52 protein-coding genes and 1 pseudogene (1 of these 53 running past the window's edge) are annotated in these 56,929 nt (G+C 60.8%); 29 read left to right on the top strand and 24 right to left on the bottom strand.

The window, feature by feature from the left end; genetic code table 11:
• The 5 genes from BFP96_RS20055 to BFP96_RS20035 form a co-directional block, all read right to left on the bottom strand.
• Window positions 1-534 carry the 5' portion of a flavin reductase family protein gene (locus tag BFP96_RS20055; protein ID WP_065895101.1) on the bottom strand. It extends 99 nt beyond the left edge of the window, so 534 of the gene's 633 nt are visible here — the first part of the coding sequence; it begins with the start codon at window positions 532-534; its stop codon lies off the left edge, out of view.
• Window positions 535-684: 150 nt separating this feature from the next.
• On the bottom strand, window positions 685-2,004 hold the full coding sequence (locus BFP96_RS20050; RefSeq protein WP_065935142.1) for an MFS transporter: 1,320 nt from the start codon (window positions 2,002-2,004) through the stop codon (window positions 685-687).
• 272 nt (window positions 2,005-2,276) lie between these two features.
• A complete protein-coding gene (locus BFP96_RS20045; protein ID WP_065895099.1) occupies window positions 2,277-3,602 on the bottom strand; it encodes a sigma-54-dependent transcriptional regulator in 1,326 nt (441 codons plus the stop codon).
• Window positions 3,596-5,362: an ATP-binding protein gene (locus BFP96_RS20040; RefSeq protein WP_065936881.1), complete on the bottom strand. Its 1,767-nt coding sequence runs from the start codon at window positions 5,360-5,362 to the stop codon at window positions 3,596-3,598. The genes BFP96_RS20045 and BFP96_RS20040 overlap by 7 nt, the downstream gene beginning before the upstream one ends.
• Before the next feature lie 177 nt (window positions 5,363-5,539).
• Window positions 5,540-7,063, bottom strand: coding sequence for a fumarate hydratase (locus tag BFP96_RS20035; RefSeq protein WP_065887574.1), 1,524 nt, complete (start codon window positions 7,061-7,063; stop codon window positions 5,540-5,542).
• Between the two features lie 214 nt (window positions 7,064-7,277).
• On the opposite strand from BFP96_RS20035, the gene BFP96_RS20030 reads away from it, so the two are divergent.
• A complete protein-coding gene (locus tag BFP96_RS20030) occupies window positions 7,278-8,210 on the top strand; it encodes an iron-sulfur-binding ferredoxin reductase (RefSeq protein WP_065936880.1) in 933 nt (310 codons plus the stop codon).
• Window positions 8,211-8,745: 535 nt separating this feature from the next.
• Here the strand turns inward: BFP96_RS20030 and pyk are convergent.
• Window positions 8,746-10,197, bottom strand: a complete 1,452-nt coding sequence (gene pyk, locus BFP96_RS20025; RefSeq protein ID WP_065887576.1) for a pyruvate kinase — start codon at window positions 10,195-10,197, stop codon at window positions 8,746-8,748.
• Between the two features lie 175 nt (window positions 10,198-10,372).
• Here pyk and BFP96_RS20020 point away from each other — a divergent pair, with 175 nt between their 5' ends.
• Both BFP96_RS20020 and BFP96_RS20015 read left to right on the top strand, forming a co-directional pair.
• A complete protein-coding gene (locus BFP96_RS20020) occupies window positions 10,373-10,747 on the top strand; it encodes a tetratricopeptide repeat protein (protein ID WP_065887577.1) in 375 nt (124 codons plus the stop codon).
• Between the two features lie 216 nt (window positions 10,748-10,963).
• The gene (locus tag BFP96_RS20015; RefSeq protein WP_065895096.1) at window positions 10,964-11,323 is read left to right on the top strand and encodes a PilZ domain-containing protein; all 360 of its coding nucleotides are present in this window, start codon (window positions 10,964-10,966) and stop codon (window positions 11,321-11,323) included.
• A 55-nt stretch (window positions 11,324-11,378) separates the two neighbouring features.
• Here BFP96_RS20015 and BFP96_RS20010 read toward each other — a convergent pair whose 3' ends face one another.
• The 6 genes from BFP96_RS20010 to BFP96_RS19985 are packed head-to-tail and all read right to left on the bottom strand — an operon-like array spanning window position 11,379 to window position 18,046.
• On the bottom strand, window positions 11,379-12,710 hold the full coding sequence (locus tag BFP96_RS20010; RefSeq protein WP_065935147.1) for a DUF58 domain-containing protein: 1,332 nt from the start codon (window positions 12,708-12,710) through the stop codon (window positions 11,379-11,381).
• Between the two features lie 7 nt (window positions 12,711-12,717).
• The gene (locus tag BFP96_RS20005; protein WP_065887580.1) at window positions 12,718-13,716 is read right to left on the bottom strand and encodes an AAA family ATPase; all 999 of its coding nucleotides are present in this window, start codon (window positions 13,714-13,716) and stop codon (window positions 12,718-12,720) included.
• Window positions 13,713-14,870: a DUF4350 domain-containing protein gene (locus BFP96_RS20000; protein WP_065936879.1), complete on the bottom strand. Its 1,158-nt coding sequence runs from the start codon at window positions 14,868-14,870 to the stop codon at window positions 13,713-13,715. The genes BFP96_RS20005 and BFP96_RS20000 overlap by 4 nt, the downstream gene beginning before the upstream one ends.
• Window positions 14,867-16,396, bottom strand: coding sequence for a DUF4129 domain-containing protein (locus tag BFP96_RS19995; RefSeq protein WP_065936878.1), 1,530 nt, complete (start codon window positions 16,394-16,396; stop codon window positions 14,867-14,869). Before BFP96_RS19995 ends, BFP96_RS20000 begins: the two co-directional genes overlap by 4 nt.
• Entirely contained in the window at window positions 16,383-17,357 is a 975-nt protein-coding gene (locus BFP96_RS19990) for a stage II sporulation protein M (protein WP_065936877.1), read from the bottom strand. The genes BFP96_RS19995 and BFP96_RS19990 overlap by 14 nt, the downstream gene beginning before the upstream one ends.
• A complete protein-coding gene (locus BFP96_RS19985) occupies window positions 17,354-18,046 on the bottom strand; it encodes an RDD family protein (protein WP_065896387.1) in 693 nt (230 codons plus the stop codon). The genes BFP96_RS19990 and BFP96_RS19985 overlap by 4 nt, the downstream gene beginning before the upstream one ends.
• 166 nt (window positions 18,047-18,212) lie before the next feature.
• Between BFP96_RS19985 and sbcB the strand changes: the two genes are divergently transcribed.
• Window positions 18,213-19,640 (top strand): exodeoxyribonuclease I, encoded by a 1,428-nt coding sequence (gene sbcB / locus BFP96_RS19980; RefSeq protein ID WP_065936876.1) that lies wholly within the window; start codon window positions 18,213-18,215, stop codon window positions 19,638-19,640.
• A gap of 90 nt (window positions 19,641-19,730) precedes the next feature.
• Here the strand turns inward: sbcB and mvaT are convergent, their stop codons facing one another.
• The gene (gene mvaT / locus BFP96_RS19975) at window positions 19,731-20,105 is read right to left on the bottom strand and encodes a histone-like nucleoid-structuring protein MvaT (protein WP_003175830.1); all 375 of its coding nucleotides are present in this window, start codon (window positions 20,103-20,105) and stop codon (window positions 19,731-19,733) included.
• 345 nt (window positions 20,106-20,450) lie between these two features.
• Here mvaT and purU point away from each other — a divergent pair, with 345 nt between their 5' ends.
• Window positions 20,451-21,299 carry a formyltetrahydrofolate deformylase gene (gene purU / locus BFP96_RS19970; RefSeq protein ID WP_065936875.1) on the top strand — a complete coding sequence of 283 codons (849 nt, stop codon included), beginning with the start codon at window positions 20,451-20,453 and terminating at the stop codon, window positions 21,297-21,299.
• 115 nt (window positions 21,300-21,414) lie between these two features.
• On the opposite strand, the gene BFP96_RS19965 is transcribed toward purU, so the two are convergent.
• From BFP96_RS19965 to BFP96_RS31840, 5 genes and pseudogenes are all read right to left on the bottom strand, one after another.
• Window positions 21,415-22,524, bottom strand: coding sequence for a lysylphosphatidylglycerol synthase transmembrane domain-containing protein (locus tag BFP96_RS19965; RefSeq protein ID WP_065936887.1), 1,110 nt, complete (start codon window positions 22,522-22,524; stop codon window positions 21,415-21,417).
• Complete coding sequence (locus BFP96_RS19960; RefSeq protein ID WP_065896389.1) at window positions 22,512-23,264, bottom strand: DUF2334 domain-containing protein; 753 nt, start codon at window positions 23,262-23,264, stop codon at window positions 22,512-22,514. The genes BFP96_RS19965 and BFP96_RS19960 overlap by 13 nt, the downstream gene beginning before the upstream one ends.
• Window positions 23,257-24,369: a glycosyltransferase family 4 protein gene (locus tag BFP96_RS19955; RefSeq protein ID WP_371914215.1), complete on the bottom strand. Its 1,113-nt coding sequence runs from the start codon at window positions 24,367-24,369 to the stop codon at window positions 23,257-23,259. Before BFP96_RS19955 ends, BFP96_RS19960 begins: the two co-directional genes overlap by 8 nt.
• Before the next feature lie 724 nt (window positions 24,370-25,093).
• A complete protein-coding gene (locus BFP96_RS31845; RefSeq protein ID WP_370671690.1) occupies window positions 25,094-25,858 on the bottom strand; it encodes a methyl-accepting chemotaxis protein in 765 nt (254 codons plus the stop codon).
• A 93-nt stretch (window positions 25,859-25,951) separates the two neighbouring features.
• Window positions 25,952-26,983 (bottom strand): annotated as a pseudogene (locus BFP96_RS31840) (cache domain-containing protein); the annotation flags it as partial.
• 205 nt (window positions 26,984-27,188) lie between these two features.
• Here BFP96_RS31840 and BFP96_RS19945 point away from each other — a divergent pair.
• Window positions 27,189-28,667, top strand: coding sequence for a helicase HerA-like domain-containing protein (locus BFP96_RS19945; RefSeq protein ID WP_065896392.1), 1,479 nt, complete (start codon window positions 27,189-27,191; stop codon window positions 28,665-28,667).
• A 3-nt stretch (window positions 28,668-28,670) separates the two neighbouring features.
• On the opposite strand, the gene BFP96_RS19940 is transcribed toward BFP96_RS19945, so the two are convergent.
• Window positions 28,671-29,126 carry a DUF721 domain-containing protein gene (locus tag BFP96_RS19940; RefSeq protein ID WP_065936873.1) on the bottom strand — a complete coding sequence of 152 codons (456 nt, stop codon included), beginning with the start codon at window positions 29,124-29,126 and terminating at the stop codon, window positions 28,671-28,673.
• Window positions 29,127-29,431: 305 nt separating this feature from the next.
• Between BFP96_RS19940 and secA the strand changes: the two genes are divergently transcribed.
• From secA to BFP96_RS19925, 3 genes are all read left to right on the top strand, one after another.
• A complete protein-coding gene (gene secA / locus BFP96_RS19935; protein ID WP_065887592.1) occupies window positions 29,432-32,167 on the top strand; it encodes a preprotein translocase subunit SecA in 2,736 nt (911 codons plus the stop codon).
• Window positions 32,168-32,287: 120 nt separating this feature from the next.
• Window positions 32,288-33,505, top strand: a complete 1,218-nt coding sequence (gene argJ / locus BFP96_RS19930; RefSeq protein WP_065895085.1) for a bifunctional glutamate N-acetyltransferase/amino-acid acetyltransferase ArgJ — start codon at window positions 32,288-32,290, stop codon at window positions 33,503-33,505.
• Window positions 33,506-33,633: 128 nt separating this feature from the next.
• The gene (locus tag BFP96_RS19925) at window positions 33,634-34,578 is read left to right on the top strand and encodes a Nudix family hydrolase (RefSeq protein WP_065936886.1); all 945 of its coding nucleotides are present in this window, start codon (window positions 33,634-33,636) and stop codon (window positions 34,576-34,578) included.
• Window positions 34,579-34,738: 160 nt separating this feature from the next.
• On the opposite strand, the gene BFP96_RS19920 is transcribed toward BFP96_RS19925, so the two are convergent.
• The 3 genes from BFP96_RS19920 to BFP96_RS19910 are packed head-to-tail and all read right to left on the bottom strand — an operon-like array spanning window position 34,739 to window position 38,319.
• Entirely contained in the window at window positions 34,739-35,317 is a 579-nt protein-coding gene (locus BFP96_RS19920; protein ID WP_065887594.1) for a cob(I)yrinic acid a,c-diamide adenosyltransferase, read from the bottom strand.
• A 2-nt stretch (window positions 35,318-35,319) separates the two neighbouring features.
• Window positions 35,320-37,356, bottom strand: coding sequence for a sensor histidine kinase (locus BFP96_RS19915; RefSeq protein WP_065895143.1), 2,037 nt, complete (start codon window positions 37,354-37,356; stop codon window positions 35,320-35,322).
• A gap of 45 nt (window positions 37,357-37,401) precedes the next feature.
• On the bottom strand, window positions 37,402-38,319 hold the full coding sequence (locus tag BFP96_RS19910; RefSeq protein WP_065936872.1) for a putative 2-dehydropantoate 2-reductase: 918 nt from the start codon (window positions 38,317-38,319) through the stop codon (window positions 37,402-37,404).
• Window positions 38,320-38,442: 123 nt separating this feature from the next.
• Between BFP96_RS19910 and BFP96_RS19905 the strand changes: the two genes are divergently transcribed.
• Together BFP96_RS19905 and BFP96_RS19900 are read left to right on the top strand one after the other, a co-directional pair.
• Window positions 38,443-38,928, top strand: a complete 486-nt coding sequence (locus tag BFP96_RS19905; protein ID WP_003193880.1) for a YajQ family cyclic di-GMP-binding protein — start codon at window positions 38,443-38,445, stop codon at window positions 38,926-38,928.
• Window positions 38,929-39,065: 137 nt separating this feature from the next.
• The gene (locus BFP96_RS19900; protein WP_065895083.1) at window positions 39,066-39,908 is read left to right on the top strand and encodes a mechanosensitive ion channel family protein; all 843 of its coding nucleotides are present in this window, start codon (window positions 39,066-39,068) and stop codon (window positions 39,906-39,908) included.
• A 203-nt stretch (window positions 39,909-40,111) separates the two neighbouring features.
• Here the strand turns inward: BFP96_RS19900 and BFP96_RS19895 are convergent, their stop codons facing one another.
• Window positions 40,112-41,392 carry an OprD family porin gene (locus BFP96_RS19895; protein WP_065887597.1) on the bottom strand — a complete coding sequence of 427 codons (1,281 nt, stop codon included), beginning with the start codon at window positions 41,390-41,392 and terminating at the stop codon, window positions 40,112-40,114.
• A 743-nt stretch (window positions 41,393-42,135) separates the two neighbouring features.
• On the opposite strand from BFP96_RS19895, the gene BFP96_RS19890 reads away from it, so the two are divergent.
• Complete coding sequence (locus tag BFP96_RS19890; protein ID WP_065895082.1) at window positions 42,136-42,561, top strand: HIT domain-containing protein; 426 nt, start codon at window positions 42,136-42,138, stop codon at window positions 42,559-42,561.
• Window positions 42,562-42,564: 3 nt separating this feature from the next.
• Window positions 42,565-42,771: a SlyX family protein gene (locus BFP96_RS19885; protein WP_065895081.1), complete on the top strand. Its 207-nt coding sequence runs from the start codon at window positions 42,565-42,567 to the stop codon at window positions 42,769-42,771.
• Between the two features lie 71 nt (window positions 42,772-42,842).
• On the opposite strand, the gene BFP96_RS31590 is transcribed toward BFP96_RS19885, so the two are convergent.
• Window positions 42,843-43,445, bottom strand: coding sequence for a cold-shock protein (locus BFP96_RS31590; RefSeq protein ID WP_005790922.1), 603 nt, complete (start codon window positions 43,443-43,445; stop codon window positions 42,843-42,845).
• Between the two features lie 427 nt (window positions 43,446-43,872).
• Here BFP96_RS31590 and BFP96_RS19875 point away from each other — a divergent pair, with 427 nt between their 5' ends.
• From BFP96_RS19875 to queE, 16 genes are all read left to right on the top strand, one after another.
• The gene (locus BFP96_RS19875; RefSeq protein ID WP_003193874.1) at window positions 43,873-44,346 is read left to right on the top strand and encodes a Dps family protein; all 474 of its coding nucleotides are present in this window, start codon (window positions 43,873-43,875) and stop codon (window positions 44,344-44,346) included.
• Between the two features lie 182 nt (window positions 44,347-44,528).
• Window positions 44,529-44,867, top strand: coding sequence for a ribbon-helix-helix domain-containing protein (locus BFP96_RS19870; protein ID WP_065887599.1), 339 nt, complete (start codon window positions 44,529-44,531; stop codon window positions 44,865-44,867).
• A gap of 172 nt (window positions 44,868-45,039) precedes the next feature.
• Window positions 45,040-45,261, top strand: a complete 222-nt coding sequence (locus tag BFP96_RS19865) for an FmdB family zinc ribbon protein (protein ID WP_003193872.1) — start codon at window positions 45,040-45,042, stop codon at window positions 45,259-45,261.
• Window positions 45,262-45,369: 108 nt separating this feature from the next.
• Entirely contained in the window at window positions 45,370-47,145 is a 1,776-nt protein-coding gene (aspS, locus tag BFP96_RS19860; RefSeq protein WP_065895080.1) for an aspartate--tRNA ligase, read from the top strand.
• Between the two features lie 135 nt (window positions 47,146-47,280).
• Window positions 47,281-48,027 carry a YebC/PmpR family DNA-binding transcriptional regulator gene (locus BFP96_RS19855; RefSeq protein WP_065887601.1) on the top strand — a complete coding sequence of 249 codons (747 nt, stop codon included), beginning with the start codon at window positions 47,281-47,283 and terminating at the stop codon, window positions 48,025-48,027.
• Window positions 48,028-48,183: 156 nt separating this feature from the next.
• Window positions 48,184-48,708, top strand: coding sequence for a crossover junction endodeoxyribonuclease RuvC (gene ruvC, locus BFP96_RS19850; RefSeq protein ID WP_065936871.1), 525 nt, complete (start codon window positions 48,184-48,186; stop codon window positions 48,706-48,708).
• A 67-nt stretch (window positions 48,709-48,775) separates the two neighbouring features.
• Complete coding sequence (gene ruvA, locus BFP96_RS19845; RefSeq protein ID WP_003175802.1) at window positions 48,776-49,387, top strand: Holliday junction branch migration protein RuvA; 612 nt, start codon at window positions 48,776-48,778, stop codon at window positions 49,385-49,387.
• Window positions 49,388-50,446, top strand: a complete 1,059-nt coding sequence (ruvB, locus tag BFP96_RS19840; protein ID WP_053135842.1) for a Holliday junction branch migration DNA helicase RuvB — start codon at window positions 49,388-49,390, stop codon at window positions 50,444-50,446.
• Window positions 50,447-50,695: 249 nt separating this feature from the next.
• Complete coding sequence (ybgC, locus tag BFP96_RS19830; protein ID WP_003175800.1) at window positions 50,696-51,151, top strand: tol-pal system-associated acyl-CoA thioesterase; 456 nt, start codon at window positions 50,696-50,698, stop codon at window positions 51,149-51,151.
• A 1-nt stretch (window position 51,152) separates the two neighbouring features.
• On the top strand, window positions 51,153-51,848 hold the full coding sequence (gene tolQ, locus BFP96_RS19825) for a protein TolQ (RefSeq protein WP_034115768.1): 696 nt from the start codon (window positions 51,153-51,155) through the stop codon (window positions 51,846-51,848).
• A gap of 23 nt (window positions 51,849-51,871) precedes the next feature.
• On the top strand, window positions 51,872-52,324 hold the full coding sequence (gene tolR / locus BFP96_RS19820; protein ID WP_161793227.1) for a protein TolR: 453 nt from the start codon (window positions 51,872-51,874) through the stop codon (window positions 52,322-52,324).
• On the top strand, window positions 52,324-53,397 hold the full coding sequence (gene tolA / locus BFP96_RS19815) for a cell envelope integrity protein TolA (protein ID WP_065887602.1): 1,074 nt from the start codon (window positions 52,324-52,326) through the stop codon (window positions 53,395-53,397). Before tolR ends, tolA begins: the two co-directional genes overlap by 1 nt.
• 17 nt (window positions 53,398-53,414) lie before the next feature.
• Window positions 53,415-54,695 (top strand): Tol-Pal system beta propeller repeat protein TolB, encoded by a 1,281-nt coding sequence (gene tolB / locus BFP96_RS19810; RefSeq protein ID WP_065887603.1) that lies wholly within the window; start codon window positions 53,415-53,417, stop codon window positions 54,693-54,695.
• Window positions 54,696-54,750: 55 nt separating this feature from the next.
• A complete protein-coding gene (gene pal, locus BFP96_RS19805; RefSeq protein ID WP_003193861.1) occupies window positions 54,751-55,251 on the top strand; it encodes a peptidoglycan-associated lipoprotein Pal in 501 nt (166 codons plus the stop codon).
• Between the two features lie 6 nt (window positions 55,252-55,257).
• Entirely contained in the window at window positions 55,258-56,103 is an 846-nt protein-coding gene (gene ybgF, locus BFP96_RS19800; RefSeq protein WP_065936870.1) for a tol-pal system protein YbgF, read from the top strand.
• 164 nt (window positions 56,104-56,267) lie between these two features.
• Window positions 56,268-56,915: a 7-carboxy-7-deazaguanine synthase QueE gene (queE, locus tag BFP96_RS19795; RefSeq protein ID WP_034128580.1), complete on the top strand. Its 648-nt coding sequence runs from the start codon at window positions 56,268-56,270 to the stop codon at window positions 56,913-56,915.
• Window positions 56,916-56,929: the final 14 nt, after the last annotated feature.

Below are 56,929 nucleotides of genomic sequence, written 5' to 3'. Positions count from 1 at the left end.
GGCCGCCGTGTCGTAGATCCCATCCTTGAGCAGCCATTTGGCGATGTGCACCGCGACCACTTCGCCCAGCACCAGCCAGCTGGGGACCAATTGCTGGTCGGCGCGTTGCAGCTGGATAATCTGCGTCACCTTGCATTCGAACGACACCGGACTTTCGCCCACTCGCGGTACGCCGACGACTTTCGAAGCCACCGGCGTCAGGCCGGCCAGCTCGAATTCATCCACGTCCGACGCAACAGCCGCGCAACTCTGGTTCATCTGCTCGGCCAGCGGGCGGGTCGCCAGGTTCCACACAAACTCGCCGGTCTGCTCGATATTGTTCAGGCTGTCTTTACGCCCGACGCTGGAAAACCCAATGATCGGCGGGATGTAGTTGAACGCGTTGAAGAAACTGTAAGGCGCCAGGTTCAGGCGACCTTCGCGGTCGTGTGACGAGATCCAGCCGATCGGACGTGGGCCGACGATGGCGTTGAACGGATCATGGGGCAGGCCGTGGCCGTTGGCGGGTTCGTAGAAATGGATATCGTCGGACATAACCTGTCTGCTCTCAATTCTGGAGCCCACATCATACCCAATGTGGGAGGGGGCTTGCCCCCGATAGCGGTGGGTCAGTCTATACATTACTGACTGACCCACCGCTATCGGGAGCAAGCCCCCTCCCACAGGTTTTATCTCATCATGCAGTTAGTCGGTGGTGATCCGCGAATGCTTGCGGGTGTCTTTCATGGTCACATAGACCAGCAACGACACCGCGATACACGCGGTCACGTACCAGTAGTAGCCGGTCTCCATGCCGATGCTCTTGAACCACAAGGCGATGTATTCAGCAGTACCGCCGAAGATCGACACGGTCAGGGCATACGGCAGGCCCACGCCGAGGGCGCGGATTTCGGTCGGGAACAGCTCGGCCTTGACCACCGCATTGATCGAGGTATAGCCGCTGACGATGATCAGCGCGGCCATGATCAGGAAGAACGCGCCCCACCAGGTCTGGATGGTGTGCAGGGTGGTGAGGATAGGCACGGTGAACAGGGTGCCGAGGACGCCGAAGGCGATCAGGATCGGGCGCCGGCCAATCTTGTCCGACAGCCCGCCCACCAGGGGTTGCAGGCACATGAACAGGAACAGCGTCGCCGCCGAGATGGTGGTGGAGTCGGAGATGCTCATGCCGACGGTGTTCACCAGGTATTTCTGCATGTAGGTGGTGTAGGTGTAGAACGCCAGGGTGCCGCCCATGGTCAGGCCGACCACGGTGAGCAGTTCCTTGGGGTGGCGCATCAAGGTGCGCATTGCGCTTTCCTTGGCTTTTTCCTTCTTGGTGAACGACTCGGTCTCTTCCATGCCGCGACGCAGGTACAGCGCGACCACTGCGCACAGGGCGCCGATGGCGAACGGAATGCGCCAGCCCCAGGCATACAGCTGTTCGGTGGTCAGGGTTTGCTGCAGCACGATCAGCACACCCAGCGCGATGAGCTGGCCGGAGATCAGGGTGACGTACTGGAAGCTGGAGTAGAAACCGCGGCGTTCCCGGGTCGCCATCTCGCTGAGGTACGTGGCGGAGGTGCCGTACTCGCCACCTACCGACAGCCCCTGCAGCAAGCGGGCGAATACCAGCAGGATGGGTGCGCCGATACCGATGAGTTCATAGCTTGGGCTCAGGGCGATCAACAGTGAGCCGAAGCACATCAGGTAGACCGAGGCCATCAGGGCTTTTTTACGCCCGACTTTGTCGGCGTAAAGGCCCATCAGCCAGCCGCCGATAGGGCGCATCAGAAAGCCCACGGCGAAGATCGCGGCGGTGTTGAGCAATTGGGCGGTGGTGTCGCCTTTGGGGAAGAAGGTCTTGGCGAAGTACAGCGAGAAGGCGGCATAGACGTACCAGTCATACCACTCGACCATGTTGCCGACGGAGCCGCTGAAGATCGATTTGATCCGGCTGGAGGTCGTGCGTTCTTTCGCCGGCGCAGCGGCCGACCCCAGAGGCAAGGTATTGGAGTTATCCATTGAAGGATCCTTCATCTAGTTGTTTTTATGAAGCGTGCCTGAGCACTGCCTGGCTGGGGCTATAGCAGAAGCTGTGCCAGGTGGATGAAGGCCCGGGATAGAAGGGTTGCGAGGTTTTTTTGAGCGGAAAGTCGCTGATGGTTTTGGGGTGATGAGCGGAAATCCGCTTATGGCTGCGGTCGCCATCGGGGGCAAGCCCCCTCCCACATTTTGATTTGTGAACACATCCAAGTGTGGGAGGGGGCTTGCCCCCGATGGCGATCGGAAGGCCGCTAGAGAAACATCTCCCTTACCAACCCATGCCGCTGCATCTTTTCATTGAAGGTGCGGCGCGGCAGTTGCAGCTCAGCCAGCACCGCCTTGATATCGCCTTTATGCCGGGCCAGCGCAGCTTTCAGGCAATGCGCCTCGAAGGCTTCCTGTTGCGCCGCCAACGATTGCCCGGCCTCGACACCTTCAGGTTCCGGCTCTCCAAGCCCCAGCACCTGGCGCTCGGCAACGTTCGCCAGTTCACGTACGTTCCCCGGCCAGTCATGGCTGAGCAGGCGTCCCAACTGCGGCCCGCTCAAGGGCTCGACCTGGCGGCCCAAGCGCTCGGCAGCGCTTTGCGCAAAATGTTCATACAGCAACGGGATGTCTTCGCGCCGCTCGCGCAACGCCGGCAGGCGCAGTTGCGCGACGTTCAGGCGATACGCCAGGTCTTCGCGAAAACGCCCGGCACGGGCCTCTTCCAGCAGGTCCGGCTTGGTGGCGGCAATGATGCGCAAATCCACCTGGATGCTTTGATTGGAACCCAACCGCTCCAGCTTCTGCTCCTGCAGCACCCGCAACAATTTCACCTGTTGGGCCAGAGGCATGCTTTCGATTTCATCGAGGAACAGCGTGCCGCCGTGGGCATATTCCAGCTTGCCGATACGCTTGCCCTGGGCGCCGGTGAACGCGCCGCTTTCATGGCCGAACAACTCGGCCTCGAACAGTTGCTCGGGAATGGCCGCGCAATTGAGCGCGACAAACGGCTTCTTCGCCCGTGGGCCGAAATCATGCAGGCAGCGGGCGACCAATTCCTTGCCGCTGCCGGTCTCGCCACGGATCAACACATTGACCGGCAGCGTGGCCAAGTCCAGCACCTGACGGCGCAGGTTCTGCAGGCTGCGGGACACCCCCAGCAGGCTGGATTCGAGCTGGGCGCGGTGGTCGGCCTGCTGATGCAGGCGGCGGTTTTCCAGGACCAGGCCGCGTTTGTCGAGTGCTCGACGCAGGCTATTGAGCAGGGTATCCGGGCTGAAGGGTTTTTCCAGGAAGTCGTAGGCACCGTCGCGCATGGCGTCGACGGCCATGGGGACATCGCCATGGCCGGTGAGCAGGATGACCGGCAGGTCAGCATCGCGCCGCTGTACTTCAGCCAGCAACTCCAGGCCGCTGAGACCGGGCATGCGCACATCGCTCAGGATCACGCCGGGGAAGTCCCTGGGCAACTGCGCCAGGCATTCTTCGGCACGGCTGAACAACTGCACCTCGAAACCCGACAGGCTCAACCATTGTTCGACGGCCGTACGAATGCTGGCTTCGTCATCAACCACAATCACCGCGTTCAACATAGATCGGGCGTCTCCAGCGCGACAGGCAAGGTCAAGGTAAACACTGCGCCGTCGCCCCGGTTGCCGGCGATCAGGCGTCCGCCCAGTTCGTGCACGATAGCGTAGGACACCGCCAACCCCAAGCCGAGCCCGTCGCCCACTGGTTTGGTGGTGAAGAAGGGGTCGAAGACGTTGTTCAAGTGCTCTTCGGCAATCCCGCCACCGCTGTCGCTGACGCTTAACTGCCAGAGCTGCTGGTCGGCGTGCAAACGAATCTCCAGACGTTTGCGCGGTTTGTCGGCCATGGCATCCAGGGCGTTGCGCAGCAGGTTGATCAACACCTGTTCGAGACGAATCGCGTCGCCGCGCACCCAGGCAGGGCGGGTCAGGTCCAGCGCTACGCCGATATGTTCATCGCGCAGGCGCGCGTCGAGCAGGTGCAGGGACTGGTCGACCACGGTGGCCAGGTCCAGGCGTTCGCGCAGGCCGCTGGGGCTTTTGCGGGCGAAGGTCTTGAGGTGGCCCGTCAGCGCCGCCATGCGCGTGAGCATGTCATCCAGCGGTGTGAGTGCCTTGTAGGCATCGTCCACGCGGCCGTGGTCGAGCAACAGCCGCAGCGTCGCCAATTGCATGCGTTGCGCGGTCAGCGGTTGGTTGATTTCGTGGGCAAGGGCGGCGGACATCTGCCCCAGCGCCGCCAGTTTGGCCGACTGCACCAGGCCATCCTGGGCGGTGCGCAGGGCCTGGGTGCGCTCCTCCACCAATTGCTCAAGCTCTTCGCGGCTGCGTTGACGCAGACGCGCCAGGCGCCAACGCTGGCTCAGGAACAGCACAAGAAACACCAGGGCCAGCCACGAACCGGCGGCGGCAAGGCCGGCGTTGCGCTGGTCTTCCAGCGGGAACTGGGGTTTGCGCAGCAGGTGCAGGGTCCAGCCTTCGGCTTTGAGCGGCAGCGACTCCCAGATGTAGTTGGCACTGCCGTCGGGGCCGTTGACGCGCATCAAGTGGCTGTTGTCGTCGAAGCGTTGCAGGGTGCGGGTCTCCAGCGGCTGCAGTTGCTTCTTGTCGTATTGACGGGTGGCCTTGAGTTCAGCCAGGTCGCTCTCTGACAACGGCCGCAGGTTGCGATAGCGCCAGCCCGGCTGGTTGGCGATAAACACAATGCCGCGTGCATCGCTGACCAGCAGCAAGTCATTGCCCTGGGCCCATTCGCGTTCCAGTTCGGGAAACTCCAGCTTGACCACCATGGCGCCAAGGAACTGCTCGTGCTCATCGACCACCGCGCTGGAAAGGAAGTAGCCCGGGATGCCGGTGGTCACCCCCACGGCATAAAAGCGCCCGGTGCCCTGGCTCAGGGTCTGGCTGAAATAAGGCCGAAATGCATAGTTGTGTCCCACATAACTGCTGGGCAGCTTCCAGTTGCTGGCGGCCACGGCCAGGCCGGTACGGTCCATCAATTCCAGGGTGGACGACTGCGCGGCGCTGTTGATGCGTTCCAGTTTGCGGTTGAGCAGGCCCTGGGTGTCGGCAGTCAGCGGGCCTTTCAAGGCGTTGATCATCTCCGAGTCCAGGGCCAGCACGGCGGGCAGGGCGCGGTAGCGTTCGATCAGGGTGTGCAGCGAGTTGGCATACAGCGCGAGCTGCTGGTTGGCGCGAGCGGCATCGTCCACCAGGGCCTGGCGTTCGGCATGGCGCGTGGCCAGGGCGGCAGCCAGCACGGCACCAGCGATGATCAGCAGGGAGTAGAACGTCAGGCGCAGGGGGCGAGGGATCGCGATCATACGATGATGAACAGGCCGGTAGGGGGCGAGCACCATACCATGAGCCATTGGGTAGTGCAGTGAGGGGGCTTGTGTGGGAGGGAGCAAGCCCCCTCCCACATTTGACTGCACTCATCACAAAAAAAAGGCGACTGGGCCCTTGGGGCCGCAGTCGCCTTTATCCTTGGAGGGAGGTGCTTACTGCACTTCCACCGCCAGGCTCTCACTGATCTTCTTCTGCCAGATGGCAGGACCGGTGATGTGTACCGACTCGCCGTTGCTGTCCACCGCAACGGTAACCGGCATGTCCTTCACGTCGAACTCGTAGATCGCTTCCATGCCCAGTTCGGCGAAAGCGACGACGCGCGATTTTTTGATGGCTTGGGCCACCAGGTAAGCGGCGCCGCCTACGGCCATCAGGTAGACGGCCTTGTGGTCCTTGATCGCTTCGATAGCGGTCGGGCCGCGCTCGGATTTGCCGATCATGCCCAACAGGCCGGTTTGTTCGAGGATCTGACGGGTGAACTTGTCCATCCGCGTCGCGGTGGTCGGGCCTGCCGGGCCAACCACTTCTTCGCGCACCGGATCAACCGGGCCGACGTAGTAGATGAAGCGACCCTTGAGGTCCACCGGCAGGGTCTCGCCCTTGTTCAGCATCTCGACCATGCGCTTGTGCGCGGCGTCGCGGCCGGTGAGCATCTTGCCGTTGAGCAACACGGTTTCGCCCGGCTTCCAGCTCTGCACTTCTTCCGGGGTCAGGGTGTCGAGGTTGACGCGTCGGGCCGATGGACCGGCTTCCCAGACGATTTCCGGGTAGGCGTCCAGCGGTGGCGCTTCCAGCGATGCCGGGCCCGAACCGTCGAGCACGAAATGCGCATGGCGGGTGGCGGCGCAGTTGGGGATCATGCACACCGGCAGGGAAGCGGCGTGAGTCGGGTAGTCCATGATCTTCACGTCGAGCACGGTGGTCAGGCCACCCAGGCCCTGGGCGCCGATGCCCAGTTGGTTGACCTTCTCGAACAGCTCCAGGCGCATCTCTTCGATACGGTTCTGCGGGCCGCGCTTCTTCAGTTCATGGATGTCGATGGATTCCATCAACACTTCCTTGGCCATCACCGCGGCTTTCTCGGCGGTGCCGCCGATGCCGATGCCGAGCATGCCCGGTGGGCACCAGCCGGCGCCCATGGTCGGAACGGTCTTGAGCACCCAGTCGACGATCGAGTCGGACGGGTTGAGCATGGCCATTTTCGACTTGTTTTCGGAACCACCGCCCTTGGCGGCCACGTCCACTTCCACGGTGTTACCCGGGACGATGGAGTAGTGGATCACCGCCGGGGTGTTGTCCTTGGTGTTTTTGCGCGCGCCTGCCGGGTCGGCGAGGATGGATGCGCGCAGGACGTTTTCCGGCAGGTTGTAGGCGCGACGCACGCCTTCGTTGATCATGTCGTCCAGGCCCATGGTGGCGCCATCCCAACGTACGTCCATGCCCACGCGCACGAACACGGTGACGATGCCGGTGTCCTGGCAGATCGGGCGATGGCCGGTGGCGCACATGCGCGAGTTGATCAGGATCTGGGCGATGGAGTCACGGGCCGCCGGCGATTCTTCGCGCAGGTAGGCCTCGTGCATCGCCTGGATGAAATCAACCGGGTGGTAGTAGGAAATGAATTGCAGGGCGTCGGCAACGCTCTGAATCAGGTCGTCTTGCTTGATCACGGTCATGAGTCGCGCTCCTCTATAAGGGAACATTCAATAAAGGTGGCTTCAGTGTTGCATCGGTCGGCTGAAGCCACCTTCCACAGGCACGCCATTGGTGCAGGCGCGACGCTAAAAAGGCGCGGCAGTATAACCCGTGGCGGTGGCCGATACACCCGACTATGGTCAAACTGTCGCAGGCATGATTCCCTGTGCGCGTCCCTTCTGATAGAGCCTTTATATGCCTGAACTGCACGTCGGCGAACGCCACTGGTCGGTCGCCACCGGCAGCAACCTGCTGGATGCCTTGAACCAGGCAGGTGTGGCCGTGCCCTACAGTTGCCGCGCCGGCAGTTGCCATGCCTGCCTGGTACGTTGCCAGGGCGAGGTTCAGGACCGCCAACCTGACGCGTTGAGCCCGCAGCAACGCCAGCACGGTTGGCGCCTGGCGTGCCAGTGCCAGGTGGTTGGCGATCTGCAGGTCGAAGCCTTTGATCCTGTGCGCGATGGTGTGGCGGCGAAGGTGGTGGGTGCCGATTGGCTGACGGCGTCGGTGCTGCGTCTGCGCCTGCAACCGCAGCGCGGCCTGCGTTACAGCGCTGGGCAGCACCTGGTGTTATGGGCGGGGCAGGTGGCGCGGCCGTATTCCCTGGCGAGTTTGCCGCAGGAGGACCCGTACCTGGAGTTTCATCTGGATTGCCGTTTACCCGGCGAATTCAGCGATGCGGCGCGACAGTTGAACCTGGGGGAATGTCTGCGCCTGGGCGAGTTGCGCGGCGGGGCGCTGCATTACGATCCGGACTGGCAGGCGCGACCGCTGTGGCTGCTCGCCTCCGGTACCGGGCTGGGGCCTTTGTGGGGGGTGTTGCGTGAGGCGTTGCGCCAGGATCACCAAGGTGCCATTCGCGTGGTTCATCTGGCGCATGATGCTGATGGGCATTATCTGGCCGGGCCCCTGATGGCGCTGGCCGCGCAGCATCAGAACCTTACAGTGGAGTTGTGGACCGCACATGAGTTGGCCCAGGCATTGGGGCAACTGCGGCTCATATCGCGGCAAGCGCTGGCCTTAGTCTGCGGGCATCCTGACAGCGTCGAAGCCTTTTCCAAACGCTTGTTCCTGGTGGGGCTGCCGCGTAATCAACTGCTGGCCGATGTATTCCTGCCCCGTGGTTGAACGCTGGCTGTCGAGCACAGGCGTTGCGGGTGTACGCGGTTAACTGTGGGAGGGGGCTTGCCCCCGATGGCGGCCTCTGGGCCGACCAGGATGTTGGATTGGACCGAGTACATATCCATTACTTAGGTAACGGCTGCTTAGGGTTCCGCCCTTACGGCGGCTCACTTTTGAAAAGCGCAAAAGTAAGCAAAACGCTCTTGCCCCACCACTCGGCACCTCGCCTGGGCTCGGTGTGCCCGTAATCCGCCATGGATTTGGGGGGCCGCCGCCACGCGCCATCCATGGCGCGGGGCGGCTAAACCGGCATCCCTGCCGGTTTGCCCCCCAAATCCATGGCGAATTCCGGCCAGCGTGGTTTGACGGGGCGCCTAAGATCAAAAGCAGGTCAAGATCAAGATCAAGGGCGGCTCGCTTCGCATCGTGGTTAGCGTGGGGGCTGCGAACTGCGGTTGTGTAGGTAACTGTGCCGCGATGACGCCTTAAATGCAAAAAGCCCCGCCATTCNGGCGGGGCTTTTGTTTTTTTTGCGTGTCACTCAGTACTGCGGGTCGCCCACGTGCAGGATCTTCATGCCATTGGTGCCACCGGTGGTGTGGTAGCTGTCGCCTTTGGTCAGGATGACCCAGTCGCCTTTCTCTACGACGCCGCGTTTGACCAGTTCGTCGATGGCTTTCTGGCTGACTTCGTTGGGTGCCAGCGAGGCCGGATCGAAGGGGATGGTGTACACGCCGCGGAACATCGCCGCGCGGGCCTGGGCTTCGCGGTGAGGGGTGAACGCGTAGATCGGCACCGAGGAGCGGATGCGCGACATGATCAACGGCGTATAGCCACTTTCGGTCAGGGCGATGATTGCCTTGACGCCCGGGAAGTGGTTGGCGGTGTACATGGCCGCCAGGGCGATGCTCTGGTCGCAGCTTTCGAAAACCTTGCCGATGCGGTGGCTGGAGGTCTTGCTGGTGGGGTGCTTTTCAGCGCCGACGCAGATGCGCGCCATGGCCTGGACGGCCTCCAACGGGTACGGGCCAGCGGCGCTTTCAGCCGAGAGCATCACGGCGTCGGTGTAGTCGAGCACGGCGTTGGCCACGTCGGACACTTCGGCGCGGGTCGGCATCGGGTTCTGGATCATCGACTCCATCATCTGGGTCGCAACGATCACCGCTTTGTTGTGGCGGCGCGCGTGCAGGATGATTTTCTTCTGGATGCCGATCAGCTCGGCGTCGCCGATTTCCACGCCCAGGTCGCCACGGGCAACCATCACGGCGTCCGACGCCTTGATCAGGCCATCGAGGGTTTCGTCATCGGCCACGGCTTCGGCGCGTTCGATCTTCGCCACGAGCCAAGCGGTGCCACCGGCTTCGTCGCGCAGTTTACGGGCGTATTCCATGTCGGCGGCGTCGCGCGGGAAGGACACGGCGAGGTAGTCCACTTCCATCTCGGCGGCGAGCTTGATGTCGGCCTTGTCTTTTTCAGTCAGGGCCGGTGCGGTCAGGCCACCGCCGCGACGGTTGATGCCTTTGTGGTCGGACAGCGGGCCGCCGATGATCACGGTGCAATGCAGTTCGGTCGGGGTCGCGGTGTCGACGCGCATGACCACGCGGCCGTCATCGAGCAGCAGTTCGTCGCCGACGCCGCAGTCCTTGACCAGGTCCGGGTAGTCGATGCCGACGATGTCCTGGGTGCCTTCAGTCAGCGGATGGCTGGTAGAGAAGGTGAATTTGTCACCGATCTTCAGCTCGATCCGCTTGTTGGCGAATTTGGCGATACGGATCTTCGGGCCTTGCAGGTCACCCAGCAGCGCCACGAAACGACCGTGTTTGGCGGCCAGGTCACGCACCAGCTTGGCGCGAGCCTTGTGCTCGTCCGGGGTGCCGTGGGAGAAGTTCAGACGGGCAACGTCCAAACCAGCCAGAATCAGCTGTTCGAGGACTTCCGGCGAGTTGCTGGCCGGGCCAAGGGTGGCGACGATTTTGGTACGACGGACGGACATGCACAGACTCCTGAGTTCAAGCGCTGGGGAAGGCTACTATGCTCTTTCGTTGTAGTCATTGTTCGTTTGCACTACTTATTGACGAACGGCTTGTTTTTGCTGAGGTTGAAAAGACGAACAGTCTTGAAGATTTTCGGCGCGGGGTCGATACACTGCACAAGACAGGAGAACCCCCATGCGAATTTTGCTCGTTGCTGCCCTGGCCGTCAGTGTTGTCGGCTGCACCCGCTGGTCAATGGACCACCATTTGAACAACGCTTACCGTGCCTATGGGGTGGGCGATTGCGCGCGGGTCACGCTGGAGTTGTCCCAGGTCGACCGCGAGAGCCGCACCCGTCGTTATGTGCAACCCGAGGTTTCGATGCTGCGCGGGCAGTGCCTGGAGCGGCAGAAGCTGTTCGTCGATGCCGCGCAAACCTATCAATTCATCATCAGCCAATACCCGTCCAGCGAGTACGCTTATCGCGCCCGTGCCCGGCTCGATACCTTGCGCCAGTTGGGGCATGACTCCGGCGCAAGTGTGGCGCAACCACGGCCGACCTCGCTGTAGTGCTATTTGTCGCTTGAGAACTTTGTCGCTTGAGAACTGGCCTGGTGCCAGTCTTGGGCTATTCTTTGAATATCAGTTTGTACAACTTTCTATTCAAAACAGTGCAACGCCCGGATTCGGCAGCGGTCGCGTGACAACGCGCGCTTTTCACACCGATATCAGGGAGAGCGATGGGCTCGTTTCGAATCACTGGCTTTATGGGATGGCAACCTCACCATGTTTATCGAACGACGGATCGAACGGCATCAGCTGCCTTATTTCTTGCAGGTGTTCAATCGGCTTACGGACAAGCCAATCGGTTTTCTGGGCGACGTTTCCGAGGGCGGGCTGATGCTGATCAGCCAGTTACCGATGATGATCGGTGCAGACTTCGAGCTGCGCTTGAAAATTCCCGGGCTGCACGGCGAATTCCAGGCTGTTGATCTTACCGCGACTTGTCTGTGGAGCCGGGAAGACGTCAACCCGCAACATTACGATTCGGGGTTCCGCGTGCTTCAGGCATGCGAAGAATACGCACAGCTGATCAGCGCCTTGTTGCATTACTTCAGTTTCGATCCGCTGCAGGCATCCGCCTGAACGGCGGGTGCAGTCGGCTACGGGGGCCGTGTCCACCGTGGCCGTGCGCGTGCGTTCAGAACACGCCGGCTTTTTTCCAGCGCAGGTAACGCGTCACCAGCGCGGCGCCCAATGTTGACGGCAAGCTATCCAGCACGGTCAGCCCATGGGCACCCAGGCGGTCATGCAACTGGTTACGCATGTTGAGGTAGTCAATTGCGCCGCTGTAGGCCAATGCTTCGGGCAGGGTTTGTACCGGGGCCTGGCGCAGTTGATCGAGCACTTCCTCTCGCAAACTCGCGATCAGCACCCGATGGTGCCGACCAATGCGCTTGATCGCACTCACCAGTGCTTCATCGTCTTCATCACGCAGGTTGGTGACCACGATCACTAATGCGCGCCGTGTTTGCCGAGCCAGCAATTGGCTGGCGGCGGCCTCGTAGTCGGCTGTCTTGCGTGTGCTGTGCAAGTCATAGACGGCATTGAGCAAGACGTTCAACTGACCGCTGCCCTTGACCGGCGCCAGGTAACGCGGCTGGTCGCTGGCAAAAGTACACAGCCCGACTGCATCGCCTTGGCGCAAGGCGACGTAACTCAGTAACAGACAGGCATCCAGAGCGTGGTCGAAGTGGGACAACTCGTCGTCCTGGCTGCGCATGCGCCGGCCGCAATCGAGCATGAACACAATCTGTTGGTCACGTTCATCCTCATATTCCCGGGCAATCGGCGTGCGTTGTCGTGCCGTGGCTTTCCAGTCGATCTGACGCAGGCTGTCACCGTCGCGAAACTCGCGTAATTGATGAAACTCCAGGCCCGGTCCACGCCGCTGATGCTGGCGCACACCCAGTTGGCTCAGCCAGTTATCCACCCCCTGCAACTGCGCACCCGATAAGCGTGCGAAGTCCGGGTACACGCGAGTGGCGTCCGGGACGTCGAGCCAGCGCCGCGCCGACCACAACCCCAGGGGGCTGGGCAGATGGATTTCGCAGCGGCTGAAGCTGAAATGTCCACGTCGCACGGGGCGCACACGATAGCCCAACTCACCACGCTCGCCCGGGCGCAGCAAAATGGATTGCGGCAGGTTATCCACAACCAGGCCGTCGGGCACGTGATCGAATACCTGCACGGTCAGCGGCTGTGGATAGTCGTGTTCCAGTGACAGGCGCACTTCTCCCCAGCGCCCCAATGCCAGGCTGCCGGGCAGTGTCCTGCGCACACGTACCGAAGGGCGGCGGCGTAACCGTATGGCATCGAGCATCGCCAGCACCAACAGGGCCAGTAGCAGGCCCCAGGCGATTGCGTGCAAGGTCTCGGGCACCTTGACCTGCAAGGCCATCGACGCGCCCAGCAGGATACTGAGGGCCAACAGGACACCCAGCCAGGTCAGGAACAGACGGGTCGGTTTCATGCCGGCGTTACTGCCTGGGGGCCGCAATCTGGTCGAGCAACTGCTTGATCACCTGGTCCACCTCCAGGCCATCGATGTCCAGTTCGGGCGCGAGCCGTACGCGGTGACGCAGCACCGCCAGAGCGCATCCCTTGACGTCATCCGGGGTCACGAAGTCGCCGCCGCGCAACAGCGCACGGGCACGGGCGCCGCGAATCAGGGCGATAGAGGCCCGTGGGCCTGCGCCGATGGTCAAGCCCGGCCAACTGCGCGTGGCCCGCGCCAGGCGTACGGCATAGTCGAGCACCTGTTCATCCAGAGGCATGCCGCTGGCGATCTGCTGCATCTGTACCACGTCTTCGGCCTGCAGCACGGTACGCAAAGGTTGCACATCGAGCATGTCGGCCCTGGACGAGCGCGTCACTTCGCGCACCATGTCCACTTCCTGCTGCGCGTCGGGATAGTCCATGCGCACCTTGAGCATGAAGCGGTCCAACTCGGCTTCAGGTAACGGATAGGTGCCTTCCTGCTCGATCGGGTTCTGGGTGGCAAGCACCATGAACGGCGCGCCGATGGGCAATGCCTCGCCCTCCAGGGTGACTTGGCGCTCCTGCATGGCTTCGAGCAGTGCCGCCTGGGTCTTGGCCGGAGCGCGGTTGATTTCGTCGGCCAGTAACAAGTGGGTGAACAACGGCCCCTTGCGCAGCTTGAACTGTTCGGTCTGCAGGTCGTACACCGCGTGGCCGGTGACATCGCTGGGCATCAGGTCCGGCGTGAACTGGATGCGCGCGAAATCGCCGCCGAAACAACGGGCCAGCGCACGCACCAGCAACGTTTTGCCAAGGCCGGGTACACCCTCCAGCAGCACATGGCCACCTGCAATCAACGCGGTAAGCACGTCATCGATCACCGCGTCCTGGCCAATCACTGCCTTGCGTAATTCAATGCGCAGGGCCTGGGCCTGTTGCGTGGCGTTTTGGACAGTCTGTTCTGCGGTCAGGGTTGTAGCCGTTGGAGAGTCGCTCATAGGGCATTCCTGAGGGTTTGCAGGCACGCCACCCGTTGGCTGAAATCGGCGCTGGAGAGCCGTTTCAGCGCAGGTGCGCCGAGTGCCTGGCGGATGATAGGGGAGGGTTGTTGCGTCAGGTGTTCCAGCACCTGACATTGTTCTGCCATGTCGAGGTGTTCAAAGCCGGGGTGACGGCGGCGGGCGGTGCGCAGTAAATCCTGCTGCAAGGCTTGCAGCAAGGCGCCCTGGCCGCTGCGGCGTAGCAGGAAGTCGGCGCTGGCGCGCAAATGCTCCTGTAGCTGTCGACGCGCCTTGGGCGCGGGTGCCTGGATCGGGCCCTGGCGCATGCCGGCGTGCCAGAGTGCCAGGGCAAGCAGTGCGACCAGCGCGACGAGGGCCTGGGGGAAGTAACGAACCAGCAGGGTCAGCAGGTTGTCCGCGCCGCTGTTGAACAGCAGGGTGACGTCGGCGCCCTGGTTCAGGTACCACAGCAGCCAGGCATTGTCGTGCTTGCCGATGCTCGGGGTTTTCCACAGGTCGCTGTCGGTGAGCACCGTGACGCGGCCTGACCCGAGGTCAAGTTGCATCAGATGGCTGGACTTGGCGCTGTTGGCTGAAAACTGCGCCAGGTGCCCGGGGTCGGTAAGGTTGAAGTCGGTGTCAAAACTGAAATACGCCGGTGCGGTTTCATTGTCGACATACAGTTTAGTGAGGTCCGGCGCGATCTTTTTGCGCGGCACCGCCGGCTCGTCGAAGTCATCGCTAAGGGTTTGGTGAAGATTGAGACGATCGAGCAGCAGGTCGCCGCTTTTACCGGTCTCTTCATCCCATAACGCCTCGGCCACCAGTAACAGGTGCCCCCCGGCTTTTGCCCACGCCAGCAGTTGTTCGACCTGGCCTGGGGTCATGTTGCCACGCTCCCCCAGCAACAGCAGGCTATGGCCTGGGGCGGGCAGATCGGCAAGCCGCTCGAGCCCGTTGGCATGTGTTACCGCCAGGCCTTGCTGGCGCAGGAAATCCTCCGCCGCGAGGTAGGGGTTGGCCAGTGCGTCCGGCGATGGGCCACGATCCACAACCTCCTCATAGGGAATTGCCTTGTGCCAGGCATACAGGCCGCCCGCTCCCAACAGGCAGGCCAGCAGCGCGGCAATCCACAGTAATGGCCGTTTCATTGGCTGGCTCCGCTACTGAAGAGTGCGCGCCAATCGCTGCACAGTTTTTGCTGGGCGGTGCCGGGAGGCAGTCGATGGCCATAGGCAAGGTTTTGCCAGTGAGCGGTCAATTCGCGGCTGAATGCCAGCAACTGCGGTTGCTGCAACTGATGAACGCGCTCCAGTACCTGGCCCTCGGTATCGGCACTTTTGAGTGGCAGGTCGAACTCATGCAGCAGCCGGCTGAGCAGGCCGCGATACAGCAGGCCGAGGGCTTCCCGCGGGCGGGTGGGCCATAGCTGTTCGGCGGCGCTGGCGATATCGTCGGGCAATGTCTCGACCCCCAGTTCCAGGCCGAACAATTGGGCGGGCGCAGGTCTTGCGGTGATGGGTTGAGGTCGCCGCCTGCGGCTGACAAATGTGCGCAGCCATTCACGGTAGCGCCACACCACCAGGGCCAGCCCGCCAATCACCACGCTCCATAGCAGTATCTCCAGGCCTTGGGCCACGTGCCTGAAGGTGTTGCTGTTGAGGTTGTCGAGCAATTGCTGGAGCCAGGCAGGTAATTTACCGTCCCCATGGGCTTTGCGGGGCGTGGCGGGTTTTTCCTCGCCAAAACGATAACGGGTGACGGTTTGCGGATTCTTGAACGGCGGTTTTTCCAACAGCGCCTTGATCGATTGGCTGGCCGCCTGGGTGCCGAGGGGCTTGGGCTCAGCTGTCTGATCGGCCAGCGCCGATGGGCTCGGTTGCACCAGCGTGAGCCCGACGACCAGTAGCAACAGCGGCGCGACACCGCTCAGGCGTTGGCGCAACCGGCGAAACACCAGTTCCAGGTCCCAGGCTTCCAGGACGGTGCGACGGTTAAGGTACAGGCTGAAACCGCAGGCGATGTAGATGGGTTCCCAGAACACCAGGACCAGCGCATAGAACGCGTTGCTCAGGTGTTCCAGCCAGAGCCCCTGCGGGCCTGTCGCCAGTACCAGCCGCTGCCAGTCCCACTGCAGTTCAACCTGCTCGGGGATGAATAGATAGAACAGCGCCATGCACCCAAACCATAGGCCGATCTCCAGGTGCACCCCGATGATCGTCAGCCAGCGCGCGGCGCCTGCATTACGCTGTTGCAGTAGGCCCAGGCGCCTTTGACGTACTGGCCCATCCAGGCCTTCAAGCTGGCTCACCGGCAGCATGAAGCTGCGGCTCAGGCTCAGCCGGCGCCAGGTCAGGCTGGCGAACAGTTGCCCCCTGAGCAGGCGTGGCCACTGGCGAGCGGCCTGTTTCAGGCTCAGGGTTTCACCAAACAGGGCCTTGGAAAGAATGTACAACGGCAAGCGTTCGAAGGCGGGCTTGAGCCACCAGAACAGGAATAGGGCGTAAGACGGGTACTGCCACAGCAGCGAGGTGAGCAGCAGGAACACAGGCAGGCTGACCAGGGCCCAGCTGCCCATCAGCACTGCACGATGTTCACGGGCCATCAGTACGCCGAGGTCCATGGCTTCCCAGGAGGTACGCGGGCGGATGACCACGCTGGCGTCAGTCAGGCGCATGGCGAGTCCGGCCGGCGAAGATCAGGTAGGCGGCCACCAGCAGCCATAGTGCGCTGCCCACCAGGTATTTGATCCAGGGCGCAATGCTTGTGGTGGATGACCAGTAGGCTTCGATGAACGCTGCGATCAGCAGGAACACCATGACTGCGCAGAGCATCTGCACGCTTTTGCGGGCCGCCAGGCGCAGGGATTCGCTACGTGCCAACGGCCCTGGCGCGATCAGTGACCAGCCCAGTTGCAGGCCCGCCGCACCGGCCAGTGCGATGGCGCTGAGTTCGAAGGCACCATGGCCGATCACGAATGACCAGAAGGTCTGGCCGTAGCCGATTTCACTCAGGTACCCGGACACCGCCCCGATGGTCAAGCCGTTGAAGACCAGGAAGAACACGCTGCCCAGGCCGAACAGCAAACCGGCGGCAAAGGTCTGGAAGGCGATGCCGATGTTGTGCATCACGTAGTAGCCAAACATCATCCAGTCTTCGCTGGAGGCGCGTTCGGCCGCGCGGCCCAGGCGACTGGCGGCGGGGTCGTACATGCTTTGCATCTCGGCCACCTGTTGCGGGCTGACGATGCTGTAGATCAGGTCGGGAAACAGGTAGACCAACAGGGCTATGCCCAGCAGGCTGCCAAAGAACAGCAGGCTGGCGATCAGCACGAAGCGCCATTGTTCGCGTACCAGGCGCGGGAAGTCGGCGAGGATGAAGGCCACCACGTTCGCCGTCGTTTGGCTGCGATGGCGATACAGTTGCTGGTGGCCGCGCAGCGCCAGTTGTTGCAGACGGTCCACCAGGTAACTGCTGTAGCCGCGCTCCTGGGCCAGGGCCAGGTGTTGGCACAGGCGTCGATAGTGATAAGGAAAGTCGGTCACCTCGCAGGCTTTGCCTCGCTCCAACTGTTTCAGTTGTTCGGCGAAAGTCTGCCATTGCTGCTGGTGCCGGCTTTCAAAAAGGCTCTGCTTCATGTCGGCCCCAACAAACCACGGGCCACACCGTTAAGTTGCTCCACGGCGCGGGCCGGGGACACCTGCAAGGGCGCCGCGAGGATTGCAGCCAGTTCATGCACCCGCTCGGCAGACAGGTCGGCCTGGCGTTCGGCGAAACCGAGGATTGCGCGCTGTTCACTCAGCTCCAGCGCGAAGGGCAGGCGCAGGGCGGCTGCTTGAGGTAGGGGCGGACGGGCCAGCGACTGTTCGCGGTAGACCACCAGCGTGCCCGCCGCCAGGTCGCCGAGCCGCTTGAAGTGCGGATGTTGCAGGCAACTGATGGCGCCGAAGAAGTAGCCGAAGGGCAGCATGTCGACAAACCGCAGCAGGTTGCGGATCAGTGATGCCGACCAACCGATGGCGGTGCCGTCATCCTGTACCACCCGCAGGCCCATGACTTGCTTGCCGGGCGAGCAGCCCTGGTTGAGCACTTCGAACAGCACCATGTACCACCAACTGACCAGGAACAGCAGCAGCGCGCCCAGGCCGAGGCCGAGGTTGCCAAGCAGCGCCAGGGGCACCAGCAGGATGCCCATGATCACGCCACGCGCGAGCAGATCGAAGGCGTAGGCCAATGCCCTTGGCGCAAGGCCGGCAGGGCGCAAGGGCAGGTCGATACCCTCGGGGGTCTCGATCTGGTAGCAGGTATCCAGAGGAGCTGTTGGCATTGCGATCCTTGGCAGTGCGAAGCGACTGAGAGACACGGATGCTAGCAGTGTCGAGGCGGGAAGCAACCCTTCAAGATTTTACTGGATGTTTGTCCAGTAAGGTATCGCTGGCCCCTGGCCCCTTGCAGCGCCTAGACTTTGCCGGTCTTCAGCACAGGAACAGCCCGTGACCTCCATTTTCTGGTACGACTATGAAACCACCGGAATCAACCCGCGCAGCGATCGCCCGCTGCAGGTAGCCGGCATTCGTACCGACCTCGAGCTCAACGAGGTCGGCCCGCCGATCAATCTGTATTGCCGGCCCAGCGACGATATCCTGCCCCATCCGGCAGCGTGTGCGATCACCGGTATCACGCCGCAGGTCCTGGCGCACAAAGGCCTTGCCGAAGCGGACTTCATGACCCGGGTGCACGCCGAACTCGCGGCCCCCGGCACCTGCGGCGCGGGTTATAACACCCTGCGCTTTGACGATGAAATGACGCGCTACAGTCTCTATCGCAACTTTTTCGACCCTTACGCACGCGAGTGGCAGGGCGGTAACAGCCGCTGGGACTTGATCGATGTGATGCGTACCGCCTATGCCCTGCGCCCGGAGGGGATTGTGTGGCCCGAGCAGGACGGGCGCGTGACGCTCAAGCTCGAACGCCTGACGCAAGCCAACGGCATCGACCACGGCCAGGCCCACGATGCGTTGTCTGACGTGCGCGCGACCATCGCCCTGGCGCGATTGGTGCGTGAAAAACAACCCAAGCTGTATGAGTGGCTTTTCCAGTTGCGGAGCAAGCAACGGGTGATGGACCAGGTGCGCCTGTTGCAGCCGCTGGTGCATATTTCCGGACGCTTCAGCGCCGAACGGCATTATCTGGGGGTGGTCTTGCCGTTGGCCTGGCATCCGCGCAATCGCAATGCATTGATTGTGTGTGACTTGGGGCTCGACCCGCAGGCCCTGCTCGAACTGGATGCCCAAACGTTGCGCGAGCGCCTCTATACGCGGCGCGATGAGCTGTCGGCGGGCGATCTGCCGGTGCCGCTCAAGTTGCTGCACATCAACCGCTGTCCGGTCGTCGCGCCCTTGAAAGTGCTGCGCGCGCAAGATCGCGAGCGGCTGCAATTGGATATGGAGGTTTACCAGGCACGGGCGCTGCGACTAACTGACGCACAGGAAGTTTGGCGTGACAAGTTGGCGAGCGTTTACGCCGAGGAGGAATATGCGCCGAATGCCGATCCTGAGCAGCAGCTCTATGAGGGTTTTATCGGCGACCGTGATCGGCGCTTATGTGAACAAGTTCGCATGGCAGAGCCGGTACAACTGGGACGCCAGCAATGGCCGTTCGATGATCATCGATTGCCTGAATTATTATTCCGCTATCGCGCGCGTAACTTTCCTGAAACCTTGAACAATGAGGAGCAAGAGCGCTGGAGACTTTTCTGTCAGCAACGGTTGTCAGACCCGGTATGGGGCGCACCCAATACCCTGGCGGCATTTAAGCTGGCCCATCAGGAATTGAAAAACAGTGCGACAGCGTTTCAGTGCCAGGTACTGGGTGAATGGCAAGACTATGCTGACTCTTTAGCGGCCCGCCTGAATCTGTAGCCGAGCAACTGCAAAACATTCAGACAATAAAAAACGCCAGCGAGCTGGCGTTTTCAATGTGTCGCGTATCGGGTGCAGATCCGACCAGGCTTAGCCCAGCAGGGTAGCCCAACCTTCTACCACGTCACCGCCCCACTTGGCTTTCCACTCTTTCAGTGTCTTGTGATTGCCGCCTTTGGTTTCAATCACTTCACCGTTGTGCGGGTTTTTGTACTGCTTGACTTTGCGAGCACGTTTGGTGCCGGTAGTTTTCACAGCGCCACGCGGTGCTTTAACTTTCGATTCCGGATCCAGCAGCGCGATGATGTCACGCAGGGATTTGGAGTATTCGCCCATCAGGGTGCGCAGTTTGCCTTCGAATTCCAGCTCTGTTTTCAGCTTGTCGTCTTGCGACAGATTCTTCAAACGGGCTTGCAGCTCTTTGATAGCTTCTTCGGTGGCACGGTATTCGTTGATCAGAGACATGTGGACTACCTTATGTAGAACGCTGATTGACAGGGTGAGTGGCCTAATAATAGTCAGGCAATTTCATCAAGTAAACATTTAAGCAGCTATTTACGTGAATTAGATTGAAGTTTTTCGCCGCGGTGTGAAGTCGAGTTAATTATCGGGTACGCGGCTAAAAACAATCAGCTTAATTCTGCTAATTGCCGAGCTTGCCTGTGTAACGCCATATAACGCTGGTAAACCCTTACGCTGTTAAGGGGTGTTGCCAGCGCCAGGGATCAGAATAAGGCACAAGGAGTACTGCAGTTTTTCTGCGCAATCGCTAGAATGGCGGCCTTTGCGAAGTTCTGGAGTTTCCCCCTAATGCGCACTTTTCGGCTGGTGATTGCTTGCCCGGACCGGGTTGGCATCGTTGCCAAGGTCAGTAACTTTCTGGCTTCTCATAACGGTTGGATCACCGAGGCGAGCCATCACTCGGATGATCTCAGCGGTTGGTTTTTCATGCGTCACGAAATCCGTGCCGATACTTTGCCTTTTGGTCTGGAAGCCTTCCGTGAGGCGTTTGCGCCGATCGCCGAAGAGTTTTCGATGACCTGGCACATCACCGACACAGAGCAGAAGAAACGCGTCGTGCTGATGGCCAGCCGTGAATCCCACTGCCTGGCGGACCTGCTGCACCGCTGGCACAGCGATGAGCTCGATTGCGAGATTGCGTGTGTGATCTCCAACCATGACGACCTGCGCAGCATGGTCGAATGGCATGGCATCCCGTATTACCACGTGCCGGTCAACCCGCATGACAAGGAGCCTGCGTTCGCCGAAGTGTCGCGCCTGGTCAAGCAGCACGATGCCGACGTGGTGGTGCTGGCGCGCTACATGCAGATCCTGCCGCCGGAACTGTGCCGCGAATACGCGGGCAAGGTGATCAACATTCACCACAGCTTCCTGCCGTCGTTCGTGGGTGCCAAGCCTTATCACCAGGCGTCCCTGCGCGGCGTGAAGCTGATCGGCGCAACCTGTCACTATGTCACCGAGGAGCTGGACGCCGGTCCGATCATCGAGCAGGACGTGGTGCGCGTCAGCCACAGCGACAGCATCGAAGACATGGTGCGTTTCGGTCGCGACGTCGAAAAGATGGTGCTGGCCCGTGGCTTGCGTTATCACCTGGAAGATCGCGTATTGGTGCACGGCAACAAGACCGTGGTGTTCTGACCGACGCGTCTGGTTGAACAAGCAGGGGTCCGGGAGTAAAACTCTCCGGGCCCTTTTTATTTTCAGGAGGCGACCATGACCGACCCACTCGACAAGGCGACTTCCAGGCCACCCGCTACCCTGGGCGAGGGCTGTCTGAGTCGCTACGACCCGGATGCGCTGGGTGCTGAGGATGGTACTGACTTTCCCGGCGCCGCCCAGTTGTGGGAGCAGTTGCAGGAGGATGAAAAGCCGCCCGCTGCCCCCGGAAAAGACGCTTGAGCAGCGGCTTGCCCACCATCAACAGAAACACAGGCGCACCGGCGAACAGATAGAAGTAGTAGGTGACTGCCCGCCAGATCAGAATGGCCGCCGCCGCCGTTGAGTTGCCCACCATCGGCGCGAGCAATGCCGCCGACGTCAACTCCGCCGCCCCGGCCCCGCCTGGCAGCAGGCTCAATTGCCCTGCGGTCAATGACAGCATCTGGATCAGGAAGCTCCAGGCCCACTGCACCTGCCCACCCAGGCCGCGCAGCGCCAGGTACAACACGCTGTAGCGTAATAACCAATGCAGGCTGGTCAGCGCGAACACCCCGAGCAGGGTGCTCCAGGGCAATTTCAGCGTTTGGGTGAAGGCCGCAAGGAAGCGCAGCAGCCGACGGGCCCACCGCCGGCGGGTGCCGGCGCGCACTTTCATGGCCTTGAGTGCACTTCCGGCCAGGCGAATCAGGCGGCGATGAAAGCGCACCACCAACACGCAGCCGACGACGCCACCGACCATCGACACGGCACTGAGCCCCAACAGCTCTTCCAGGCGTGGGCTGAGGCTATGGAACAGCGCATACAGCACGATGCCCACCAGTGCGCAGAAAAAGAACAGCAAGTCACTCAACTGGTCCATGGCGAACACCGCGCTGCCATGGGCCGGCCGTATGCCGCTGCGTGCCAGCAGGCCCATCAGCGTGAGGGGCCCGCCGCTGCCGCCTGGGGTCGCGCACATGGCGAATTCGGTCGATATCACCACGCCCAGGCTTTTGCGCCATCCCAACCGAGCGCGCTGTGCGCCCAGCAATAAGCGCAGGCGCAGGCTGTTGATCAGCCAGCAGCCGATGATCATGGCAAACATTCCCAGTAATTGGAGCAGGGGAAACTGGCGCAGGCGCGCAACGGTTTCGCCGCCACCCAGCCACACCGGGATCACCAGCGCGACCAGCAGCGCCAGGCCCAGCCAGATCAGCCGGCGCATGGCAGCGTCGACAGCCACGCGGACTTGGTCTGTGGCGTGCGTCCATCCTCAAGCAGGCGCTCCAGGGTGTGCAGCCAATACTGACGGGAAAATTCGTGACGCATATCGACGGGGTGCAACCCTAACCGGATCACCGGTGCGGTCTGCCAGCGCTGCTCGCGTCGATCGCTCAAGACCTTGGACAAGCCTCGGCGCCATGCACTGCGCGCGCTCCACACCAGGCCCGGGGCGTGGATGGGCGTGAAGTCGGGCAGGCGATACAGGTGCTGCGGGTCGCTGGTGTAGCTCAGCGGTAACTGGCGCAACGCCAACCGGGTACCCTGGCTCATCAACCAGGCGGGTGCGACAAACCCTTGCAGGGGCCAGTCATTGCGCTGGAATACCTCAATGCCGTCGGTCAGGCGCTGCAAGGCTTCGGCTTGCGATAACTGGTAGAACTCGCCCTCATGGGTATAGATGCGCCGCATGAACCATTCCCGGGGTGTACGCGGCCGGGGTTGGTCGTCGCAGTGGTAATACCCGTGCAAGGTGAGTTCATCGCCCTTGGCTACCCGGTTGTCGAGCAGGCGCCGGAAGTCTGCATGGGTGGCCAGGGCGTTGTGATGATGAAAGTCCGGGACCACCAGCCAGGTGACAGGGACATTGCCGATGGCGTCGACGGCTTCGACAAAGGGCCGGTAATCGGCCCAGGTGCTCGGCGCCACGTCGTGCAGCACCAGCATGACTGAACGTTCAACCATGGGCGAGCATCGGCTTTTGTGTGCCGAGCACGGCATGGTAATGCCCCAGCAGACTGTCCACCACCGCATCCCATGCGTAATGCTGTTCGACATGGCGCCGCGCCTGTTCCCCCAGACGGCGGCTGTCGGCGCCAAACAGTTCGCGTACCGCATCGGCCATCGCCTTGGGGTTGTTGGGCGCGCAGAGCAGGCCGCAGCGCTCGTCGACAATCTCGGTAAAGGCTCCCGCCGCCACGGCGACCACTGGAATACCGCAGGCCATGGCTTCCAGAATGACCAGGCCGAAGGTTTCCTGGTCACCGCCATGCAGCAACGCATCGGCGCTGGCCATCAATCGCGCAACATGATCCGCCGGGCGGAAGCCATCGACCACGGTGACATTGTCCGGCACATGGGCCGGCATGCCGGAACCCACCAGCAATAGGTGATAACCCTCGCCCAGGCGCTTCATGCAGTTGAGCAGAACCGGCAGGTTTTTTTCCTTGGAGCCACGCCCGGCGAAAATCAGCAGCCGGGTGTCTTCATCGATCCCCAGTTCGGCGCGCAGGCCGGGGTCGCGTACCTGTGGCGTGAAGGTTTGCAGGTCGACGCCCAAAGGTTGCACGAAGACGTTTTTTACCCCAAGCCCAATGAGTTTGTCGGCCATTACCTGGCTGGGCGCCAGTACCCGATCAAAATTCCCATAGAGTTTGCTGACATAAGCTTCGACGTTGGGGGTAAACCAGGCGCCCATGCGGTTACGCACCAGCAGGGGGAGGTCGGAGTGATAAAAGCCGATGACGGGCACATCCAGCTGGCGCCGGGCGTCCAGGGCGGCCCAGGCGGTCAGGTAGGGATCGCCGACTTCGATCAGATCAGGCTGCAAATCGTGCAGAACATTTCGCCATGGGGCCAGGCGCAGGGGGAAGCGGTAGCCTTTGCCGAAGGGCAGCGGCGGCGCCGGCACCTGGAAAATACCATCGCGCTCGCTCAAGTGGGCGCCCGGCACCAACAGGCTGTGGCGAATGCCGGGCTTGAGCGCCAGGCGCCGGTGCTTGGCGTCCAGATAAGTGCGTACGCCACCGCTGGCCGGGGCGTAGAACATGGTTATGTCAGCGATATGCACGATGAACATCCCTCCGATCCATTGCTCTCCTTAACGTGGACCTGAGGTAAGGATAGATGTTCGATCGGGATTGGGGGCGTGCTGCGTGTTCGAGCTTGAAATGATGGGGGAGGGGGCTTGCCCTGATACCAGTCAGTTAAGCGAACACCGCCGTCTGTAGGAGCGAGGGGGGCGCCTAGCTCTTGCTCGCGAAAAACGTCAACGATAACGCGTGCTTCCTGAATGAACGCGGCGCCTGTGAGTTTTTCGCGAGCAAGCTCGCTCCTACATAAAGCAGCCGCACCCACCCGTAACCACGATGCGAAGCGAGTCGCTTTTGATTTTGATGTTGATCTCAGGCGCCCCGTTAAACCACGCTGGCCGAACGCAGGCTTGAATCCGTGGGTAACCCGGCAGGACGCCGGGTTAGCCGCACTGGGCCATGGATGGCCCATTGCGGCGGCCCACGGATTCAAGCCGGAGTGAGGGCACACCGAGCCTAAGCGAGGTGCCGAGTGGTGGGGCAAGAGCGTTTTGCTTACTTTTGCGCTTTTCAAAAGTGAGCCGCTGTAAAAGCGGAACCATTAGCAGCCGTGACCGCAGAAACGGATATGTACTCGGTCCAATCCAACATCCTGGTCGGCCCAGAGGCCGCCATCGGGGGCAAGCCCCCTCCCACATTTGGATTGTGGAGCATCAGTAAGATAGTCACTTTTTACCGAGTACCGCCAAGCTCCTCTGTGTATCAGATGCGGAAGCTGCCCACCAATTGCTTCAGGCGCGACGCCTGTTGCTCCAGGTCCGTGCAGGCGCGCAGCGTCGATTGCAGGTTTTCCACGCCTTCCTGGTTGAGGGTGTTGATTTCAGTAATGTCCATATTGATCGACTCCACGACCGAGGTCTGCTCTTCGGTGGCGGTGGCCACGGACTGGTTCATCCCGTCGATCTCGCCAATGCGCTGGGTCACGCTGTTCAAGCGCTCGCCGGCCAGGTTGGCGATTTCCACGCTGTCCTGGCTGTGGCGCTGACTTTCACTCATGGTGCTCACCGAGTCGCGGGCGCCGACTTGCAGTTCCTCGATCATCTTCTGCACCTGTTGCGCCGATTCCTGGGTGCGGTGCGCCAGGTTGCGCACTTCATCAGCCACCACCGCGAAGCCGCGACCGGCTTCACCGGCACGCGCGGCTTCGATGGCGGCGTTGAGTGCGAGCAAGTTGGTTTGCTGGGAAATACTGGTGATCACTTCAAGGATCTGGCCAATGTTCACCGTCTTGCTGTTCAGCGCCTCGATATTGCTGCTGGAGGCGCTGATCATGCTCGACAGCTGGGTCATGGCCTTGATATTGCGCTCTACCACCTGCTGGCCGTCTTCGGCCAAATGCCGCGCATCACTGGCCTGACTGGAGGCCTGCGCCGCGTTGCGCGCGATTTCCTGGGCGGCAGCTCCCAGTTGATTGATCGCAGCGGCAACACTGTTGGTGCGGTTGGCCTGTTCGTCTGAATTGACCATCGACGAGTTGGACGCGCTGACCACCCGCAGTGCCACTTCATTGACCTGCTCGGTGGCCGATGACACTTCGCGGATCGAGGTGTGGATGCGCTCCACGAAACGGTTGAACGCGGTGCCCAGGGTGCCGAACTCGTCGTTGTTCTGGATGGTCAGGCGCCGGGTCAGGTCGCCTTCGCCGTCGGCAATGTCCTGCATGGCGCGGGTCATCACGTGCAGCGGTTGCAACAACACGCGGATCAGCATGCCCAGCAACGCGATGATGATCACCACGGCGATGAGGGTGGCGATGACTGCCGACGTGCGGAACTGGGTGAGCATGGCGAACGATTTGGCTTTATCCACCGAAATGCCCAGGTACCAGTTTACCGAGGGCAGGCCCTTGATCGGGGTAAACGTAACGATATTGGTCTTGCCATTGGCCTGCACTTCGCTGAAATCAGCGCTGATCTTCGGCGTGTCGTTGGGGTACACGTCAGCCAGGGTCTTCATGACCAGGGCCTTGTCCGGGTGCACCAGCACTTTGCCGTCGGCGCTGACCAGGAACGCGTAACCCATGCCGCCCAAGTCCAGCGCGCCAATGTTGTCCACCAGGGTTTGCAGGCTCAGGTCACCGCCCACCACGCCGATGCTCTGGCCGGCCTTGGCACTCGGGGTGGCGATGGAAATAATCAACTGCCCCGTGGCCGCGTCGATATAGGGCTCGGTCAGGGTCGAGCCGTTGCTGTTCTGGGCGTCCTTGTACCAGGGGCGCACACGCGGGTCGAAACCGTCGGGCATCTTGGTGTCGGGGCGGATCGTGAACTTGCCCTGGCTGTCGCCGACGTAGGTGGCCATGAACGATGAGGTCAGGGCTTTCTGTTCCAGCAGGCTGGCAACCACGGACGGTTCGGGATTGAGGGCGATATTCTGTGCGGCGTTTTCGACCAGCGCGATACGCCCGGTGAGCCAGGTCTGAATACTGCCGGCGGTGACGTCGCCCATTTCATGCAGGTAGCTATTGAGATCGTCACGAATCGCATTACGCTGAAGGTAGTCGTTATAGAGGGTAAACAACGCAAAGGCGGCGATGACGATAAGGGAGGCTGCAAGCAAAATTTTGTGGCTGAAGCGCAGGTTTTTATTCATGGCTTGTAAGGTCCGCTAAGGTCTTGATGTCCGGGGCGCGCCCTCTAGACAAGGCGCAAAATGGCAGCGTAAAAAAAGGTGTGATATTTCTGCTGATAGCTCCGTTGGTCCGTATAGGAATTATCTGACTATTTTTTAGTCTTTGTCGGGCTTACATCCGTCTATATCGACCTCGCGGCACTAAAGATTAACCATAGGTGACGAAATGCCTGACTCCACACAACTGCTTATCGGTGCCGGCCCGGATGGCCAGCCCATCGCCCAGCCCATGCGCCTGGCCAACCGTCACGGGTTGATCGCCGGCGCCACGGGCACCGGCAAGACCGTCACCTTGCAGCGCCTGGCCGAAGCGTTCAGTGACGCGGGGGTGGCGGTATTCGCCGCCGACATCAAGGGCGACCTGTGCGGCCTGGGCGCTGCGGCCAATCCCCAGGGCAAAGTCGCCGAACGCATCGCCGGGATGCCCTTCCTTGATTACGCGCCGAAGGCTTATCCGGTCACGCTGTGGGATATCCACGGTCAGTCCGGTCATCCGTTGCGCACCACCATCAGTGAAATGGGCCCGTTGTTGCTCGGCAGCCTGCTGGAACTCACCGACAGCCAGCAGTCGGCGCTGTACGCGACGTTCAAGGTGGCCGACCGTGAGGGCCTGCTGCTGCTGGACCTTAAAGACCTCAAGGCATTGCTCAACCACCTGCGTTATCACCCTGAACTGTTGGGTGACGATGCGGCGTTGATGACCACCGGTTCCAGCCAGGCGTTGTTGCGGCGTCTCGCGGTGCTGGAGCAGCAGGGCGCCGAGGCGCTGTTCGGCGAGCCGGCCCTGCAGCTCGAGGATATTTTGCAGCCCGCCGGCGACGGGCGCGGCCGTATTCATCTGCTGGACGCCAGCCGCCTGGTGCATGACGCGCCGAAGGTCTACGCGACCTTCCTGTTGTGGCTGCTGGCGGAACTGTTCGAGCAGTTGCCCGAGCGCGGTGATGCGGAAAAACCGCTGTTGGCGCTGTTTTTCGATGAAGCGCACCTATTGTTCGCCGACACACCCAAGGCGTTGCAGGACCGTCTGGAGCAAGTGGTGCGGTTGATTCGCTCCAAAGGGGTGGGCGTGTACTTCGTCACGCAGTCGCCGGGCGACTTGCCTGACACGGTGCTGGCGCAACTGGGCCTGCGTATTCAGCATGGCCTGCGGGCATTCACCACCAAAGAGCAAAAATCCCTGCGGGCGGTGGCGGACGGTTTCCGGCCTAACCCGGCCTTCGATGCCCTGGCGGTGCTGACCGAGTTGGGCACCGGGGAAGCGCTGGTGGGCACCTTGCAGGAAAAGGGCACGCCGGAGGTGGTCCAGCGAGTGCTGGTCGCACCGCCACAGTCGCGGATCGGGCCGCTGACCGAGGCCGAACGGGCGGCATTGATCGCCAGTTCGCCGCTGCAGGGCCGTTACGACAAGCCGATCGACCGCGAATCGGCCTACGAGGTGCTGATGGCGCGCAAGGACTTGGGGCCGACCGATGAGACCAAGCCCGCCACGCAAGAGCCCAGCTTCACCGACAAGGCCGGTGCGTTCCTGGGAACCACGGCAGGCAAGGCGCTGAAATCCGCCATGCAGCAGGCCGCCAATCAGATGGGGCGGCAGTTGGTGCGCGGCTTACTGGGCTCGTTGCTGGGCGGCAGCAAGCGCAAGTGAGGTTCAGGGTTTGGGCCTGGCGTGGGCGGCCAGCCGTTGCAGTGCCGCGCGCAAGCCCGGATCGTTGATCCCTTCGGCCGTGGCCTGGAGGGTTTCGGCGGCATTTTCCGACAGGTCCATCGTATGCCCCGCCGTGCTGCGCAGCACGGTGGGCGGCTGGACCTTGAACTGGATACGCACCAGGCCGGCAAACTCATCGAACACCATCAATTGGCGCTGCAGGCGTTTTTGCTGGTAACGCAAACGGGTCGCCCAATGGCCGTCAGTGACAATTAATAGCAGATTGCCTTCACGCCAGGACGCCACATGACAGTGTTCGCGCGCGGCCGGTTGCAACTGGCTTTCGAGCAGGCGTTGCAAATGCCCCAGCCGTCTCGCGTGGCCAAAGATGGCTTTCAACGGCTTGGCTTCGCGAAGCAACACGCCGGGAGCGCGGGCTGGAAGAGGGCGAAATGCCATGTTTAGACACCTTAGGTAACAGAGCCGCCATCTTAACAGAAAGCGCCTGTGGGCCCCGAAGCCATGCATCGGCAGGGCTTTTCCCGTGAAATCAATAAGTAACTTCTGCGCTTGATGGGTTGAAGTTCCAGCAAAAGCCCTTATTTTAAACAGGCCCTCTCACAGCGCCGTGCCCGCATCCGGGAACAACGCCACTTTCCTCACCCACGATTCCGGGTAGAATGCGCGTTCGCATGCGGCCGTGAGGGCTGCTCGGGCCACTGACGGTGCGCCCTCCATCCCTATGTGTGGAAGAACCTGCCGATATGTTTGCGCCTTTGTTAAAGAAACTTTTTGGAAGCAAGAATGAGCGCGAAGTCAAACGCATGCTCAAGACGGTGCAGCTGGTCAATGCCTTCGAAGAGCAGATGGTTGCCCTGTCGGACGAGCAATTGCGCGCCAAGACCGAAGAGTTCAAGGCCCGCATAGCCAAAGGTGAAACCCTCGACAAGCTGCTTCCCGAAGCCTTTGCGGTCGCCCGTGAAGCCGGTAAGCGCGTCATGGGCATGCGCCACTTCGACGTCCAGTTGATCGGCGGCATGACCTTGCATGAAGGCATGATTGCCGAAATGCGCACCGGTGAAGGCAAGACCCTGGTGGCAACCCTGGGCGTTTACCTCAACGCATTGTCCGGCAAGGGCGTTCACGTTGTGACGGTGAACGACTACCTGGCTCGCCGCGACGCCAACTGGATGCGCCCGCTGTATGAATTCCTCGGCCTGACCGTCGGCGTGGTAACGCCGTTCCAGCCGCCGGAAGAGAAGCGCGCCGCCTACGCCGCCGACATCACCTACGGCACCAACAACGAATTCGGTTTTGACTACCTGCGCGACAACATGGCGTTCAGCATGGAAGAAAAATTCCAGCGCGAACTCAACTTTGCCGTGATCGACGAAGTCGACTCCATCCTCATCGACGAAGCCCGTACCCCGCTGATCATCTCCGGCCAGGCCGAAGACAGCTCGCGCCTGTACACCGAGATCAACAAGTTGATCCCGCGCCTGGAGCAGCACATCGAGGAAGTCGAAGGCGTGGTGACCAAAGAAGGTCACTTCACCATTGACGAGAAGACCCGTCAGGTCGAACTCAACGAAGCCGGTCACCAGTTCGTCGAAGACATGCTGACCCAGATCGGCCTGCTGGCCGAGGGCGAGAGCCTGTACTCGGCGCATAACCTGGGCCTGCTGACCCACGTGTATGCCGGCCTGCGCGCGCACAAGCTGTTCCATCGCAACGTCGAATACATCGTGCAGGAAGGCCAGGTCGTTCTGGTCGACGAACACACCGGCCGTACCATGCCCGGTCGTCGTCTGTCCGAAGGCCTGCATCAGGCCATCGAAGCCAAGGAAATGCTCAACATCCAGGCCGAGAGCCAGACGTTGGCATCCACCACCTTCCAGAACTACTTCCGTCTGTACAACAAGCTGTCCGGCATGACCGGTACGGCCGACACCGAAGCATTCGAATTCCACCAGATCTATGGTCTGTCGGTGGTGGTCATCCCGCCGAACAAGCCACTGGCGCGTAAAGACTATAACGACCTGGTGTTCCTGACCGCCGAAGAGAAATACGCGGCGATCATCAACGACATCAAGGACGGCATGGCCAAGGGCCGCCCGATCCTGGTGGGTACCGCGACCATCGAGACTTCCGAGCATGTGTCCAACCTGCTCAACAAGGAAGGCATCGAGCACAAGGTCCTCAACGCCAAGTTCCACGAGAAGGAAGCCGAGATCATCGCCCAGGCCGGTCGCCCCGGCGCGCTGACCATCGCCACCAACATGGCCGGTCGTGGTACCGACATCCTGTTGGGCGGTAACTGGGAAGTGGAAGTGGCCTCCCTCGACAACCCGACCCCCGAGCAGATTGCCCAGATCAAGGCGGACTGGCAGAAACGCCACCAGGCCGTGCTGGAATCCGGCGGTTTGCAGGTGATTGCGTCCGAGCGTCACGAATCGCGCCGTATCGACAACCAGTTACGTGGTCGTGCCGGTCGCCAGGGTGACGCCGGTTCCAGCCGTTTCTACCTGTCCCTGGAAGACAGCCTGATGCGTATCTTCGCCTCGGACCGGGTGAAGAACTTCATGAAGGCCCTGGGCATGCAGTCCGGGGAAGCGATCGAACACCGCATGGTGACCAACGCCATCGAGAAGGCCCAGCGCAAGGTAGAAGGGCGCAACTTCGACATCCGTAAACAGCTGCTCGAGTTCGATGACGTCAACAACGAACAACGTAAAGTGATCTATCACATGCGTAACACGTTGCTGGCCGCCGACAACATTGGCGAAACCATCGCTGACTTCCGCCAGGACGTGCTCAACGCCACCGTCAGCGCGCACATCCCGCCGCAGTCGCTGCCTGAGCAGTGGGATGTGGCCGGCCTGGAAGCCGCGTTGAAAAGCGACTTCGGCGTCGACCTGCCGGTTCAGCAGTGGCTGGACGAGGACGATCACCTGTACGAAGAGACGCTGCGCGAGAAGCTGATGACCGAGCTGCTGGCCGCGTATAACGAGAAAGAAGAGCAGGCGAGTGCCGAAGCACTGCGCACCTTCGAGAAGCAAATTGTCCTGCGCGTGCTGGACGACCTGTGGAAAGACCACCTGTCGACCATGGACCACTTGCGCCACGGTATCCATTTGCGTGGCTACGCCCAGAAGAACCCGAAGCAGGAGTACAAGCGCGAGTCGTTCACGTTGTTCTCCGAGCTGCTGGATTCGATCAAGCGCGACTCGATTCGCGTGCTGTCCCACGTTCAGGTGCGTCGCGAAGACCCGATCGAGGAAGAAGCACGCCTGCGTCAGGAAGCCGAGGCACTGGCTGCGCGCATGCAGTTCCAGCATGACGAAGCGCCTGGCCTGGACGCGCCTGAGGTGTTGGGCGAAGAGGTCGATGTGGCCCTGGCTCAAACCCCGGTACGCAATGATCAGAAGCTGGGCCGCAATGAGCTGTGCTACTGCGGTTCGGGCAAGAAATTCAAACACTGCCACGGCCAGATCGAATAAGATTTTCGCCTGACGCTGCAACATCCTGCGCCGCGACCGGCATCAGCCGTCGCGGCGTTTTGCCATTAATTCCCGTCGACAGTGACGGCATACACATCCTCTCTCTCAAGGAGCGCATACATGGCTGTTGGTCTTGGTCCTTTGCCCACATTGCACCCGGTCGCCGGTTTTGAACTCGGTATCGCTTCGGCCGGTATCAAGCGTCCGGGGCGCAAGGATGTGGTGGTGATGCGCTGTGCCGAAGGCTCGACCGTCGCCGGTGTGTTCACCCTCAACGCCTTTTGCGCTGCGCCGGTGATCCTGGCCAAGCAACGTGTGGCCGGGTCGATTCGTTACCTGCTGACCAACACCGGTAATGCCAACGCAGGCACCGGCGAGCCTGGCCTGGTCGCCGCCGCGCGCACCTGCGCCAAGCTGGCTCAGTTGACCGGCGTAGACGCCAGCCAGGTGCTGCCCTATTCCACCGGCGTGATCGGTGAGCCACTGCCGGTTGAGAAAATCGAAGGCGCCCTGCAAGCCGCGCTGGATGACCTGTCTGTGGATAACTGGGCGGCTGCGGCCACCGGTATCATGACCACCGACACCTTGCCCAAGGGCGCGAGCCGTCAGTTCGTGCACGATGGCGTCACCGTCACCGTGACCGGTATCAGCAAGGGCGCCGGCATGATCCGCCCGAACATGGCCACCATGCTCGGTTATATCGCCACTGACGCCAAAGTCTCCCGCGATGTGCTGCAGCGCCTGATGCTGGACGGCGCCAACAAATCGTTCAACCGCATTACCATCGACGGTGACACCTCCACCAACGACTGCTGCATGCTGATCGCCACCGGCCAGGCCAACCTGCCGGAAATCACCTCCACCGAAGGCCCGCTGTTTGCAGCGTTGAAGCAGGCGGTATTCGAGGTGTGCATGGACGTGGCCCAGGCCATCGTGCGGGACGGCGAGGGCGCCACCAAGTTCGTCACCGTTGAAGTCAACGGCGGCGGCAACCATCAGGAATGCCTGGACGTGGGTTACACCGTGGCGCACTCGCCGCTGATCAAGACCGCCTTGTTCGCTTCCGACCCGAACTGGGGCCGTATCCTCGCAGCCGTTGGTCGCGCCGGTGTGCCTGACCTGGACGTGAGCAAGATCGACGTGTTCCTCGGCGACGTGTGCATTGCCAGCCGTGGTGCCCGCGCCGAAACCTACACCGAAGCCCAGGGCTCGGCAGTGATGCAGCAGGAAGAAATCACCATCCGCATCGAGCTGGGTCGCGGCGAGTGCAGCGAAACCATCTGGACCACGGACCTGTCCCACGAATACGTGAAGATCAACGCGGAATATCGCACCTGAAAGTAGGAGCGAGCTTGCTCGCGAAAAACTCAACGCCAACGCGTTATCCAGGATGTACGCGTTATCGTTGACGTTCTTCGCGAGCAAGCTCGCTCCTACAAGGGTTATAACGAGAGGAAGCAGTGGCGGTGAAACGAGTGCATGTAGCAGCAGCGGTGATCCGCGGTGTCGATGGCAGGATCCTGCTGGCACGCCGCGCCGATACTCAACATCAAGGCGGCCTCTGGGAATTTCCCGGCGGCAAGGTGGAGGCGGATGAGTCGGTCTCCACGGCCTTGTCCCGCGAATTGCAGGAAGAGCTGGGTATCCAGGTCACCACCGCGCGGCCGTTGATCCAGGTGCAACATGACTACCCGGACAAGCAGGTGCTGCTGGATGTCTGGGAGGTCTCGGCCTTCACCGGCGAACCCCACGGCGCTGAAGGGCAGCCGTTGGAATGGGTGACGCCACGGGACCTGGTCAACTATGCGTTCCCGGCGGCGAATACACCGATTGTCGCTGCTGCGCGCTTGCCCGCCGAGTACCTGATCACCCCTGGCGAGCTGGAAACCCCGACGCTGCTGCGTGGCATCCAGAAGGCTATCGCGGGTGGCATCAAGCTGGTTCAACTGCGCGCACCCAACGGCTACGACCCCAAATACCGTGACCTGGCAGTGGATGCGGTGGGCCTGTGTGCCGGCAAGGCGCAATTGATGATCAAGGGGCCGTTCGAATGGCTGGGGGATTTCCCCGCAGCCGGCTGGCACATGACCTCGGCGCAATTGCGCAAATATGCGAGCAAGGGCCGTCCGCTGCCTAAGGATCGTTGGCTGGCGGCTTCTTGCCACAATGCTGAGGAGCTGGCGCTGGCGGAATTGATGGACGTGGATTTCGTCACGCTGTCACCGGTTCAGCCGACTCAAACCCATCCCGAGGCGCAGCCGTTGGGTTGGGAGCAGGCGGCCGAGCTGATCCGTGGATTCAGCAAGCCGGTGTTTCTACTGGGCGGAGTTGGGCCTGCGCAGCGTGAGCAGGCGTGGGCGGCTGGAGCGCAGGGTGTGGCGGGGATTCGGGCGTTTTGGCCCGAAGACTGATGCTGCTCTGACGGGCGCTATCGGGATGTAGGAGCGAGCTTGCTCGCGAAAAGCGTCAACGATAACGCGAGCTTTCTGAATGGGCGCGGCGCCTGTGAGTTTTTCGCGAGCAAGCTCGCTCCTACACCCCGATGAGGCCCTGTCGGTCGCCCGTGAAACATCAGTGTGGCTTGGCAGCCGCCTGCCACAACACCTCGGCCACCCCCTGGCGCCTGGCAATCACTCTGGCCGCCACGAACAGCAAGTCCGACAACCGATTGATATACGCCAACCCCACTCCCTCCAACGGTTCTACCGCATTCAAGTGCTGACAGCGACGTTCGGCACTGCGCGCCAGGCTGCGGCACACATGGGCCTGGGCGATCAGCGCTGAACCACCGGGCAGGATGAAATTCTCCAACGGCCCTACCTCTTCGTTCCAGCGATCGATTGCCGCTTCCAGCCGATCCACTTCCGCTGCCGTCAACGCTTTGTACACCGGCATCGCCAGCTCGCCGCCGAGGTCGAACAATCGATGCTGACAGGGCGTGAGCACTTCGATGACATCATTCAATTCGGGGTGCTTGCCGCTCTGTTCCTCCAGATTGGCCAACAGCAACCCCAACTGACTGTTCAGTGTATCCACCTCGCCGATGGCCTCGACCCTGGGGTGATCCTTGGGCACGCGGCGGCCGTCGCCGAGGCCGGTTTCGCCCTGGTCGCCGGTGCGGGTGTAGATCTTTGACAGGCGAAAGCCCATGGTCATTGCTCCAGTCGGGTGAGTTCAGCAGGGGATAATTGGCTGCCGGCCAGCGGCAGACGCAAGGTGAAACACGTGCCTTGGCCGAGGGTCGAGTGCACTTCCATCTGGCCCTTGTGGTTATTGGTAATGATGAAATATGACACCGACAACCCAAGCCCGGTGCCCTGGCCTATTTCCTTGGTGGTGAAGAACGGCTCGAAGGTGCGTTTGCGCACGTTTTCGCTCATGCCGATGCCATTGTCTTCCACCTGGATTTCGGCCCAGGGCGGGTTGAGGCGGGTGCGCAGGATGATGCGCCCCGGTTCGCTGTCGTCTTCACGCAGGTGAATCGCCTGGGCGGCATTTTTCAGCAGGTTGAGCAGCACTTGCTCCAGTTCGTTGGCCGTGCCCGGCACCGGGCCCAGTTGCGGATCGAACTGGCGGATGATTGCCTGGCCCTTGAAGTCAAAGCCGATGGCCAGGTCGAAATCGTTACCGGCGATCTCCACGGCCTGGTCGATCAGGGCCGGCAAGTCGCAGGGCGCCATTTGCCGGTTGCTGCGTCGGCTGAAACTGAGCATGTGCGTGACGATTTTCGCTGCACGCGCGCCCGCCTGCTGAATGCCGTCAAGTAATTGCGGGACTTCGCGCGCTTGCAGGTAACGGTTGACGGTTTCCAGTTCGATACCTGCCTGTTCGGCGTGTTCCAGGTTCCTGGGCAGGTCGGGTGACAGGCGCCGCCGGATGTTTTGCACGTTGTGCAGGATCGCGCCCAGCGGGTTGTTGATTTCATGGGCCATGCCGGCCGCCAGGCCGCCGACGGAGAGCATTTTTTCCGATTGCACCATCATTTCTTCCAGGGACAGGCGCTGGGTGATGTCGTCGATGCGGATCACCACGCCACGCCCGGCACCGCCCATCAGCGGGTAGAACGTCAGCGCGTAGTGCTTTGGCTCGTCGTCCTTGACCCAGGTGACCCGCTCGATCCGCTCCACCGTGTGCTGTTCCACCGTAGCCTTGATTTGCGGCAGGTACGGCTTGAGCGGTTGGAACGCGAGGAAAATCGGCTGATTGAGGGCTTCATCCAGGCGCGTGCCGGAAAGCGCAGTGGCTTCCTGATTCCACTGGGTGACGTAGAGCTGTTCGTCCAGGGCAATCAGCGCTGAAGGCATTGAGTCGATAATGCTGTTGAGGTAATTCTGAAAACCGGTGAGTTTTTTCTCGATTTTGCTGCGCACCTGGACTTCCAGTTCCAGCTTGCGGTTGGTATGGCGGGTTTCCTCGGCCAGGCCCTGGGCCTGGTCGTAGGCGGCCTGGGAATCATCCCGCGCACGTTTGAGCTGTTGTTCACGGGCCTCGATGCGCGACAGCATGGTGTTGAACGCTTCCGCCAGGCTGCCGATTTCGTCACGGTTGCCGGGGGCTGCGCGCAGGGCGTAGTTCTCTTCGCGCGTCACCTGGCGCGACAGTTCTTCAAGCTCATGGATGGGGCGGGTGATCAAGCGTTTGATCTGCCGGGCAATCACCAGCCACAGCAAGACGCTGAAAATCAGGATGCCCAGGCTCGCGGTCAGGGTGCCGGTATAGAACGCCACCGGTAGCTCACTGCTGGCCACCAGCAGCAAATGCCCCGAAGGCTGGCCGGGGCGGGGCAGGGTGATGATCTGGTTGCTGCGAAACTCGGTGAGGCGCCAGGCTTCGACATGCCGGTAATTGTCGGGCAGGTGCAGGCGGTCGCCGTGTTGCATCTGCGCCAGGCGATTGCCCTCGCCGTCGTACAGGGCGGCGGCGCGCAACGGTGAATAGCTGGTCAGTTCATTGAGCAGGGCGTCGGCCTTGTCCGGGGACTGAAGGGCCTCGGCGGCGAGTGCCGGGTTGGACACCAGTCGACCGATGGCCTGCAACGCCTGGGGCGCCATGCTTTCCTGGGAGATCCAGTAGGCGGCGCTGATAAAGGTCAGGTTGGCCACCAACAATACGGTGGTCAGCAGCACCAGCAGGGCGGCCAGCAATTTCTGCCCTACCGGTAAGTTTTCAAGACGCTGGCGCAGTGGCATCAGGTTTTTCGCAGGCAATAGATATAAGGCAGGGTAGCGCGTGCCTCAGTCGTGGGGCAATCGGCGTGCAACCAAGTGCTCGATCAAACGCGCCTGCACCTGCTGCAGATGCGGCAGCACTCGTTGATGACGAGCCGCCGCCTGGCAGGCGTAACCCAATAAGTAGCTGATTTCGGTACGCCGCGCGTTGGCCACGTCCTGGTACATGGACGAGTAGTTGGCCGCGGTGGCCTGGATCACCCGTTGCACTTCGCTGAGCAAATCCTGCGCAGCCGCAGGCTGGCCGCAGCACTCCAGCAGTTCGCTCAATTCGGCGCACAAGGTGGCGACTTCGCATTGATGGGCCTGGAGTCCCCCGTTGCGGCACTGGTAAAGCACGGTCAGCGGGTTGATCGCGCAATTGAGCGCCAGCTTGCGCCACAGGCGCGTGAGAATATCGGTGCTCCATTCATGGGCAATGGCGGCGGCCTGCAAGTCCTCCAGCCACAGCGGCGCGGTAGGGCGCGCCGCGTCCCCCAGCCAGGTGTAGCCGTGGCCGGCAAATACCACGCGCCACTCGCCATCGCGAAACGCGCCTTCGGTGCTGGAGGCAAAGATGCAACGCGCCTGCGGCACCTGCGCGGCCACGGCATCCTGGCTGCCGAGGCCGTTTTGCAGCAGGATCAGTTCCGCGTCGGGCGCCAGGCGATGTTGCAACTGTGCGACAGCGCTTTGGGCATCGTAGGCTTTGCACGCCACCAGCAGGCGGTGGATCGGTTCAGGGCTGTCGGGCGTTTCGCCGGTTACGCGGTAGGTGTGCGCAATGCCTTGTTCAACCAGGGTCAGGCCCGCGCCCGACGCATAGCTGGCCAGGCGCGCCTGATCGCGCAGGATCAACCGAACCGGCACGCCCGCCCGCGCCAGACGCGTGGCCCAGAGGGTGCCCAGGCTACCGGCGCCGAGAATATGCCAGGTGGTCGCCATCAGTGTGTGCTCCTTGGGGTCGCCAGCGGTGAACGCGGCGAAAGAACCGCTATAATGCCCCGGCATTTTAGCTCGGGCGCGCTCCATCTCTACTGAGCCCGCCCCTTATATTGGAGAAATGACATGCCTTCGTTCGACGTGGTATCCGAACTGGACAAACACGAAGTCACCAACGCCGTCGAAAACGCCGTCAAGGAACTGGACCGTCGCTATGACTTGAAAGGCAAGGGCAGCTTCGAATTCAAGGAAAAGGAACTGACCGTCAACCTGACCGCTGAAGCCGATTTCCAGCTGGAAGCGATGATCGAAATCCTCAAGCTGGCCCTGGTCAAGCGCAAGATCGATGTGCAGTGCCTTGAAGTCAAGGACGCCTATGCTTCCGGCAAGCTGATGAAGCAGGAAGCCGTGCTCAAGGAAGGCATCGACAAGGAGCTGGCGAAGAAGATCGTCGCGCACATCAAGGATGCCAAGCTCAAAGTCCAGGCGGCCATCCAGGGCGAACAGGTGCGTGTCACCGGCAAGAAGCGCGACGACCTGCAAGAGGCCATCGCGGCCCTGCGCGCCAAGACGTTCGACATGCCGCTGCAATTCAATAACTTCCGCGACTGATGGCCATTTGTGGAACCTGTGGCCGTTTTTGACGTCCCACGGCCCAGAATCGGCGCCTACAATTGAGCCCTACGGGGCTCAATTGCGTTTTCAGGCAGTCAATCAAGCCGCATATCCGCTAAGACAGGAGAAGCTACATGGATTTAAACGCAGAAGTGGATCACTTGATCAAAACCTCGCAGTCCTGGATCCCGATGATCATGGAATACGGCAGCCGGGTGCTGCTGGCCGTTATCACCCTGGCCATCGGTTGGTGGCTGATCAACGTGTTTACCCACCGCGTAGGGCGCCTGCTGGCGCTGCGTAACGCCGACCTGGCGCTGCAGCACTTCATCACCAGCCTTGCGAACATTGCGCTGAAAGTCATGCTGATCGTCAGCGTGGCGTCGATGATCGGCGTGGCAACCACCTCGTTCGTCGCCGCCATCGGTGCGGCTACCCTGGCTATCGGCCTGGCACTGCAAGGCAGCCTGGCCAACTTCGCCGGCGGCGTGCTGATCCTGCTGTTCCGTCCGTTCCGTATCGGTGACTGGATCGAAGCCCAGGGCACCTCGGGCACCGTCGACAGTATCCAGATTTTCCACACGGTGCTGCGTACCGGCGACAACAAGACCGTGATCGTGCCGAACGGCATCCTGTCCAACGGCATCATCACCAACACCAACCGCCAGCCGACCCGCAAGGTCGTGTTCGATGTGGGCGTGGACTACGAGGCTGACCTGCAGAAAGCCCGTGAAGTGTTGCTGGAACTGGCCAAGGACCCGCGCGTGCTGGCCGACCCTGCGCCCGTCGCAGTGGTATCGACCCTGGGCGACAGTTCCATCACCGTTTCCCTGCGCTGCTGGACCAACACTGCGGATTATTGGGATGTTGTATTTATGCTCAATGAACTGGCGCGCGACCGCTTGAAAGCGGCGGACATTGATATTCCGTTCCCGCAGCGCGTTATTCGCGTGATGCAGGAAGCCCCGGTGAAGTGATAAAGCCGTGTTGCGTTTAAGTTGGCCGAAAGGTCAGCTTAAACGCGACGGTTATATGTCATGGGCGAATATAGTTACTTAGCTTGCTAGTTACTTTTCCGTTGACATATAACTGCAATAAAAAAGCCGCTCCCTTGCAAACAGGGGAGCGGCTTTTTATTCAAGGTCGAAACCTTAAGTCATCGTTGTAAGGGCTTTCGCGATTACAGGATGTTCAGCGGGTAGTTCGCGATCAGACGCAGTTCGTCGATCGAAGGCGAACCGTAGTAAACGCCATCACCGGAACGATAGGTCGCTTGACGCAGACGCAGGCTGAGGTTTTTAGCCGGGCCGCTCTGGATCACGTACTTGGCTTCGATGTCACGTTCCCACTCTTTACCGTTGCTGGTGGTGGCCGTGTTGGCGCCGCTACCGGTAACGTAACGGGTCATGAAGCTCAGGCCGGGAATGCCGAAGGTCGCCATGTTGATGTCGTAACGCGCCTGGTAGGACTTCTCGCCTTCGGCGTTGAAGTCGGAACGGGCGATGGAGTTGGCCAGGAACACGGTGCCGCCGCCATCTACGCCATAGCCGTAGTCGCCGTCGCCGGAAACCTTCTGCGCAGCCAGGGTAAAGGTGTGAGCGCCGATGGTGTACGCGCCCTGCAGGCTGAATGCGCGGTTGTCGAGCTTGGTCACGCCATCTTTCGCCGCGCGCTGCAGGCCGGCGCCTTCGCTCTTGGTGTCGTAGATGTTGAAGTCCAGCGCGAACGACTGGTCATCGCTCAGGGCGTGGGTCCAGTTCAGGTTGCTGTAGTACTTGCGGAAGTAATCTTCGGTTTTCGCGTAGTACAGGCTGCCGGTGACTTCAGGCGTGAAGGCATAGACACCGCCGACAAAGTCGGTCTTGGTCAGGCCCAGGCTGTCATGGAAGGTCTGGTTCTGCGCGACGCTGGAAGTGAAGTGACCGCCTTCGAGCTTCAGGCCCTTGATTTCGTTGCTGGTGATCGAAATGCCTTGTGGCAGCTCGGGCAGCAGACGGCTGTCATCGGAAGCGAATACAGGGGCTGTGGTGTACTGGTCACCGATTTTCAGCACGGTATTGGAGATGCGGAACTTAACGGCGGCGCCGCCTTTGGAGTAATCGTCCTGCGAGCGACCGTCGGAACCGGTAGGGAACAGGCCGGTGCCGGCGCGGCCCTTGCCGCTGTCGAGCTTGAGGCCCATCAGGCCGATCACGTCGACACCGACACCAACGGTGCCCTGGGTGAAGCCCGATTCGTACAACGCGTTGAAGCCCAGGCCGGTTTCTTCGGCACGGCTTTTGGAGCCGGGGCCCGACGGGTTGTTACGGAAGTCGCGGCTGAAGTACAGAGCGCGAGTATTGATGCTGAACGTGCTGTCTTCAACAAAGCCCTTGGAATCGTCCTGGGCGGACGCCATTGCGAACTGCGAGGTGCCTGCTGAAACAGCCAGGGCGATCATGCTCCACTTCATCACGCGCATCGTGATTTGCTCCTTTGGTTTTAGGAAGAGTACTGCCGTCCCACCTGTATTTTTATCTGGGCGGCTCTTTCTTTATTGTGTCGGCGCAAAGTTATCTCACGCCGGCGCTATTGACGATACTTACTCAACTATCCTTTCAGCTTCTTTACGAGGCTGTCGTAAATTGCTAGCTCCGTGTCGCAAATCACAGCCCGGTTATCACCCGGCTGACAACTTCAATGTTCTCTTCAAACGGTTTAAAAGTTTGAAACCCGTCCCTGGTACACATTGAAACGCTACTGTTTCCTATCGCGAAACCCCGGCATCCCTCCAGGTGTCGTTGCCGACGATAATGAGGTGAATGCAACAAGCGTGCACAAAGCGCTGATCGAATGTCATTTTTTCGTGAAAAACGTTACGGGAATGTAAAAACCGCATAAACACGGGCTTTTTAAGCCATTTGGTTCTCACTTGGCAGGCAGGGGTTACCCCTTTTCTGTGATCCACCCAACCAGCGCCTGGGCAAAACGTTACCGATTGACCCTCCATGTGGGTAGGCGCCGGACCTCTTTGAGGCACGGCTGGGTCATTTTGGTGCATCCCTTCGAGGCCCGAGGTAGGGTGGTTCAAACCTCCCGTTGCCTCGAAAGGGTGCGTGGATGCGATCCGTCTGCCTCAAGGCTTCCTGCGCATTCACCGTGAAGCCGTGAGCATTCGGCGTTATGCTGGGCACCTGAAATTGACCTGCCGAACGGAGTGCCCACGTGTTCGCTTTAGATCAACGCCTGCAACAAGACACTCTGGCCATTGGGGACTTCCCGCTCTGTCGCCTGCTGCTGTCCAATGACGCGAACTACCCCTGGTTCATCCTGGTGCCGCGTATCAACGGTATCAGCGAAGTGTTTCAGCTGGATGTCGCCGATCAACAGAGGTTGTGGCAGGAAACGACGGCCCTCGCCCAACTGCTGAACGAAGGCCTGTGCGCCGACAAGATGAACATCGGCGCGCTGGGCAATGTCGTCAGCCAATTGCATGTGCATGTCATCGTGCGCAAGCGCGATGACGCAGCCTGGCCGGCGCCGGTGTGGGGCAGGCATCCGGCCGTTCCCTACAACCCGGAGCAGGTGGCGGCGATCCGCAGCCGACTGCGTGAATTGCTGCCTGCCGACTTCATTTTTACCCAGGACTGAACCATGGACCTGCAAAATCGCGTCACCGACCTGGAAAGCCGCCTGGCTTTCCAGGACGACACCATCGAAACCCTCAATGACATTCTGGTCGCCCAGCAGCACGCCGTGGAGCGCCTGCAATTGCAGATGAACGCATTGCTCAAGCGCCAGGAAGAGATGGGCGGCCAGTTCGAAACCTCGGAAGAAGAAGCACCGCCGCCGCACTATTGAATGAGCGCGCAATAAAAAACCGCGATCCGGGCAACGCCGGATCGCGGTTTTTTTTGCAGCGCCGTCTGGAATCAGCGACGCGGCAGGGCAGCGATTACATCTTCAGCTTGCAGGCCTTTGTCGCGGTTCATCACCGAGAACTCCACGCGCTGGCCTTCGACCAGGACGCGGTGGCCTTCACCGCGGATAGCCCGGAAGTGGACGAAGATATCGTCGCCCGAGTCGCGCGAAATGAAGCCGAAGCCTTTGGAGGTGTTGAACCACTTGACGGTCCCGGTATCCCGGTTGGTCATGTCGTAGTTTTGCGACGCGGCCGCTGGGGACGAACGGTAGAAGCTGATGGCCAGGTGAAGAACGATGGCGACCACAGCAATCACCAGGCTGAGCAGGATGGCCGGGTGGCCGCCCACTTCAGGCATGGGTGCCAGCAGGGTGAGGGTTTGAACGACAACGGTCAGTACCAGCAGCGCGCTGACCAGGTTTTGCAGTTGATGACGCGTGCCTTTGTTCCAGTAAGGGATTACCGGTGCCAGTGTCAGGTTGAGAAGGCCGAACAAGGCCAGGTATAGAGCGTCGTGTTGTTGCAGGTAGGGCAGGCTTTCAGGCTGCAGGCTCGGGATAAAGGACAGCAGCAAAGCCGCAACGCCCGTCAGCAGGTGGACGATTTTCAACATTTTGATTAACTCACGTTAAGACGGATCACAAGGAAGAGCTGACTGGCACGGTTCGCTTCTGAACAATGGGAGGCGTTGAGCACGTGCGCGGGTATCAGCCTATGTGACGTGCCGCAGAAATGAACGGCAGCCACACGGCGCCTATTTAACAGCAAAGGCTGTGCCTACTCAAATCAAGCGTTTCGGGGTATTGCAATCGCGGTGGCATTTTTGCGCCGAAGGCTTGTCCTAGACGGGTGCAGGTAATTTGAGCGGCCTCTCGAGCGTTTTTCCTACAGGACACAGGCTCGCCGGCCGCTGCCTCGCAAGCGATGCGGGGCGATTTGCCGCACATCGCCTGGACGTGCCGGGCTGCACGTGAGCGACACTCTTGCTAGAGTGGTCCTGCACCTGATCAATGAATGCTCATCAATTGAAGGGGAAAAACATGGCAATCGATATTGGTATCAGTGAAGAAGACCGTAAATCCATCGTCGACGGACTTTCGCGGCTGCTGTCCGATACCTATGTACTGTATCTGAAGACCCACAACTTCCATTGGAACGTCACGGGCCCCATGTTTCGTACGCTGCACCTGATGTTCGAGGAGCAGTACAACGAACTGGCGCTGGCGGTGGATTCCATCGCCGAGCGTATTCGTGCCCTGGGCTTCCCGGCGCCGGGCGCCTACTCGATCTACGCCCGTCTGTCTTCGATCAAGGAAGAAGAGGGTGTGCCGAGCGCCGAAGAGATGATCAAGCAACTGGTGGCCGGCCAAGAGGCCGTCACTCGCACCGCGCGGGGCATTTTCCCGTTGCTCGACAAGGTCAGCGATGAGCCGACGGCTGACCTGCTGACCCAGCGTATGCAAGTGCACGAAAAAACCGCCTGGATGCTGCGCTCGCTGCTCGAAAACCAGTAACCGTCAAGCTTGGGTGGCGTCTTCATGCCGCCACCCACTTGTTTCCCTGTGTTTCCTGGCGTTGTCCTACGACGCCCAACTCCCGCGTCTTCTGGCTGCCCATCGCTTCCTGCGGTTTTATAGGCCTACCGTCCAATGGGACAAACCCATGGACCGATGTTTGGCAAGGGAGTGTCAGGTGTATGTCGTGTGGATTGGGTAAGGGCGTGGAAACCGCAGGTTTTCACAAGATAAAGGTCGACCCTTTCGCGAAAGGGTTCGACATGGGGCTCGCCAAACCCTTATCGCGGTCGGTGCGCCTCAACGGGTTTTCCACGTGCCTGCGGCTTGAACAGATCTATTGGAACATTCTGACGGAAATAGCCAGGATCAATACCTGCTCGGTCAGTGCGTTGTTGTCCTATGTCGACCGCGAAGTGCATCTGCGTTATGGCGGCGTGAAGAACTTCAGCGGGCTGGTGCGGGTGGTGTGCGTCGTTCACCTGTTGAAAGATCGCGTTGGCACCTGCGGGTCAGTCTGACTGGAGGGCGCCAGGCCCCGGCCCATGCTTGCGGCGGGCCGGGCCTCGGGCAGAAAGCCGGCTGCGCTGCCTCGATTTACCAGATATAATCCCGCGCTTTGCTGCGCATGCCGGGTTATATGCACGACGGCAGGGCGTGGCGCCGTTACGATCTGATCGCCGAGACATCTCCATGCCCATGTACGACTATCAATGTGCTTCCTGTGGTCATCAGTTGGAAGCCATTCAGAAGATCAGCGCCGCGCCGTTGGTCGATTGCCCAGCCTGCCAGGCACCTGAGTTGAAAAAGATGTTGTCCATGCCGGGCTTCCGCCTGAGCGGCAGCGGCTGGTACGAGACCGATTTCAAGACCGGCGCCAAGAAGAACCTGGCGGGCGGCGACAAAGCAGACTGAGTTGAACTCTACGCGCAGGCTCCTGCATTATCCGTCCCCTGCTTTAATGTACGGTGACGCGGCAGGCCTGCCACCGAATTTCGAATTACGAGAAGTGAAACCACTACCATGATGCGCAGCCACTATTGCGGCCAACTGAACGAGACCCTGGAAGGTCAGGAAATCACCCTTTGCGGATGGGTTCACCGTCGCCGCGACCACGGCGGGGTGATCTTCCTCGATATCCGTGATCGTGATGGTCTGGCCCAGGTGGTGTTCGACCCGGATCGCGCCGAGAGCTTCGCTGCCGCCGACCGCGTGCGCAGCGAATACGTCGTGAAAATCACCGGCAAGGTGCGTCTGCGCCCGGCCGGTGCGGTGAACAAGAACATGGCGTCCGGCGGCATTGAAGTGCTGGGCTATGAGCTGCAAGTGCTGAACGAGTCGGAAACCCCGCCGTTCCCGCTCAACGAATATTCCGACGTTGGCGAGGAAACTCGCCTGCGCTATCGCTTCCTGGACCTGCGTCGCCCGGAAATGGCCGAGAAGCTGCGTCTGCGCTCGCGCATGACCACCAGCATCCGCCGCTTCCTCGACGAGAACGGCTTCCTTGATGTTGAGACGCCGATCCTCACCCGCGCCACTCCGGAAGGCGCGCGTGACTACCTGGTGCCTAGCCGTACCCACCCAGGCAGCTTCTTCGCCTTGCCGCAATCGCCGCAACTGTTCAAGCAGCTGCTGATGGTGGCCGGCTTCGACCGTTACTACCAGATCGCCAAGTGCTTCCGCGACGAAGACCTGCGCGCTGACCGCCAGCCGGAATTCACCCAGATCGACATAGAGACCAGCTTCCTCGATGAAAAAGAGATCATGGGCCTCACCGAACAAATGATCCGCAACCTGTTCAAGGAAGTGCTGGACCTGGAGTTCGGCGACTTCCCGCACATGACCTTCGAAGAAGCCATGCGCCGCTACGGTTCCGACAAGCCGGACCTGCGTAACCCGCTGGAACTGGTGGACGTGGCCGACCAGTTGAAAGAAGTCGACTTCAAGGTGTTCAGCGGCCCGGCCAACGACCCGAAATGCCGCATCGCTGCCCTGCGCGTGCCGGGCGGTGCGAGCATGCCGCGCAAGCAGATCGACGACTACACCAAGTTCGTCGGCATCTACGGTGCCAAGGGCCTGGCTTACATCAAGGTCAACGAGCGCGCCAATGGCGTTGATGGTCTGCAATCGCCGATCGTTAAAAACATCCCGCTGGACAACCTGAACGAAATCCTCGATCGCGTTGGTGCAGTCGATGGCGACATCGTGTTCTTCGGTGCCGACAAGGCCAAGATCGTCAGCGAGGCCCTGGGCGCGCTGCGCATCAAGCTCGGCCACGACCTGAACCTGCTGACCTGCGAATGGGCGCCGATGTGGGTTGTCGACTTCCCGATGTTCGAAGAAAACGACGACGGCAGCTTCAGCGCCTTGCACCACCCGTTCACCGCGCCGAAGTGCTCCCCGGCCGAGCTGGAAGCCAACCCGGCCGGCGCGCTGTCCCGTGCCTACGACATGGTGCTCAACGGCACCGAGCTGGGTGGCGGTTCGATCCGTATCCACCGCAAGGAGATGCAACAAGCGGTATTCCGCCTGCTGGGCATCAACGAAGCGGAACAGGAAGAGAAGTTCGGCTTCCTGCTCGACGCGCTGAAATACGGCGCGCCGCCGCACGGTGGTTTGGCGTTCGGCCTGGACCGTCTGGTGATGCTGATGACCGGCGCCCAGTCGATCCGTGAAGTGATTGCGTTCCCGAAAACCCAGAGTGCCGCGGACGTCATGACCCAGGCCCCGGGTGTGGTGGATGCCAAGGCACTGCGCGAACTGCACATCCGTCTGCGCGAGACGCCGAAGGCTGAGTAAGGCTGCTGCGTGAAAGCGCGATAAGGTTGTAAGCAGTCAAAAAGGCGCATCTTCGGATGCGCCTTTGCGTTTAAAAGAGGGAAATCTCGCCGGCGGCGGGATTGATAGGTTTCTAGAGAATTTCGGAGTTGTGTTATGGCTGGCCATTCCAAGTGGGCGAACATCAAGCACCGCAAAGAGCGTCAGGATGCCAAGAAAGGCAAGATTTTCACCAAGTGGATTCGCGAACTGACCGTCGCCGCCCGCCAGGGTGGCGGTGACCCGGGCTCCAACCCGCGCCTGCGCCTGGCGCTGGACAAGGCGCTCGGCGCCAACATGAGCCGCGACATCATCGACCGCGCCGTGGCCCGTGGTGCCGGTGCGGCCGATACCGACGACATGGTCGAGTTGACCTACGAAGGCTACGGCCCGGGCGGCGTGGCGGTGATGGTCGAATGCATGACCGACAACCGCAACCGTACCGCCGCAGCGGTGCGCCACGCGTTCAGCAAGTGCGGCGGCAACCTGGGGACCGACGGTTCGGTGGCCTACCTGTTCGAGCGCAAGGGGCAGATTACTTTTGCACCGGGCACGGATGAGGACGCGCTGATGGAAGCCGCGATGGAGGCGGACGCCGACGACGTGGTCACCAACGAAGATGGCTCCATTGACGTGTTCACCTCATTCGCCAGCTTCTACTCAGTGCGCAATACCCTGGAAGCCGCAGGCTTCAAGGGCACCGACGCGGAAATCGTGATGCTGCCGACCACCAGCGCCGAACTCGACCTGGACGGTGCGCAGAAGGTGTTGAAGCTGCTGGACATGCTCGAAGACCTGGATGATGTGCAGAATGTGTACTCCAACGCCGACATCCCCGAGTCCGTGGCTGAACAGCTAGTCTAAAAAGCGATGAGGTCAAAATGTGGGAGGGGGCTTGCCCCCGATGGCGGTGTGTCAGTTATTTATAAATCGACTGAACCACCGCCATCGGGGGCAAGCCCCCTCCCACATTGAAACTACGGTGTGTCAGAAAATGTACTTATTTAACCCGCAGGCGTTATGACTTTAATCCTAGGTATCGACCCCGGTTCGCGCATCACCGGTTTTGGCGTGGTGCAACAGACCCCGCGCGGCTGCGTGTATGTCGCCTCAGGCTGCATCCGCACGGGCGCAGGCGAACTGGCCGAACGCCTGCAGATCGTCTATCGCGGCGTGCGGGAGGTCATCCAGACTTACGGCCCGGTAACCATGGGCATCGAAAAAGTCTTTATGGCCAAGAATGCCGATTCGGCGCTCAAGCTCGGCCAGGCGCGTGGCGCGGCCATCGTGGCGGGGGCCGAGGAGGGCATGGAGATCGCCGAATACACCGCGACCCAGGTCAAGCAGGCCGTCGTGGGTACGGGTGGGGCCAATAAAGAGCAGGTGCAGATAATGGTCATGCACATGCTCAAACTCACCTCAAAACCCCAGATCGACGCCTCCGACGCCCTGGCCATCGCCATTTGCCACGCCCACACCCGCTCCAGCCTGCTGCCCCATGGCCTGGGTGCGGCACGCAGCCGTGGCGGACGCCTGCGTCTCTGATAGCATCAGCGCAATCGTTATTTCTGGTCAGGCCTGCTCTGACCCCCAAGCTTTAAGGATCTGAACCGTGATTGGACGCTTGCGCGGCACCCTGGCTGAGAAACAGCCGCCGCACCTGATTCTGGATGTGAATGGATTGGGTTATGAGCTTGAAGTGCCCATGACCACCTTGTACCGCTTGCCGTCGGTCGGCGAGCCGATAACCTTGCACACGCATTTAGTGGTGCGCGAAGACGCGCAACTGCTCTATGGTTTCATCGGCAAGCGCGACCGCGATTTCTTCCGCGAGCTGATTCGGCTCAATGGCGTCGGGCCCAAATTGGCTCTGGCATTGATGTCGAGCCTGGAAGTGGATGAACTGGTACGCGCCGTTTCAGCCCAGGACACCTCGGCCTTGACCAAGGTGCCGGGTGTGGGCAAGAAAACCGCCGAGCGTTTGCTGGTGGAACTCAAGGACCGTTTCAAGGCCTGGGAAGTGGTGCCGAGCATGTTCGCCCTGGTCCCGAACCAGCCGGATATGCCGGCAGGCCAGGTCGCCAGTGCCGAAAGCGATGCGGTCAGTGCGTTGATCTCCCTGGGCTACAAGCCGCAGGAGGCCAGCAAGGCCGTATCGGCCATCAAGGACAAGAACCTGAGCAGTGAAGACATGATCCGCCGAGCCCTGAAGGGAATGATTTAAGTGATAGAAGCTGATCGTCTGATCGCGGCTACCGGCCCGCGCGACCGTGAAGAAGTCCAGGACCGCGCCATCCGCCCCCTGAGCCTGGCCGACTATATCGGCCAGCCCACCGTGCGCGAGCAAATGGAGCTGTTCATCCAGGCCGCACGCGGGCGCAGTGAGTCGCTGGACCACACGCTGATCTTCGGCCCGCCGGGCCTGGGCAAGACCACCCTGGCCAACATTATTGCCCAGGAAATGGGCGTGTCGATCAAGTCCACGTCCGGCCCGGTGCTGGAGCGCCCCGGCGACCTGGCCGCGTTGCTGACCAATCTGGAACCCCACGACGTCCTGTTTATCGACGAGATCCACCGGTTGTCGCCGATTGTCGAAGAAGTGCTGTACCCGGCGATGGAGGACTTCCAGCTCGACATCATGATCGGCGAAGGCCCGGCGGCCCGTTCGATCAAGCTTGACCTGCCGCCGTTCACGCTGGTGGGGGCCACGACCCGCGCGGGCATGTTGACCAACCCGCTGCGAGACCGTTTCGGCATTGTTCAACGTCTGGAGTTCTATAGCACGGCAGACCTTGCGACCATCGTCAGCCGTTCGGCGAACATCCTCGGCTTGCCGCTGGACCCGGAAGGCGCGTTCGAAATCGCCCGGCGTGCCCGCGGTACACCTCGGATCGCCAACCGCTTGCTGCGCCGCGTGCGCGATTTTGCCGAGGTACGCGCCAAGGGGCATATCACCAAGGCGGTCGCGGACCTGGCCTTGAACCTGCTGGATGTGGACGAACATGGCTTCGATCACCAGGATCGGCGTCTGCTCCTGACCATGATCGAGAAGTTCGACGGCGGCCCGGTGGGTGTGGACAGCCTTGCGGCTGCAATCAGTGAAGAGCGTCACACCATTGAAGATGTACTGGAGCCCTACCTGATCCAGCAGGGCTATATCATGCGCACGCCGCGGGGCAGGGTGGTGACGCGTCATGCCTATCTGCACTTTGGGCTAAACATTCCGTCACGATTGGGAGAGATGCCTGTGGTAGACGAATTCCTTGATGCGGTAGACGATTAAAAAACTGTAGGAGCGAGCTTGCTCGCGAAAAACGTCAACGATGACGCAGTGTGTCTGGTGATACGCGTCGCGCTCAGGTGCTTCGCGAGCAAGCTCGCTCCTGCAGGGTATTTGCCATGTGGGGTGATTTATCTGAAGTTTGTGCTGTCCCAGTGTCTGGCGTCGTCATTCAGGCGTTGGAAATATGTTCAGGTATTGAAAAAACAGTTGTCCAGCCGGATTGGCAACCTGAGGAGTAAGCACTAGAGTATGCGCGCGCAAAACGGGGATCAGTCGTTCGCACATCGCTGTCGCGTTTATTACGAGGACACTGATGCCGGCGGCATCGTTTATTACGTCAATTACCTGAAATTCATGGAACGGGCTCGAACCGAGCGGCTAAGGGAGCTGGGCTTTGCCCAATCCACGCTGGCCGGGGAGGACCTGTTATTCGTCGTGCATTCCAGCGAGGCGCGTTACCACGCACCGGCGCGACTGGACGATGAGTTGCTGGTCAGCGCTGAAGTCATCGAATTGAACCGTGCCAGCCTGCGATTCAAGCAGCAGGTCAGGCGGGCTACGGATGCAACGCTGCTCTGTGAGGGGCAGTTCCTGGTGGCATGTGTACGCACCAACAGTTTGAAACCTCGGGCCATTCCCGAAACTCTACGTGCGGCCTTTGCTGCCGTGAGCGGCGCGGGTAAACAATCAAAGCAGGAGATTTAGCGTGGAACCTACCGTCGTCGACCATTCCTCGATGTGGAGCCTGGTCAGTAATGCCAGTATCGTGGTGCAACTGGTCATGCTGACCCTGGTAGCCGCATCGGTTACCTCTTGGGTCATGATTTTTCAGCGCAGCAACCTGCTGCGTGCTGGTCGACGCGCCCTGGAGAGCTTCGAGGAGCGCTTCTGGTCGGGTATCGACCTGTCCAAGCTGTATCGCCAGGCCGGCAGCAATCCGGACCCGGATTCGGGCGTCGAGCAAATCTTCCGCGCCGGCTTCAAGGAATTCTCGCGCCTGCGCCAGCAGCCGGGCGTTGACCCGGAAGCCGTGATGGAAGGCGTGGCCCGAGCCATGCGCGTGGCCATCTCCCGCGAAGAAGAGAAGCTGGAGCAAAGCCTGCCGTTCCTGGCGACCGTCGGCTCCGTCAGCCCGTACATCGGCCTGTTCGGTACCGTATGGGGCATCATGAACTCCTTCCGGGGTCTGGCCCAGGCGCAGCAGGCGACCCTGGCTACCGTAGCCCCGGGCATTGCCGAAGCCCTGATCGCCACCGCGATCGGCCTGTTCGCCGCTATCCCCGCAGTAATCGCCTACAACCGTTTTGCCGCCACCAGCGAAACCTTGATCGGCCGTTACTACACCTTCGCCGATGAATTCCAGGCGATCCTGCACCGTAAAGTGCACACCAGCGAAGAATAAGCAGGTAATTCCCAATGGCTTTAATCGCTCGAGCTCGCAAAAAGCGCAAGCCGGTCGCCGAGATGAACGTAGTGCCCTACATCGACGTGATGCTGGTGCTGCTGGTTATCTTCATGGTGACCGCGCCGATGCTCAACCAGGGCGTGAAGGTTGATCTGCCCAAGGTTTCCAGTGAAGCCTTGCCGCAGGACAACAACACTCAGGTCCTGACCATTTCGATCAAGGCTGACAAGACCTACTACTGGAACCTTGGCAGCGAAGTCGACACGCAGAAACAGCAGGACAAGGCCCTGACCTTGCCGGCGATGACCGATGCCGTGACCAAGATCATTCGTTCCGGCAACGAAGGCGGCAAGCACACCCAGGTGTTCATCCGCGGCGACAAGTCGGTCGACTACGGTTCCGTCATGGGCGCCATGGGCGGGCTGCAGAAGGCCGGCGTGGGTAACGTTGGCTTGATTACCGAGGCGCCCTGATGCAGCAACAGCGAGAGCCGTCCGCCTCGGAAAGCTTCTTCTGGCCTAGCGTCTGGGCAATTGCCCTGCACGTCCTGGTGTTCGGCATGCTGTTCGTCAGCTTTGCCATGACCCCGGACCTGCCGCCAGCCAAGCCGATCGTGCAGGCGACCCTGTATCAGCTGAAATCGAAAAGTCAGGCCACCACCCAGACCAATCAGAAGATTGCGGGTGAGGCCCAGAAGTCGGCTGCGCGCCAGACCGAAGTCGAGCAGATGGAACAGAAGAAGGTCGAGCAGGAAGCGGTGAAGGCTGCTGCGGAACAAAAGAAAGAAGAGGCGGCTCAAAAGGCCGAGGAATCGAAAAAGGCTGACGAAGCGAAGAAAGCTGACGAGGCGAAAAAGGCTGATGAAGCCAAGAAGTCCGAGAAAGCTGCCGAAGCCAAAAAGGCCGAAGAGAAACAATTGGCTGATATAGCCAAGAAGAAGTCCGAAGAAGAAGCCAAGAAAGCTGCCGAAGAAGAGGCCAAGAAAAAGGCCGCTGAGGAAGCCAAGAAGAAGATCGTCGAAGACGCGAAGAAGAAAGCCGCCGAAGACGCCAAGAAAAAAGCTGAAGCAGACGAGGCGAAGAAGAAAGTCGCCGACGACGCGAAGAAGAAAGCTGCCGCCGACGCCTCCAAGAAAAAGGCTCAGGAAGCAGCCCGTAAATCCGCCGAAGAGAAAAAGGCCCAGGCCCTGGCAGATTTGCTTTCCGACACGCCGCAGCGTCAGCAAGCCTTGGCCGATGAACGTGGCGATGAAGTCGCGGGCAGTTTTGACGACCTGATCCGGGCGCGGGCAGCGGAAGGCTGGACACGTCCACCTTCGGCACGTAAAGGCATGACAGTAGTGCTGCAGATCGGCATGTTGCCGGACGGTACGGTGACTTCGGTCAGCGTGGCCAAGTCCAGTGGTGACGGTTCGTTCGACAGTTCGGCGGTTGCCGCAGTCAAGAATATTGGCCGGTTGACCGAGATGCAGGGAATGAAACCAAGCGACTTCGCTCCCTATCGTTCATTCAAGATGACATTCACACCTGAGGATCTAGCCTTGTGAGAAACCTTCTTCGAGGAATGCTTGTCGTTATTTGCTGTATGGCAGGGATAGCGGCGGCGGATGAAAAGAACATCCTGGTTACCAGCGGCAGCGATCGGGCCACCCCGATCGCGGTAGTACCGTTCGGCTGGCAGGGCGGCAGCGTGCTGCCGGATGACATGGCCCAGATCGTCAGCGACGACCTGCGCAACTCCGGCTACTACGCACCGATTCCAAAAGGCAACATGATCAGCCAGCCCAACCAGGCCAGCGAAGTCGTGTTCCGTGACTGGAAAGCGGTGGGCGCGCAGTACCTGATGGTCGGCAACATCACGCCGGCCGGCGGTCGCCTGCAAATCACCTACACCTTGTTCAACGTGGCCACCGAGCAGCAGGTCCTGACCGGCAATGTCTCCGGCACCGCTGAACAACTGCGTGACATGGCCCACTACATTTCGGACCAGTCGTTTGAAAAACTCACCGGTATCAAGGGGGCGTTCTCCACGCGCCTGTTGTATGTGACCGCTGAGCGTTTCTCTGTCGACAACACCCGCTACACCCTGCAGCGTTCGGACTACGACGGTGCGCGTGCAGTGACCTTGTTGCAGTCCCGTGAGCCCATCCTGTCGCCGCGCTTCGCGCCGGACGGCAAGCGTATTGCCTACGTATCGTTCGAACAGAAGCGTCCACGTATCTTCGTCCAGCACATTGATACCGGCCGTCGCGAGCAGATCACCAACTTCGAAGGCCTCAACGGTGCACCGGCCTGGTCGCCGGATGGTTCGCGCCTGGCATTCGTGCTGTCCAAGGACGGCAACCCGGATATCTACGTGATGAACATGGCCTCGCGTCAGCTCTCGCGTGTGACCAGCGGCCCGGGTATCAACACCGAACCGTTCTGGGGTAAAGATGGTTCGACCATCTACTTCACCTCTGACCGTGGCGGCAAGCCTCAGGTCTACAAGGCAAATGTAAACGGCGGCGGCGCGGAACGTGTGACCTTTATCGGTAACTACAACGCCAATCCCAAGCTTTCGGCCGATGAAAAGACGTTGGTAATGATTCACCGTCAGGATGGTTTCACTAATTTCCGGGTTGCGGCCCAGGATTTGCAGCGCGGAACCGTGAAAATCCTTACAGATACCAACCTTGATGAGTCAGCCACTGTTGCGCCCAACGGCACCATGGTAATCTACGCCACCCGCCAGCAGGGCCGGGGAGTCTTGATGCTCGTGTCCATCAACGGACGCGTAAGGCTCCCGCTTCCTACCGCACAAGGCGAAGTCAGAGAACCATCCTGGTCCCCTTACCTGAACTGACGCGGCGCTACAAAAAGAAGTACTTAACACACTGGGGTTCATTAGGAGTTTCACGATGGAAATGCTGAAGTTTGGTAAGTTTGCTGCTCTGGCTCTGGCTCTGTCCGTAGCCGTTGGTTGCTCCTCTAAAGGCGGCGACAATGCCGGTGAAGGCGCAGCTGTTGATCCAAACGCTGGTTACGGCGCTAACACTGGTGCAGTCGACGGCTCCCTGAGCGAAGAAGCTGCTCTGCGCGCGATCACCACTTTCTACTTCGAATACGACAGTTCGGACCTGAAGCCAGAAGCCATGCGCGCTCTGGACGTTCACGCCAAGGACCTGAAAGCTAACGGCGCTCGCGTTGTTCTGGAAGGTAACACTGACGCCCGTGGTACTCGTGAGTACAACATGGCTCTGGGCGAGCGTCGTGCGAAAGCCGTTCAGCGCTACCTGGTACTGCAAGGTGTTGCTCCAGGCCAACTGGAACTGGTTTCCTACGGTAAAGAGCGTCCAGTTGCAACTGGCAACGACGAGCAGTCGTGGGCTCAGAACCGTCGCGTCGAACTGCGTAAGTAATTCGTCATGCGAACGTGCCGTCGTGCTCTGACTGTATTGGCTCTCAGCCTCGCACCGCTTGCGGTGTGGGCTGCGGTTCCTGTAACGGATAGCAACTCTGGCTATAACAATAGCGGCAGCAGTTATCCGCCAGCAGGTTATGGCACGAACGGCGCCTATGCTGGGGGCGCGGCTACGGCCGCGCCCTCGGCACAGGGCGAGCTGTTCAACCAGCTGCAACGCATGCAGGATCAATTGGCCCAGCAACAAGGCGCCATTGAAGTTCTGCAGAATCAAGTGAACCAACTCAAGCAAGAAGGCCTGGAGCGTTACCAGGATCTTGACCGACGTATTGGAGCCGGTGTTGCACCTGCCGCTACTCCTGATAATTCTTCTGCCGGTGGCGCGCCCAGTGCCGCTATCGGTGGTGCCGCTGCCGGTGGCGCAGCAGCGGGGGCCGCAGCGGCTGCCCCTGCCGCGAGCAGCGAACCGGGCGATCCGGCGAAGGAAAAACTGTATTACGATGCAGCCTTCGACCTGATCAAGGCCAAGGACTTCGATAAGGCCAGCCAGGCCTTTACCGCGTTCCTGCGCAAGTACCCGAACAGCCAGTATGCGGGCAATGCCCAGTACTGGTTGGGTGAGGTCAACCTGGCAAAAGGTGATTTGCAGGGGGCGGGCCAGGCGTTTGCCAAGGTCAGCCAGCTGTACCCAAAGCATGCCAAGGTGCCTGACTCGCTGTACAAGCTGGCTGACGTAGAACGCCGCCTGGGTCATACCGACAAGGTCAAAGGCATTCTGCAGCAGGTGGTTGCCCAGTATCCGGGCACCTCCGCCGCGCAGTTGGCCCAGCGGGATCTGCAACGCTTGTAGGCAATGCAGCCCGTTTAGAAGAAACCCGCGCCTGGCGCGGGTTTTTTCGTTAGAATCCACGCCCTTTTATGAAACACGCTTCCTGGGGTTGACGCGTTGGCGCAATCCCTTGAAGTGCCTGACGGAGGCGGACAGCCTGTTTAGCTGTTACGCCCGTGGCGACTATGCAAGACACATTACGTATTACCGAAGTTTTTTACTCGTTGCAGGGTGAAACGCGCACTGCCGGCCTGCCCACCGTATTCGTACGGCTCACCGGCTGCCCCTTGCGTTGCCAATACTGTGACAGCGCCTATGCCTTCAGCGGCGGCACCGTACGCACCCTGGATGACATCCTCGAGCAGGTTGCCGGTTACCGGCCGCGCTACGTCTGTGTAACGGGCGGCGAGCCGTTGGCGCAACCCAATGCCATCCCCTTGCTCAAGCAGTTGTGTGATGCCGGTTACGAGGTCTCCCTGGAAACCAGCGGCGCCTTGGATATCTCTGCGGTCGATCCGCGTGTCAGTCGGGTGGTCGACCTGAAAACCCCTGACTCCAAGGAAGCCCATCGCAATCGCTACGAGAACATGGACTTGCTGACGGCGAACGATCAGGTGAAGTTCGTCATTTGCTCTCGCGACGATTATGACTGGGCGACTTCCAAGCTGATCCAATACGGCCTTGAGCGTCGAGCGGGGGAGGTGCTGTTTTCCCCAAGTCATCACGACCTCAACGCACGCGATCTTGCGGACTGGGTAGTGGCGGATAACCTGCCGGTACGCCTGCAGTTGCAGTTGCACAAATACCTGTGGAATGACGAACCAGGTCGCTGAGACGGCTGTAGAAG

This window comes from Pseudomonas sp. 34 E 7, assembly GCF_900005715.1.
GTDB classification, from domain to species: domain Bacteria; phylum Pseudomonadota; class Gammaproteobacteria; order Pseudomonadales; family Pseudomonadaceae; genus Aquipseudomonas; species Aquipseudomonas orientalis_A.
Note: the sequence above shows the minus strand (reverse complement) of the source record. Positions and strands in the feature narration are given on the sequence as shown.

Coding starts and splice junctions, on each gene's coding strand:
- BFP96_RS20050 (WP_065935142.1), bottom strand. CDS start 2,004: ATGGATAACTCCAATACCTTGCCTCTGGGGTCGGCCGCTGCGCCGGCG.
- BFP96_RS20045 (WP_065895099.1), bottom strand. CDS start 3,602: ATGTTGAACGCGGTGATTGTGGTTGATGACGAAGCCAGCATTCGTACG.
- BFP96_RS20040 (WP_065936881.1), bottom strand. CDS start 5,362: ATGATCGCGATCCCTCGCCCCCTGCGCCTGACGTTCTACTCCCTGCTG.
- BFP96_RS20035 (WP_065887574.1), bottom strand. CDS start 7,063: ATGACCGTGATCAAGCAAGACGACCTGATTCAGAGCGTTGCCGACGCC.
- BFP96_RS20030 (WP_065936880.1), top strand. CDS start 7,278: ATGCCTGAACTGCACGTCGGCGAACGCCACTGGTCGGTCGCCACCGGC.
- pyk (WP_065887576.1), bottom strand. CDS start 10,197: ATGTCCGTCCGTCGTACCAAAATCGTCGCCACCCTTGGCCCGGCCAGC.
- BFP96_RS20020 (WP_065887577.1), top strand. CDS start 10,373: ATGCGAATTTTGCTCGTTGCTGCCCTGGCCGTCAGTGTTGTCGGCTGC.
- BFP96_RS20015 (WP_065895096.1), top strand. CDS start 10,964: ATGTTTATCGAACGACGGATCGAACGGCATCAGCTGCCTTATTTCTTG.
- BFP96_RS20010 (WP_065935147.1), bottom strand. CDS start 12,710: ATGAAACCGACCCGTCTGTTCCTGACCTGGCTGGGTGTCCTGTTGGCC.
- BFP96_RS20005 (WP_065887580.1), bottom strand. CDS start 13,716: ATGAGCGACTCTCCAACGGCTACAACCCTGACCGCAGAACAGACTGTC.
- BFP96_RS20000 (WP_065936879.1), bottom strand. CDS start 14,870: ATGAAACGGCCATTACTGTGGATTGCCGCGCTGCTGGCCTGCCTGTTG.
- BFP96_RS19995 (WP_065936878.1), bottom strand. CDS start 16,396: ATGCGCCTGACTGACGCCAGCGTGGTCATCCGCCCGCGTACCTCCTGG.
- BFP96_RS19990 (WP_065936877.1), bottom strand. CDS start 17,357: ATGAAGCAGAGCCTTTTTGAAAGCCGGCACCAGCAGCAATGGCAGACT.
- BFP96_RS19985 (WP_065896387.1), bottom strand. CDS start 18,046: ATGCCAACAGCTCCTCTGGATACCTGCTACCAGATCGAGACCCCCGAG.
- mvaT (WP_003175830.1), bottom strand. CDS start 20,105: ATGTCTCTGATCAACGAATACCGTGCCACCGAAGAAGCTATCAAAGAG.
- purU (WP_065936875.1), top strand. CDS start 20,451: ATGCGCACTTTTCGGCTGGTGATTGCTTGCCCGGACCGGGTTGGCATC.
- BFP96_RS19965 (WP_065936887.1), bottom strand. CDS start 22,524: ATGCGCCGGCTGATCTGGCTGGGCCTGGCGCTGCTGGTCGCGCTGGTG.
- BFP96_RS19960 (WP_065896389.1), bottom strand. CDS start 23,264: ATGGTTGAACGTTCAGTCATGCTGGTGCTGCACGACGTGGCGCCGAGC.
- BFP96_RS31845 (WP_370671690.1), bottom strand. CDS start 25,858: ATGGTCAATTCAGACGAACAGGCCAACCGCACCAACAGTGTTGCCGCT.
- BFP96_RS19945 (WP_065896392.1), top strand. CDS start 27,189: ATGCCTGACTCCACACAACTGCTTATCGGTGCCGGCCCGGATGGCCAG.
- BFP96_RS19940 (WP_065936873.1), bottom strand. CDS start 29,126: ATGGCATTTCGCCCTCTTCCAGCCCGCGCTCCCGGCGTGTTGCTTCGC.
- secA (WP_065887592.1), top strand. CDS start 29,432: ATGTTTGCGCCTTTGTTAAAGAAACTTTTTGGAAGCAAGAATGAGCGC.
- argJ (WP_065895085.1), top strand. CDS start 32,288: ATGGCTGTTGGTCTTGGTCCTTTGCCCACATTGCACCCGGTCGCCGGT.
- BFP96_RS19920 (WP_065887594.1), bottom strand. CDS start 35,317: ATGGGCTTTCGCCTGTCAAAGATCTACACCCGCACCGGCGACCAGGGC.
- BFP96_RS19915 (WP_065895143.1), bottom strand. CDS start 37,356: ATGCCACTGCGCCAGCGTCTTGAAAACTTACCGGTAGGGCAGAAATTG.
- BFP96_RS19910 (WP_065936872.1), bottom strand. CDS start 38,319: ATGGCGACCACCTGGCATATTCTCGGCGCCGGTAGCCTGGGCACCCTC.
- BFP96_RS19905 (WP_003193880.1), top strand. CDS start 38,443: ATGCCTTCGTTCGACGTGGTATCCGAACTGGACAAACACGAAGTCACC.
- BFP96_RS19900 (WP_065895083.1), top strand. CDS start 39,066: ATGGATTTAAACGCAGAAGTGGATCACTTGATCAAAACCTCGCAGTCC.
- BFP96_RS19895 (WP_065887597.1), bottom strand. CDS start 41,392: ATGCGCGTGATGAAGTGGAGCATGATCGCCCTGGCTGTTTCAGCAGGC.
- BFP96_RS19885 (WP_065895081.1), top strand. CDS start 42,565: ATGGACCTGCAAAATCGCGTCACCGACCTGGAAAGCCGCCTGGCTTTC.
- BFP96_RS31590 (WP_005790922.1), bottom strand. CDS start 43,445: ATGTTGAAAATCGTCCACCTGCTGACGGGCGTTGCGGCTTTGCTGCTG.
- BFP96_RS19875 (WP_003193874.1), top strand. CDS start 43,873: ATGGCAATCGATATTGGTATCAGTGAAGAAGACCGTAAATCCATCGTC.
- BFP96_RS19870 (WP_065887599.1), top strand. CDS start 44,529: ATGTCGTGTGGATTGGGTAAGGGCGTGGAAACCGCAGGTTTTCACAAG.
- BFP96_RS19865 (WP_003193872.1), top strand. CDS start 45,040: ATGCCCATGTACGACTATCAATGTGCTTCCTGTGGTCATCAGTTGGAA.
- aspS (WP_065895080.1), top strand. CDS start 45,370: ATGATGCGCAGCCACTATTGCGGCCAACTGAACGAGACCCTGGAAGGT.
- BFP96_RS19855 (WP_065887601.1), top strand. CDS start 47,281: ATGGCTGGCCATTCCAAGTGGGCGAACATCAAGCACCGCAAAGAGCGT.
- ruvC (WP_065936871.1), top strand. CDS start 48,184: ATGACTTTAATCCTAGGTATCGACCCCGGTTCGCGCATCACCGGTTTT.
- ybgC (WP_003175800.1), top strand. CDS start 50,696: ATGCGCGCGCAAAACGGGGATCAGTCGTTCGCACATCGCTGTCGCGTT.
- tolA (WP_065887602.1), top strand. CDS start 52,324: ATGCAGCAACAGCGAGAGCCGTCCGCCTCGGAAAGCTTCTTCTGGCCT.
- tolB (WP_065887603.1), top strand. CDS start 53,415: ATGCTTGTCGTTATTTGCTGTATGGCAGGGATAGCGGCGGCGGATGAA.
- pal (WP_003193861.1), top strand. CDS start 54,751: ATGGAAATGCTGAAGTTTGGTAAGTTTGCTGCTCTGGCTCTGGCTCTG.
- ybgF (WP_065936870.1), top strand. CDS start 55,258: ATGCGAACGTGCCGTCGTGCTCTGACTGTATTGGCTCTCAGCCTCGCA.
- queE (WP_034128580.1), top strand. CDS start 56,268: ATGCAAGACACATTACGTATTACCGAAGTTTTTTACTCGTTGCAGGGT.